49 protein-coding genes and 1 pseudogene (2 of these 50 cut by a window edge) are annotated in these 57,424 nt (G+C 65.1%); 32 read left to right on the top strand and 18 right to left on the bottom strand.

The features are described from left to right. The 4 genes in view from ACVIW0_RS22610 to ACVIW0_RS22595 are tightly spaced (at most 46 nt apart) and all read left to right on the top strand, a layout consistent with a single transcriptional unit that may run on beyond the window. Positions 1–1,260: the 3' portion of a class II 3-deoxy-7-phosphoheptulonate synthase gene (locus ACVIW0_RS22610; protein ID WP_461354338.1), read on the top strand. 129 nt of this gene lie to the left of the window's left edge; 1,260 of the gene's 1,389 nt are visible here — the last part of the coding sequence; its start codon lies off the left edge, out of view; it ends in the stop codon at positions 1,258–1,260. Between the two features lie 35 nt (positions 1,261–1,295). Further along, positions 1,296–1,649 (top strand): diacylglycerol kinase, encoded by a 354-nt coding sequence (locus ACVIW0_RS22605; RefSeq protein WP_461354337.1) that lies wholly within the window; start codon positions 1,296–1,298, stop codon positions 1,647–1,649. Positions 1,650–1,662: 13 nt separating this feature from the next. After that, positions 1,663–2,832 (top strand): NAD(P)/FAD-dependent oxidoreductase, encoded by a 1,170-nt coding sequence (locus tag ACVIW0_RS22600; protein ID WP_461354336.1) that lies wholly within the window; start codon positions 1,663–1,665, stop codon positions 2,830–2,832. A 46-nt stretch (positions 2,833–2,878) separates the two neighbouring features. After that, positions 2,879–4,630: an NAD+ synthase gene (locus ACVIW0_RS22595; protein WP_461354335.1), complete on the top strand. Its 1,752-nt coding sequence runs from the start codon at positions 2,879–2,881 to the stop codon at positions 4,628–4,630. A 3-nt stretch (positions 4,631–4,633) separates the two neighbouring features. On the opposite strand, the gene ACVIW0_RS22590 is transcribed toward ACVIW0_RS22595, so the two are convergent. Together ACVIW0_RS22590 and ACVIW0_RS22585 are read right to left on the bottom strand one after the other, a co-directional pair. Next, on the bottom strand, positions 4,634–5,749 hold the full coding sequence (locus ACVIW0_RS22590; RefSeq protein WP_461354334.1) for a DUF2865 domain-containing protein: 1,116 nt from the start codon (positions 5,747–5,749) through the stop codon (positions 4,634–4,636). Positions 5,750–5,958: 209 nt separating this feature from the next. Then, complete coding sequence (locus ACVIW0_RS22585) at positions 5,959–6,282, bottom strand: hypothetical protein (RefSeq protein ID WP_461354333.1); 324 nt, start codon at positions 6,280–6,282, stop codon at positions 5,959–5,961. 294 nt (positions 6,283–6,576) lie between these two features. Here ACVIW0_RS22585 and cysS point away from each other — a divergent pair, with 294 nt between their 5' ends. The 4 genes from cysS to ACVIW0_RS22565 all read left to right on the top strand — a co-directional run bounded on the left by cysS (position 6,577) and on the right by ACVIW0_RS22565 (position 10,582). Further along, positions 6,577–7,977: a cysteine--tRNA ligase gene (gene cysS / locus ACVIW0_RS22580; RefSeq protein ID WP_461354332.1), complete on the top strand. Its 1,401-nt coding sequence runs from the start codon at positions 6,577–6,579 to the stop codon at positions 7,975–7,977. Beyond that, positions 7,974–8,480: a GNAT family N-acetyltransferase gene (locus ACVIW0_RS22575; RefSeq protein ID WP_461354331.1), complete on the top strand. Its 507-nt coding sequence runs from the start codon at positions 7,974–7,976 to the stop codon at positions 8,478–8,480. The genes cysS and ACVIW0_RS22575 overlap by 4 nt, the downstream gene beginning before the upstream one ends. Continuing rightward, positions 8,477–10,075, top strand: coding sequence for a citramalate synthase (gene cimA, locus ACVIW0_RS22570; protein ID WP_461354330.1), 1,599 nt, complete (start codon positions 8,477–8,479; stop codon positions 10,073–10,075). Before ACVIW0_RS22575 ends, cimA begins: the two co-directional genes overlap by 4 nt. A 129-nt stretch (positions 10,076–10,204) precedes the next feature. After that, entirely contained in the window at positions 10,205–10,582 is a 378-nt protein-coding gene (locus tag ACVIW0_RS22565; protein WP_461354329.1) for a VOC family protein, read from the top strand. 174 nt (positions 10,583–10,756) lie between these two features. On the opposite strand, the gene ACVIW0_RS22560 is transcribed toward ACVIW0_RS22565, so the two are convergent. Continuing rightward, complete coding sequence (locus tag ACVIW0_RS22560) at positions 10,757–11,362, bottom strand: LOG family protein (RefSeq protein WP_461357396.1); 606 nt, start codon at positions 11,360–11,362, stop codon at positions 10,757–10,759. 233 nt (positions 11,363–11,595) lie between these two features. On the opposite strand from ACVIW0_RS22560, the gene ACVIW0_RS22555 reads away from it, so the two are divergent. The 5 genes from ACVIW0_RS22555 (at position 11,596) to ACVIW0_RS22535 (ending at position 17,860) form a co-directional block, all read left to right on the top strand. Continuing rightward, a complete protein-coding gene (locus tag ACVIW0_RS22555; RefSeq protein ID WP_461354328.1) occupies positions 11,596–13,563 on the top strand; it encodes an ABCB family ABC transporter ATP-binding protein/permease in 1,968 nt (655 codons plus the stop codon). Positions 13,564–13,616: 53 nt separating this feature from the next. Continuing rightward, positions 13,617–14,315 carry a phosphatidylserine decarboxylase gene (locus ACVIW0_RS22550; RefSeq protein WP_461354327.1) on the top strand — a complete coding sequence of 233 codons (699 nt, stop codon included), beginning with the start codon at positions 13,617–13,619 and terminating at the stop codon, positions 14,313–14,315. Positions 14,316–14,393: 78 nt separating this feature from the next. Further along, on the top strand, positions 14,394–15,269 hold the full coding sequence (pssA, locus tag ACVIW0_RS22545) for a CDP-diacylglycerol--serine O-phosphatidyltransferase (protein ID WP_461354326.1): 876 nt from the start codon (positions 14,394–14,396) through the stop codon (positions 15,267–15,269). Between the two features lie 202 nt (positions 15,270–15,471). Continuing rightward, positions 15,472–16,803, top strand: a complete 1,332-nt coding sequence (locus tag ACVIW0_RS22540; protein WP_461357395.1) for an IS1182 family transposase — start codon at positions 15,472–15,474, stop codon at positions 16,801–16,803. Positions 16,804–17,140: 337 nt separating this feature from the next. After that, the gene (locus ACVIW0_RS22535; protein WP_461354325.1) at positions 17,141–17,860 is read left to right on the top strand and encodes an RraA family protein; all 720 of its coding nucleotides are present in this window, start codon (positions 17,141–17,143) and stop codon (positions 17,858–17,860) included. 76 nt (positions 17,861–17,936) lie between these two features. Here the strand turns inward: ACVIW0_RS22535 and ACVIW0_RS22530 are convergent, their stop codons facing one another. Continuing rightward, positions 17,937–18,557 carry a TerC family protein gene (locus tag ACVIW0_RS22530; protein WP_461354324.1) on the bottom strand — a complete coding sequence of 207 codons (621 nt, stop codon included), beginning with the start codon at positions 18,555–18,557 and terminating at the stop codon, positions 17,937–17,939. 178 nt (positions 18,558–18,735) lie between these two features. Further along, on the bottom strand, positions 18,736–19,029 hold the full coding sequence (locus tag ACVIW0_RS22525) for a hypothetical protein (RefSeq protein WP_461354323.1): 294 nt from the start codon (positions 19,027–19,029) through the stop codon (positions 18,736–18,738). A 328-nt stretch (positions 19,030–19,357) separates the two neighbouring features. Between ACVIW0_RS22525 and ACVIW0_RS22520 the strand changes: the two genes are divergently transcribed. From ACVIW0_RS22520 to ACVIW0_RS22505, 4 genes are all read left to right on the top strand, one after another. Then, positions 19,358–20,185 (top strand): SDR family NAD(P)-dependent oxidoreductase, encoded by an 828-nt coding sequence (locus ACVIW0_RS22520; RefSeq protein WP_461354322.1) that lies wholly within the window; start codon positions 19,358–19,360, stop codon positions 20,183–20,185. Between the two features lie 628 nt (positions 20,186–20,813). Continuing rightward, complete coding sequence (locus ACVIW0_RS22515) at positions 20,814–23,810, top strand: DUF5801 repeats-in-toxin domain-containing protein (RefSeq protein WP_461354321.1); 2,997 nt, start codon at positions 20,814–20,816, stop codon at positions 23,808–23,810. A gap of 110 nt (positions 23,811–23,920) precedes the next feature. Continuing rightward, on the top strand, positions 23,921–25,837 hold the full coding sequence (locus ACVIW0_RS22510) for a type I secretion system permease/ATPase (protein ID WP_461357394.1): 1,917 nt from the start codon (positions 23,921–23,923) through the stop codon (positions 25,835–25,837). Continuing rightward, positions 25,834–27,156 carry an HlyD family type I secretion periplasmic adaptor subunit gene (locus tag ACVIW0_RS22505; protein WP_461354320.1) on the top strand — a complete coding sequence of 441 codons (1,323 nt, stop codon included), beginning with the start codon at positions 25,834–25,836 and terminating at the stop codon, positions 27,154–27,156. Before ACVIW0_RS22510 ends, ACVIW0_RS22505 begins: the two co-directional genes overlap by 4 nt. Positions 27,157–27,278: 122 nt before the next feature. Here ACVIW0_RS22505 and ACVIW0_RS22500 read toward each other — a convergent pair whose 3' ends face one another. Genes ACVIW0_RS22500 through ACVIW0_RS22490 form a run of 3 tightly spaced genes read right to left on the bottom strand, consistent with a single transcriptional unit; the run spans position 27,279 to position 28,849 of the window. After that, a complete protein-coding gene (locus tag ACVIW0_RS22500; protein ID WP_461354319.1) occupies positions 27,279–27,914 on the bottom strand; it encodes an HD domain-containing protein in 636 nt (211 codons plus the stop codon). Positions 27,915–27,951: 37 nt separating this feature from the next. Further along, positions 27,952–28,413: a carboxymuconolactone decarboxylase family protein gene (locus tag ACVIW0_RS22495; RefSeq protein ID WP_461354318.1), complete on the bottom strand. Its 462-nt coding sequence runs from the start codon at positions 28,411–28,413 to the stop codon at positions 27,952–27,954. A gap of 10 nt (positions 28,414–28,423) precedes the next feature. Then, entirely contained in the window at positions 28,424–28,849 is a 426-nt protein-coding gene (locus ACVIW0_RS22490) for a cupin domain-containing protein (RefSeq protein ID WP_461354317.1), read from the bottom strand. 89 nt (positions 28,850–28,938) lie between these two features. Between ACVIW0_RS22490 and pdxR the strand changes: the two genes are divergently transcribed. Beyond that, the gene (gene pdxR, locus ACVIW0_RS22485) at positions 28,939–30,363 is read left to right on the top strand and encodes a MocR-like pyridoxine biosynthesis transcription factor PdxR (protein ID WP_461354316.1); all 1,425 of its coding nucleotides are present in this window, start codon (positions 28,939–28,941) and stop codon (positions 30,361–30,363) included. Positions 30,364–30,390: 27 nt separating this feature from the next. On the opposite strand, the gene ACVIW0_RS22480 is transcribed toward pdxR, so the two are convergent. The 3 genes from ACVIW0_RS22480 to ACVIW0_RS22470 all read right to left on the bottom strand — a co-directional run bounded on the left by ACVIW0_RS22480 (position 30,391) and on the right by ACVIW0_RS22470 (position 33,479). Then, on the bottom strand, positions 30,391–30,987 hold the full coding sequence (locus tag ACVIW0_RS22480; protein ID WP_461354315.1) for a DUF2889 domain-containing protein: 597 nt from the start codon (positions 30,985–30,987) through the stop codon (positions 30,391–30,393). 190 nt (positions 30,988–31,177) lie between these two features. After that, complete coding sequence (locus tag ACVIW0_RS22475; RefSeq protein WP_461354314.1) at positions 31,178–32,734, bottom strand: acyl-CoA synthetase; 1,557 nt, start codon at positions 32,732–32,734, stop codon at positions 31,178–31,180. Continuing rightward, positions 32,664–33,479, bottom strand: a complete 816-nt coding sequence (locus ACVIW0_RS22470) for a TetR/AcrR family transcriptional regulator (protein WP_461354313.1) — start codon at positions 33,477–33,479, stop codon at positions 32,664–32,666. Before ACVIW0_RS22470 ends, ACVIW0_RS22475 begins: the two co-directional genes overlap by 71 nt. Positions 33,480–33,574: 95 nt before the next feature. On the opposite strand from ACVIW0_RS22470, the pseudogene ACVIW0_RS22465 reads away from it, so the two are divergent. The 5 genes and pseudogenes from ACVIW0_RS22465 to ACVIW0_RS22445 all read left to right on the top strand — a co-directional run bounded on the left by ACVIW0_RS22465 (position 33,575) and on the right by ACVIW0_RS22445 (position 37,779). Further along, positions 33,575–34,761, top strand: a pseudogene (locus ACVIW0_RS22465) (lipid-transfer protein). 7 nt (positions 34,762–34,768) lie between these two features. Continuing rightward, on the top strand, positions 34,769–35,200 hold the full coding sequence (locus tag ACVIW0_RS22460; RefSeq protein ID WP_461354312.1) for a MaoC family dehydratase N-terminal domain-containing protein: 432 nt from the start codon (positions 34,769–34,771) through the stop codon (positions 35,198–35,200). Further along, on the top strand, positions 35,197–35,604 hold the full coding sequence (locus tag ACVIW0_RS22455; protein WP_461354311.1) for a MaoC family dehydratase: 408 nt from the start codon (positions 35,197–35,199) through the stop codon (positions 35,602–35,604). Before ACVIW0_RS22460 ends, ACVIW0_RS22455 begins: the two co-directional genes overlap by 4 nt. A gap of 189 nt (positions 35,605–35,793) precedes the next feature. Continuing rightward, positions 35,794–36,621, top strand: coding sequence for an SDR family NAD(P)-dependent oxidoreductase (locus ACVIW0_RS22450; protein WP_461354310.1), 828 nt, complete (start codon positions 35,794–35,796; stop codon positions 36,619–36,621). Between the two features lie 12 nt (positions 36,622–36,633). Next, positions 36,634–37,779: an acyl-CoA dehydrogenase family protein gene (locus ACVIW0_RS22445; protein WP_461354309.1), complete on the top strand. Its 1,146-nt coding sequence runs from the start codon at positions 36,634–36,636 to the stop codon at positions 37,777–37,779. Positions 37,780–37,922: 143 nt separating this feature from the next. Here ACVIW0_RS22445 and ACVIW0_RS22440 read toward each other — a convergent pair whose 3' ends face one another. Further along, complete coding sequence (locus ACVIW0_RS22440; protein ID WP_461354308.1) at positions 37,923–39,413, bottom strand: methyl-accepting chemotaxis protein; 1,491 nt, start codon at positions 39,411–39,413, stop codon at positions 37,923–37,925. A gap of 313 nt (positions 39,414–39,726) precedes the next feature. Beyond that, complete coding sequence (locus tag ACVIW0_RS22435; RefSeq protein WP_461354307.1) at positions 39,727–39,954, bottom strand: hypothetical protein; 228 nt, start codon at positions 39,952–39,954, stop codon at positions 39,727–39,729. Between the two features lie 272 nt (positions 39,955–40,226). Here ACVIW0_RS22435 and ACVIW0_RS22430 point away from each other — a divergent pair, with 272 nt between their 5' ends. Both ACVIW0_RS22430 and ACVIW0_RS22425 read left to right on the top strand, forming a co-directional pair. Further along, positions 40,227–41,882, top strand: a complete 1,656-nt coding sequence (locus ACVIW0_RS22430; protein WP_461354306.1) for a thiamine pyrophosphate-binding protein — start codon at positions 40,227–40,229, stop codon at positions 41,880–41,882. Between the two features lie 85 nt (positions 41,883–41,967). After that, a complete protein-coding gene (locus tag ACVIW0_RS22425) occupies positions 41,968–43,236 on the top strand; it encodes an NAD(P)/FAD-dependent oxidoreductase (protein ID WP_461354305.1) in 1,269 nt (422 codons plus the stop codon). A 14-nt stretch (positions 43,237–43,250) separates the two neighbouring features. Here ACVIW0_RS22425 and ACVIW0_RS22420 read toward each other — a convergent pair whose 3' ends face one another. The 4 genes from ACVIW0_RS22420 to ACVIW0_RS22405 all read right to left on the bottom strand — a co-directional run bounded on the left by ACVIW0_RS22420 (position 43,251) and on the right by ACVIW0_RS22405 (position 48,027). Continuing rightward, positions 43,251–43,487 carry a hypothetical protein gene (locus ACVIW0_RS22420; protein ID WP_461354304.1) on the bottom strand — a complete coding sequence of 79 codons (237 nt, stop codon included), beginning with the start codon at positions 43,485–43,487 and terminating at the stop codon, positions 43,251–43,253. Positions 43,488–43,808: 321 nt separating this feature from the next. Continuing rightward, positions 43,809–44,003: a hypothetical protein gene (locus ACVIW0_RS22415; RefSeq protein WP_461357393.1), complete on the bottom strand. Its 195-nt coding sequence runs from the start codon at positions 44,001–44,003 to the stop codon at positions 43,809–43,811. A 264-nt stretch (positions 44,004–44,267) separates the two neighbouring features. Then, the gene (locus tag ACVIW0_RS22410) at positions 44,268–46,229 is read right to left on the bottom strand and encodes a hybrid sensor histidine kinase/response regulator (RefSeq protein WP_461354303.1); all 1,962 of its coding nucleotides are present in this window, start codon (positions 46,227–46,229) and stop codon (positions 44,268–44,270) included. An 820-nt stretch (positions 46,230–47,049) separates the two neighbouring features. Beyond that, positions 47,050–48,027: an NADPH:quinone oxidoreductase family protein gene (locus tag ACVIW0_RS22405; protein ID WP_461354302.1), complete on the bottom strand. Its 978-nt coding sequence runs from the start codon at positions 48,025–48,027 to the stop codon at positions 47,050–47,052. A gap of 272 nt (positions 48,028–48,299) precedes the next feature. Here ACVIW0_RS22405 and ACVIW0_RS22400 point away from each other — a divergent pair, with 272 nt between their 5' ends. The 7 genes from ACVIW0_RS22400 to ACVIW0_RS22370 all read left to right on the top strand — a co-directional run bounded on the left by ACVIW0_RS22400 (position 48,300) and on the right by ACVIW0_RS22370 (position 56,808). Then, a complete protein-coding gene (locus ACVIW0_RS22400; RefSeq protein WP_016848416.1) occupies positions 48,300–49,073 on the top strand; it encodes a motility protein A in 774 nt (257 codons plus the stop codon). A gap of 42 nt (positions 49,074–49,115) precedes the next feature. After that, positions 49,116–49,946 carry a flagellar motor protein MotB gene (locus ACVIW0_RS22395; protein ID WP_461354301.1) on the top strand — a complete coding sequence of 277 codons (831 nt, stop codon included), beginning with the start codon at positions 49,116–49,118 and terminating at the stop codon, positions 49,944–49,946. 114 nt (positions 49,947–50,060) lie between these two features. Then, the gene (locus ACVIW0_RS22390) at positions 50,061–51,983 is read left to right on the top strand and encodes a potassium transporter Kup (protein ID WP_461354300.1); all 1,923 of its coding nucleotides are present in this window, start codon (positions 50,061–50,063) and stop codon (positions 51,981–51,983) included. 153 nt (positions 51,984–52,136) lie between these two features. Continuing rightward, a complete protein-coding gene (locus tag ACVIW0_RS22385) occupies positions 52,137–54,062 on the top strand; it encodes a potassium transporter Kup (RefSeq protein ID WP_461354299.1) in 1,926 nt (641 codons plus the stop codon). A gap of 122 nt (positions 54,063–54,184) precedes the next feature. Further along, entirely contained in the window at positions 54,185–54,514 is a 330-nt protein-coding gene (locus ACVIW0_RS22380; protein WP_212022502.1) for a rhodanese-like domain-containing protein, read from the top strand. Positions 54,515–54,522: 8 nt separating this feature from the next. Beyond that, a complete protein-coding gene (locus ACVIW0_RS22375; RefSeq protein WP_461354298.1) occupies positions 54,523–55,692 on the top strand; it encodes an aminotransferase in 1,170 nt (389 codons plus the stop codon). 6 nt (positions 55,693–55,698) lie between these two features. Then, complete coding sequence (locus ACVIW0_RS22370) at positions 55,699–56,808, top strand: polyamine ABC transporter substrate-binding protein (protein WP_461354297.1); 1,110 nt, start codon at positions 55,699–55,701, stop codon at positions 56,806–56,808. Between the two features lie 30 nt (positions 56,809–56,838). Here the strand turns inward: ACVIW0_RS22370 and ACVIW0_RS22365 are convergent, their stop codons facing one another. Beyond that, positions 56,839–57,424, bottom strand: partial view of a lipid A biosynthesis lauroyl acyltransferase gene (locus tag ACVIW0_RS22365; RefSeq protein WP_461354296.1) — the 3' portion only. It continues 350 nt past the right edge of the window; 586 of the gene's 936 nt are visible here — the last part of the coding sequence; its start codon lies off the right edge, out of view; its stop codon occupies positions 56,839–56,841.

Raw genomic sequence — 57,424 nt, 5'->3', positions numbered from 1 at the left:
GGCGAGGCGCGCAACCTGAAGAAGGCGCTGGGGCGGGTCGCCGACGGGGAGGCGTTCCTGCTGCAGGGCGGCGACTGCGCCGAGAGCTTTGCCGAGCACGGCGCCAACAACATCCGCGACTTCTTCCGCGTGCTGCTGCAGATGGCCGTGGTCATGACCTACGCCGGCGCGCTGCCGGTGGTGAAGGTCGGCCGCATCGCCGGGCAGTTTGCAAAACCGCGCTCGTCGCCGACCGAGAAGCAGGGCGATGTCGAGCTGCCGAGCTATCGCGGCGACATCGTCAACGACATCGCCTTCACGCCGGAAGCGCGCATTCCCGATCCGCAGCGCCAGCTGATGGCCTATCGGCAATCGGCGGCGACGCTGAACCTGCTGCGCGCCTTCGCCACCGGCGGCTTCGCCAATCTCGGCAGCGTGCATCAATGGATGCTCGGCTTCCTGAAGGATTCGCCGCAGTCCCGCCGCTACAAGGAACTCGCCGACCGCATCTCGGATGCGCTGAACTTCATGCGCGCCTGCGGCCTCGACCTCGAGAGCCATCCGGAGCTGCGCGCCACCGATTTCTACACCAGCCACGAGGCGCTGCTGCTCGGCTACGAGCAGGCGATGACGCGGGTCGATTCCACCACCGGCGACTGGTATGCGACCTCCGGTCACATGATCTGGATCGGCGATCGCACCCGTCAGCTCGATCACGGTCATGTCGAATATTTCCGCGGCATCAAGAACCCGATCGGCCTGAAATGCGGCCCGTCGCTGAAGCCCGACGAGCTGTTGAAGCTGATCGACGTGCTCAGCCCCGACAATGAGCCGGGACGCCTGACCCTGATCGGCCGGTTCGGCGCCGACAAGGTCGGCGACCATCTGCCGGGCATGATCCGCGCGGTGCAGCGCGAAGGGCGCAAGGTGGTGTGGTCGTGCGATCCGATGCACGGCAACACCATCACCTCGACCTCGGGCTACAAGACGCGGCCGTTCGACCGCGTGCTGGCGGAAGTGAGGTCGTTCTTCCAAATCCATGCCGCCGAGGGTACCCATGCCGGCGGTGTGCATCTGGAGATGACCGGGCAGGACGTCACCGAATGCATCGGCGGCGCGCGCGCCATCACCGACGAGGATCTCAACGACCGCTACCACACGGTCTGCGATCCCCGTCTCAATGCCGAGCAGTCGATCGACATGGCGTTCCTGATCGCAGAGCTCTTGAAGCAGGAGCGCGCCGGCAAGGCCAAGCCGATGCCGGCCGCTGCGGGCATGTGATTGGGCCGTGATTCGGGACTTGTGGGGGCAGTGACTTGCTGAGGTTCTGGCGAGCCACCATCAACTCGCGCAACGGGCTGGCCTTCGCCATTCGCTCGGAGCAGGCGATCCGCGAGGAGGTGGTGGCGCTCGCGCTGTCGCTGCCGCTGGCCTGGCTGGTCGGCGCCACCATGATGCGCCGGGTCGAGCTGGTCGCGACCGTGGTGCTGGTGCTGGTGATCGAGCTGCTCAACACCGCGATCGAGAAGCTCGCCGACCGCCTGACCCTGGATCACGATCCGCAGATCGGGCGGGTCAAGGACATGGGCTCGGCTGCCGTCGGCGTCGCGCTCGTGATGGCCGGGCTGTTCTGGTTGTTCGCGCTTGCCGAACGCTTGGGCGCGTTCTGATCAGGAGCCTGTGGTGAGCGCCAATCAGCCGATCAAGCTTGCGGTGATCGGACGTGGTCTGATCGGTTCTGCCGCCGCGCGGCATCTCAGCAAGATGGGCCACGACGTCGCGCTGATCGGGCCCGACGAGCCGGCGGACTTTGCGCGCCACGACGGCGTGTTCGGCAGTCACTATGACGAAGGCCGCATCACGCGCGTTTACGATCCGCAAGCGTTCTGGCGGCAGATGAACCGCGCCGCGATTGCGCGCTACGGCGAGATTGCTGCGGAAAGCGGTGTGGACTTCTACTGCGAAGTCGGTGCGCTGCACGTTGGTGACAGCGAGACCACCGACGTCACTTCGGTCGGCGAGGTCTGCGCCGACGAGGAGATCTCGTGCGAGGCCTATCAGGACGCCGAGCTCGCCGAGCGATTTCCGTTCCTGACATCGACCGCAGGCATGCTGGGCTATTTCGAGCCGCGCAACGCCGGCTACATCTCGCCGCGTCGCCTGGTCCGCGCGCAGACCATCGCGGCGGAGCGCGCCGGCGCGCGGATCATCAACGAACCCGCGCTGGGGATCTCCGAAAGCGGCTCCGGTGTGACGATCCGGACCCGATCGGGCGGCGTCGAGGCCGAGCGGGTTCTGGTCGCGGCCGGCGGGCATACCCAATCGCTGCTCGGCCGATCCATGGGCTTCACGGTCTATGGGCGAACCGTGGCGCTGTTCCGGCTCGGCACGGCGGAGGTGCAACGCCTCGCCGGCATGCCGTCGATGCGCTGCCTCGGGCCCAAGGGCGACAATCCCTATATCCTGCCGCCGATCCGCTATCCGGATGGCCAGGCCTGGCTGAAGCTCGGCGGCGATCCGGTCGATATCAGGCTCGAGGGCGAGGCCGACATCAAGGACTGGTTCCGCTCGGGCGGATCGGTCCCGGTCGCCGACCGGCTGCAGGCCCAGATCCTCGACCGCATTCGCGACCTCAGATTCGAGGAACGCCGCGTCGTACCCTGCATGACCACCTTCGGCGACACCGGCTTGCCCAGCATCGGACCGCTGTCCGAACGGGTCACAGTTGCATTCGGCTGCTATGGCAAGAGCGCTAAATGCTCGGATGAATTGGGCCGGTTGGGCGGCATGGCGCTGCTCGGCGAGGTGAGGGCGGAGCTTGCCCCCGGTGCGATTTCTGCAAGCGCACCATGAGCGGACGACCATTGAAGTTTGCCCTTGCGCGGGACAACATAAAGATATGAGCGAACAGCAGATCAAGATCACCCTGGCGCAACTCAATCCGACGGTCGGTGACGTCACCGGCAACGTCGCGAAAGCGCGTGCCGCGCGCGAGAAAGCCAAGGCCGACGGCGCCGACCTTGTGGTGCTGTCGGAGCTGTTCGTCGCCGGCTATCCGCCGGAGGATCTGGTGCTCAAGCCGGCGCTCCAGTCGGCCTGCCGCGCTGCGGTCGAGGAACTGGCGCGCGAGACCGCCGATGGCGGCCCGGCCATGCTGATCGGCACGCCCTGGGTCGAGGACGGCAAGCTCTACAATGCCTGCGCGCTGCTCGATGACGGGCGCATCGCGGCGCTGCGCTTCAAGGCCAATCTGCCGAATTACGGCGTGTTCGACGAGAAGCGGCTGTTCGCGCGCGGCCCGGCGCCGGGCCCGGTGACGGTGCGCGGCGTGCGCATCGGCGTGCCGATCTGCGAGGACATCTGGCTCGAGGAATCCGAGGAGTATGAGAACGTCGTCGAATGTCTCGCCGAGACCGGCGCCGAGATCCTGGTGGTGCCGAACGGCTCGCCCTATGCCCGCGACAAGGCCGATCTCCGGCTGTCGATCGTGGTTGCGCGCGTCACCGAGAGCGGGCTGCCGCTGGTCTATCTCAACGAGGTCGGCGGCCAGGACGAGCTGATCTTCGATGGCGCCTCGTTCGCGCTGAATGCCGATCTGTCGGTCGCGGCACAGCTTCCGGCGTTCGAGGAGAACATCACGACGCTGACCTGGCGCAAGACCGCGGATGGCTGGCGCTGCTCCGGGCCGATCACGCCGCAGCTCGAGGGCGACAAGGCCGATTACGCGGCCTGCGTGCTCGGCCTGCGCGACTACGTCCGCAAGAACGGTTTCCCGGGCGTGCTGCTCGGCGTCTCCGGCGGCATCGACTCGGCGCTGTGCGCGGCGATCGCGGTCGATGCGCTCGGCGCCGACAAGGTGCGCGGCGTGATGCTGCCGTTCCGCTACACCGCGCAGGTCTCGCTCGACGATGCCGCCAAGCTCGCCGCCGCGCTCGGCATCCGCTACGAGATCCTGCCGATCGCCGATGCCGTCAACGGGTTCGAGACGATCCTGGCGCCGGTGTTCAAGGGGCTGGAGCGCGACATCACCGAGGAGAATTTGCAGGCCCGTGCCCGCGGCACGCTGCTGATGGCGATCTCCAACAAGACCGGCGCCATGGTGGTGACGACAGGCAACAAGTCGGAAATGTCGGTCGGCTACGCCACGCTGTACGGCGACATGAACGGCGGCTTCAATCCGATCAAGGACATCTACAAGACCGAGGTGTTCCGCCTGTCGAGCCTGCGCAATGCCTGGAAGCCGGACGGCGCGCTCGGGCCGTCGGGCGAGGTGATCCCGGTCAACATCATCATCCGGCCGCCGACCGCGGAGCTGCGCGAGAACCAGACCGACCAGGATTCGCTGCCGCCCTACGACGTGCTGGATGCGATCCTCGAGCGCCTCGTTGAGCGCGAGGAGCCGCTTGCGACCATCATCGAGGCCGGCTTTGAGCCTGATGTCGTGACCCGCATCGATCGCCTGCTCAACATCGCCGAGTACAAGCGGCGGCAGGCGGCGCCGGGCGTGAAGGTGACGCGGAAGAATTTCGGCCGCGACCGCCGCTATCCCATCACCAACCGCTTCCGCGATTTCGGCAAGGCGCTGCCGGCGCCCGACGACAAGCTGGTGGCGCGCACCTCGCGCGCGTCGGCGGAAGCTTTTGAAGGCTAAATCCTACTGCTTCTTCTGCTGGATGAAGGTCGGGCCGACCGTGCGGATCTGGCCGTCGCTCGCGGGCGCGGCCGGGGCCGGCGCCGTGGCGTCAGCGGCAGCCGGCTGCTGAGCGGCGGCCGGCGAGCCCTTCTTGCCGGCGGCGGCCTTGGTCTGGGCGCGCTGCTGCATCTTCCGCGCGCTCTCCTCGGTGACGATGATGTCGCCCTGCTGCGCGGCGGACGCCTGGTCGTCGACCGCCTTCAGCGCCTCCGCCCAGCTCTGGCCGGCCGCTCGGCAGGAGCACGACGGGTTGAACTCGGTGCGGTACTTGAAGGCGTTCGGCAGCGACGAGTAGGACTGGCCGTTGATCGAGACCGCCTGATTGATGTCCTCGCCGGGATTGCGATAGGCGAACAGGCTGGCCTCCGCGGCCGGGCACTGCGCCTTGCAGATCTGCTCGTCGGCGGCGAAGCGCGCCTGGCTGGTCGCAAACGAGATCGGGAAATAGGCGCCGTCGCAGGTGCGGACGCAGACGGTGCGGAAGGTGCCGGACTGCGCGCCATATTGCGGGTCGGGCGGGGGCAGTTGACTGCTCGGATTGCCGCCGCCACCGCCGCCGCCGAACAGGTTCTCGAGGAAATTGCCCGGGCCACGCGATGCGGCCGCGGCGTATTGCGGGCCGCAATTGTTCTGCGCCAGCGCGGTCAGCACCGAGCGGCGCTGGTTCTCGCGGTCGGCGCCGCCGAGCCCGCCGGAGCGCAGCCGCTCCAGATTGGCGGTCATCTGGTCGAGATTGGCGCGCATCTGCTGGATCTGGTTGTTGACCGGACCGCACTGCGCCGAATTGTTGTTGAACAGGGACAGGAAGCCGGAGCTGTCGCAGCCCATGCGGCGGGCCTGCGCCGTGACCCGATCGAGCTCGCCCTGCTGCCGGGTGGCCGCGTCCTGATAGCGGCGGATCTGCTCGTCCCGTGCCGGATCGCCGCTGCCGCCGCCACGATCGATCGCCGCCAGCTGGCCCTCGAGCCGGCTGCACATCGGGTTGGCCTGCGGCGCGCCTTGCGGAGCCGGGCCGGGCGGGCCCGGGGGCACCTGGGCCAGCGCATCCATGGCGGGCAGGGCGATGCCGGCCAGCATGGCGCAAGTCAGAAACCAGCGGGAGAAGCGAGAACGCGAGTTATTGGGCATATCCGGCCATTAAAACGACGCCGCGCGGCGATCAACGCCAAAGCGCGCGGCCAAGGTCCCCTTGCAAAGGTCGCCTGCATTAGCCGTTTCTCGGGGCAGCGTCACGTCGTTTCCGGGGCGCCGGTGTGGCAATAACCCCGTTTATCCAGCGGCTTGGCTTAGCGCTGGCAGGTGATGGCGACGTATTCGCCGCACGCATTGCCGCTGCATTTCTCGTTTGCGGCGTGCGGAACCGCGCCCGTGATCTCGTCGGGATCGATGCGGCGGTAATTGGTGGCCAGCGCAAAATCGCGTGAGCGGCAATAGGCGCGAGCGGCGGAGGCACCGCAGCGGTCGCCGCGGGCCAGGCACTGATCGATGCCGTAGCCGTCGGCCTGGTTGGCGACGATGAAGACGCGGCTGTCGGCCAGCGCGGCCGAGGCGGCAAGGAAGGACGGGACGACGAAGAGCGTGCAGGCAATCAATGCTGAAATCGGCCGCATGGTGCACCAGTGAAATGGCGGGGAATCCGCTGCCCCCTCCGGTACGCCCAAATGCTTAATAATGATTAACCATGAGGACGGTGGCGCGATTATGCTGCGCGGCGGGCTGCAAAACGCCCGAAACCAGCCCCTTGACGCGATAAAGGGGCCGTGAGACAGGAGGAACCATGAACGGCCACCTCGCCATCTGCAGCATTTGCCGCGAGATTATGAGCTAGCGATTCGCTGGCTGAGGCCGTCTTTTCTCAATCGCCTGAGAATCACTGGACGCCCGGCCGCAAGGGACGGTGATCCATGGATTTGCGCCTCTACGATACGTTGACCCGGGAGAAGCGGCCGTTTGTGCCGCTCGATGCCAACAACGTCCGCATATATGCCTGCGGACCGACGGTCTACGACTTCGCCCATATCGGCAACGGCCGCGCCGCCATTGTCTTCGACGTGCTGTTCCGCGTGCTGCGCCATCGCTATGGCGCCGATCACGTGACCTATGTCCGCAACATCACCGACGTCGACGACAAGATCAACGAGCGCGCCGCGCGCGACTTTCCAGGCGTGCCGCTGAACGAGGCGATCCGCAAGGTCACCGAGCTGACCTATCAGCAGTACCAGGACGACGTCACCGCGCTGGGCTGCTTGGCCCCGACCGTGCAGCCGCGCGCCACCGAGCACATCCCGGAAATGCGCATAATCATCGAGAGGCTGATCGCCGGCGGCTTTGCCTATGTCGCCGAGGATCACGTGCTGTTCTCGCCGCAGGCGATGAACGCGGCCAACTCCGTGCTGCCGCGCTATGGCGCATTGTCGAAGCGCTCGCTCGACGAGATGATCGCCGGCGCCCGCGTCGATGTCGCGCCCTATAAGCGCGACAACACCGACTTCGTGCTATGGAAACCGTCGAAGCCGGGCGAGCCGTCCTGGCCGTCGCCGGCCGGCATTGCGGTCGAGGGTCGGCCCGGCTGGCACATCGAGTGCTCGGCGATGGCCTGGAAGCATCTCGGCGAGAAGTTCGACATCCATGGCGGCGGCATCGACCTGGTGTTCCCGCACCATGAGAACGAGCTCGCGCAGACCTGCTGCGCGTTCCATTCCGACCGCATGGCCAATGTCTGGATGCACAACGGCTTCCTGCAGATCGAAAGCGAGAAGATGTCGAAGTCGCTCGGCAACTTCTTCACGATCCGCGATCTCCTGGCGGATTGGCCCGGCGAGGTGCTGCGGCTTGCGATGCTCAAGACGCACTATCGCTCACCGCTCGACTGGACGCTGAAGAGCGCCGAAGAGAGCGCGAAGACGCTCGACGATTGGTACGCGGTCGCGGCCGATGCCGAGCCCGGCGCGCCGTCGCAGGCCATGGTCGAGGCGCTTTACGACGACCTCAACACGGCGCAGGCGATGGCGGTTCTGCACGGCCTGCGCAGTGCTGCTGCAAGCAACGAAAAGAGCCGCAAGGAATTTGCCGGCTCGCTGCGGCTGCTCGGTTTCCTGTCGGAGAGCGCGGCTGCGTGGGAGGCACGCAAGCAGCAGGCGAGCGGCGTCGATGCCGCCGCCGTCGAGGCGCTGATCGCCGAGCGCGCCGCGGCGCGGGCGCGCAAGGACTTCAAGGAGTCCGACCGGATCCGCGATCAGCTCGCCGCGATGGGCGTGGTGATCAAGGACTCCAAGGCAGGCACCACCTGGGAGGTCGCGCGATGAGCCGTTCTGCACCCGCATTGCGCCCGTATCTGCCCGACGATGCGCCGTTGCTGGCGGCGATCTTCGCGGCCTCGATCATGGATCTGACCGGTGACGACTACAGCGAGGCGCAGCAGGAAGCCTGGGCGGCGGCGGCCGATGACGAGGCAGCGTTCGGCCAGAAGCTCGCCGGGCAACTGACGCTGATCGCGACCTTGCAGGGCGCGCCGGTCGGCTTCGCCTCGCTGAAGGGCGCCGACCACATCGACATGCTCTACGTGCATCCGAGCGCAGTCGGGCAGGGCGCAGGCAGCGCGCTGTGCGACGCGCTGGAGAAGATCGCGAGCGCCCGCGGCACCAAGACCCTGAAGGTCGATGCCAGCGACACCGCGCTCGAATTCTTCCGCAAGCGCGGCTACGCCGCGCAGCAGCGCAATTCGATCACCATCGGCGACGAATGGCTCGCCAACACCACGATGCAGAAGCAGCTCGACGGTGTCGCTACGCCGGGAGGCCACGCGTGAGCCGCGAGCGCCTCTATCTGTTCGACACCACGCTGCGCGACGGCGCGCAGACCAATGGCGTCGACTTTACCTTGCAGGACAAGCAGGTGATCGCGGGCATGCTCGACGCGCTCGGCATCGACTATGTCGAGGGCGGCTATCCCGGCGCCAATCCGATCGACACCGAGTTCTTCAGCAGGAAGCCCGCGTTCGACCATGCGCGCTTCACCGCGTTCGGCATGACGCGGCGGCCGGGCCGTTCGGCCTCGAACGATCCGGGGCTCGCCGGCATCCTCGAGGCCAAGGCCGACGCAATCTGCTTCGTCGCCAAGTCGTCGGCGTACCAGGTCCGGGTCGCGCTCGAGACCACCAACGAGGAGAACCTCGCTTCGATCCGCGACAGCGTCGCCGCCGCCAAGGCGCTCGGCCGCGAGGTGATGGTCGACTGCGAGCATTTCTTCGACGGCTACAAGGAGAACCGCGACTACGCGCTCGCCTGCGCCGGCGCGGCCTATGAGGCCGGTGCGCGCTGGGTGGTGCTGTGCGACACCAATGGCGGCACCATGCCGCATGAGATCGAGACCATCGTCGCCGATGTCATCAAGCACGTGCCCGGCGCCCATCTCGGCATCCACGCCCATAACGACACCGAGCAGGCGGTGGCCAATTCGCTCGCCGCGGTGCGCGCCGGCGTGCGGCAGATCCAGGGCACGCTGAACGGTCTCGGCGAGCGCTGCGGCAACGCCAATCTCTGCTCGCTGATCCCGACCCTGAAGCTGAAGCAGGAGTTTGCCGACAGATTCGAGATCGGCGTCACCACCGAGAAGCTGGCGACGCTGATGAAAGTGTCGCGCACGCTCGACGACATGCTGAACCGCGCGCCGAACCGCCATGCGGCCTATGTCGGCGAGAGCGCCTTCGTCACCAAGACCGGTATCCATGCCTCTGCCGTGATGAAGGATCCGCAGACCTATGAGCACGTGCTGCCGGAACTGGTCGGCAACCACCGCAAGGTGCTGGTCTCCGATCAGGCCGGCCGCTCCAATGTGATGGCCGAGCTCGACCGCGCCGGCATCGCCTATGACAAGAGCGACCCGCGGCTGACGCGCCTGGTCGAGGAATTGAAGGAGCGCGAGGCGGCGGGCTTCGCCTATGAATCCGCCAACGCCTCGTTCGATCTGCTGGCGCGCCGCACCCTCGGCAAGGTGCCGGAATATTTCAAGGTCGAGCAGTTCGACGTCAATGTCGAGCAGCGCTACAACGCCAACGGCCAGCGCGTCACCGTGGCGCTCGCGGTGGTGAAGGTCGATGTCGACGGCGAGCATCTGATCTCGGCCGCCGAAGGCAACGGCCCGGTCAACGCGCTCGACGTCGCGCTGCGCAAGGACCTCGGCAAGTACCAGAAATACATCGACGGGTTGAAGCTGATCGACTACCGCGTGCGTATCCTCAATGGCGGCACCGAGGCGGTCACCCGCGTGCTGATCGAAAGCGAGGATGAGACCGGCGAGAGCTGGACCACGGTCGGCGTGTCGCCCAACATCATCGATGCCTCGTTCCAGGCGCTGATGGATTCGGTATTCTACAAGCTGGTGAAGTCGGGCGCGCAGGCGTGAGTGATTGAGCCGTCATTCCGGGGCGATGCGAAGCAGCGAACCCTCAGGTGCGCAATTGCGCACCGAGAATCTCGAGATTCCGGGTCTGGTCCTTCGGACCATCGCGGAATGACAGCGGGGAGGACAGACATGATCGACCACGTCTCCGTCGGCGTCCGCGATCTCGAACGCGCCGCGCGGTTCTATGAGCCGACGCTGGCCGCGCTTGGCCTGAGCCGCCTGGTCACGCGGCCGGCGACGATCGGCTTCGGCAAGGCCTATCCCGAATTCTGGATCAATCTGCGCGCCGCGATGGCGTCCGTCCCGCATGAGAGCGGCACCCACATCTGCCTGCGCGCCAGGACCACCGCCGAGGTCGACGCCTTCCACGCCGCCGCGCTGGCTTCGGGCGGCCTGTCCGATGGTCCCCCGGGCCTGCGCCCGCACGATCGTGTGCGCTACTATGCGGCCTTCGTCCTCGACCCCGACGGCAACCGCATCGAGACCGTGACGTTCCCGAGCGAGTGATGTTGGGCGAGGACGTATCTTAGACCGTCATCCTGAGGCGCGAGCGGAGCGAGCCTCGAAGGATGAATCGGCCACCGGCCGGGCCGTGCATCCTTCGAGACGCGCGTGCCGCGCTCCTCAGGATGACGGGAATAAGGCTGGTGCAAGCCGGCGAGGTCGCTGGAGCATTCTCCTCTACAGCCGCCGCGCCACTTCGGGCGCGAGTTCCTTCGCGGCCTCCGGCTTGCCGGCGACGGCCGAACGCAGCCGCGGCAAAATCTCATCGACGCGGTCGGCCATCAGCACGTTGATCGGCAGCGTCGCCCGAATGAACTCGGTCGTGCGCATGTGGCTCAACAACGAGAGCAGGGGCTCCCAGAAATTGTCGATGTTGGCGAGCAGGATCGGCTTGGAGTGACGCCCAAGCTGCTGCCAGGTCAATTGCTCGACCAGTTCCTCCAGCGTGCCGATGCCGCCGGGCAGCGCGACGAATGCATCCGAGCGCTCGAACATCAGCCGCTTGCGCTCATGCATGTCGGGTGTGACGATCATCTCCTGAATCGAAGTCAGCGCATTCTCGCGCGCGCGCAGGAATTCGGGAATGATGCCGGTCACCGAGCCGCCGTGATCGAGCGTGGATTTGGCGACCGCGCCCATCAGGCCGACCGAGCCGCCACCATACACCAGGCGCACGTTGTTCTCGGCGAGGCTCTTGCCGAGCGCGACGGCAGCGTCAACAAAGCGGGGATTGTTACCGGCGCCGGAGCCGCAATAAACACAGACAGTCTTGATTTGGTTCATACGATCCTTGTCGCACTGCAGCGTAAACAGGGTCAATAGTTGGATATAGGGATTGAGGGCCAAAAATCTCGTAAATTCCGGCGAATCGGGAACAATTTTCGTCATAAGCCTGTACGCCGCGTTCAAACGATCTATATGACGGGCACAATGGCAAATCGTGGAAATGATGTGGCAGCGGACCGCCGCGCCATGACGGCGAGAGCGGGCTCCTGATGGTGCCGCCGCAACCGACAATGACCGCTGCCGATCGGCGCACGGCCACGACACCGGCCGCCGAGAAGGCCACGCTGCTCGGCACTCTCATTCATCTCTGGCCCTATATCTGGCCGGGCGATCGCGCCGATCTGAAGATGCGCGTGATCTGGTCGGTGGTGCTGCTGCTGTTCGCCAAGCTGGCGACGCTGTCGGTGCCGTTCACCTTCAAATGGGCGATCGACGCGCTGAACGGCACGGGCTCGGCGCCGGTCGCGGCCTCGGACTGGATGGTCTGGCTGATCGCCTCGCCGGTGCTGATGACGGTCAGCTACGGCGCGGTGCGCATCATCATGGCGGTGCTGACGCAGTGGCGCGACGGCATCTTCGCCCGCGTCGCGATGCATGCGGTGCGGCGGCTCGCCTACATCACCTTCGTGCACATGCACGAGCTGTCGCTGCGCTTCCATCTCGAGCGCAAGACCGGCGGCCTGACCCGCGTGCTGGAGCGCGGCCGCTCCGGGATCGAGACCATCGTGCGGATGGTGATCCTGCAGTTGATCCCGACCATCGTCGAGGTGACGCTGCTGGCGGGCGTGCTGCTGTGGCAGTTCGACTGGCGCTACGTGCTCGCGGTGCTGATCACCGTCGTCGTGTTCATGTACTACACCTACATCGCGACCGAGTGGCGAATCGAGATCCGCCGCAAGATGAACGATTCCGACACCGAGGCGAACACCAAGGCGATCGACTCGCTGCTCAACTACGAGACCGTGAAATATTTCGGCGCCGAGGAGCGCGAGGCGCGGCGCTATGACCGCTCGATGGAGCGCTACGAGCAGGCCAGCGTGAAGACCTATACCTCGCTTGCGGTGCTCAACACCGGGCAGGCGATCATTTTCACCGCCGGCCTGACCGCGACCATGCTGATGTGCGCGTTCGGCATCCGCAACGGCACCCACACCGTCGGCGATTTCGTGCTGATCAATTCGATGATGATCCAGCTGTACCAGCCGCTGAACTTCATGGGCATGGTCTATCGCGAGATCAAGCAGGCGATCATCGACATCGAGAAGATGTTCGACGTGCTGGCGCGTGATCCCGAGGTGAAGGACATGCCGGGCGCCAAGCCGCTCGCGGTGTCCGCAGGCAGCGTGCGCTTCGAGGATGTCCGCTTCGGCTACGAGCCTGATCGGACGATCCTGAAAGGGCTGAGCTTCGAGGTGCCGGCCGGCAAGACGGTCGCGATCGTCGGTCCGTCCGGCGCCGGCAAGTCGACGATCTCGCGGCTGTTATTCCGCCTCTACGACGTCTCGAGCGGCCGCATCCTGATCGACGGCCAGGACATCAAGACCGTGACCCAGGCCTCGCTGCGGCAGGCGATCGGCATGGTGCCGCAGGACACCGTGCTGTTCAACGACACCATCCGCTACAACATCCGCTACGGCCGCTGGGATGCCGGCGACGACGAGGTCGAGGAGGCTGCGCGGCTGGCGCAGATTGACGGTTTCATACGGATGTCGCCGCAGGGCTACGACACCCAGGTCGGCGAGCGCGGCCTGAAACTTTCCGGCGGCGAGAAGCAGCGCGTCGCGATCGCGCGCACGGTCTTGAAGGCGCCACCGATCCTGGTGCTGGACGAGGCGACCTCGGCGCTCGACAGCCACACCGAGCACGAGATCCAGGGCGCGCTGGAGCGCGTGTCGCGCAACCGCACGTCGCTGGTGATCGCGCACCGGCTGTCGACCATCGTCGGCGCCGACGAGATCATCGTGCTGGACCAGGGCCGGATCGCCGAGCGCGGCACCCACGCGCGGCTGTTGGCCGCCGACGGGCTCTACGCCAGCATGTGGAACCGGCAGCGAGAGGCCGAGGAGGCTCGCGAACGGCTCGCCCAGGTCGGCGACGACGGCACGGCACCGAATCGCCTGCCGCCGGCCGTCACCGAATCGTCGGAGGATTCCACCACCGACGCAGGTGAGAAGCCCTTGCCGACCGCCGCGGAATAGTCGATTTAGGGCCTCTCCCGCCAAACGGGGCGGGGAAACGCAAGCGAGTCCTGATGTCGATCGCCAATTCCGTCCGCGCGCAGATCCCGCCGATCCACCCGGAGGGCTATCCCTTCATCGGCGGCTTCGCGCTGGCGAGCCTGATCCTGTTCTGGATCTGGACCCCGCTGGGCTGGATAGGGACGCTGCTCACGATCTGGTGCGCGCTGTTCTTCCGCGATCCCGTCCGGGTGACGCCGCTGCGCGACGGCATCGTGGTGTCGCCGGCCGATGGCCGCGTCTCCATGGTGGTGCAGGCGCTGCCGCCGGCCGAGCTCGGCCTCGGCGACAAGCCGCTGCCGCGGGTCTCGGTGTTCATGAGCGTGTTCAACTGCCACGTGAACCGCAGCCCGGTGGCCGGCCGCATCGACCGCATCGCCTACCGGCCCGGCGCCTTCATCAATGCCGAGCTCGACAAGGCGAGCGAGGACAATGAGCGCAATTCGCTGGTCATATCGAGCTCCAACGGGCAGATCGGCGTGGTCCAGATCGCGGGCCTGGTGGCGCGCCGCATCGTCTGCTTCGTCAAGGAAGGCCAGTCGATCGGCGCCGGCGAGCGTTTTGGCCTGATCCGCTTCGGCTCGCGGCTCGACGTCTACCTGCCGGAGGGCACCAAGGCGCTGGTCTCCGAAGGCCAGACCGCGGTTGCCGGCGAGACCATCCTGGCGGATTTCCGCGGCGCCGATCCGGGCCGCACCTATCGCGCCGATTAACGCTGTTTTAGCCGGTCGATCAGCCGGTTCCGGCTCCGATGGCGAAGCGGGGCGGCGCTTGCTATATTGCTGGCCATGATGCCATCAGACCCCAACTCCATCGAGTTGCGCCGCCGCCGGTTCCGCCCGATCCCGGTGCGGATGCTCGTGCCGAACATGATCACGCTGCTGGCGATCTGCGCCGGCCTCACCGCGATCCGGCTGTCGACTGAAGGGCGGATGGAGCTTGCGGTCGCCGCCATCGTGTTCGCGGCGATCCTCGACGGCATCGACGGCCGCGTCGCCCGCATGATCAAGGGCCAGTCGAAATTCGGCGCCGAGCTCGACAGCCTCGCCGACTTCGTCAATTTCGGCGTCGCGCCCGGCCTGATCCTGTATTTCTGGCAGCTGCATGAACTGAACAACGGCGGCTGGATCGCCGCGATGGTGTTTGCGATCTCCGGCGGCCTGCGGCTGGCGCGCTTCAATGCCTCGATCGACGATCCGAACAAGCCGGCCTTCGCCGCCAATTATTTCACCGGCGTGCCGGCGCCGGCCGGCGCGATCACCGTGCTGCTGCCGATCTATCTCGCCTTCCTCGGCGTGCCGATGCCGCCGGCGACCTTGACCGCGTTCTACACGCTCTTGATCGCCTTCCTGATGGTGTCGCGGCTGCCGGTATTTTCAGGCAAGACCGTGAAGATGCGCGTGCCGCCCGAGATGGTGCTGCCGGTGTTCGTGGCGGTGGTGTTCTTCGTCGCGCTGCTGATCGGTTACCCCTGGCACATCCTCTCGGCCGGCTCGCTGGCCTATTTGATCAGCCTGCCCTGGGGCTGGAAGTCCTACCGCGACCAGGAGCGCCAGCTTGCCGCGCAGACGCAGGGTGCGAGCGCGCCTGCGGCGCAAGCTGCTGCTCCTTACACGGCGCCGGTCACAGAGAGTGACCACGACGATCGTCCGACGCATCTGCATTGAGCGCACAGCCTGATCCGTCATCCTGAGGAGCGCGCAGCGCGTCTCGAAGGATGCACGGCCCGGCTGGCGGCCGTCGACCCTTCGAGACGCGCGCAAAGGCGCGCTCCTCAGAGGGTGTGATTTTTTTGGGCGTTTCAGCGAGCATTATAGCCGAAAGCAGGCGCGGTGTGATCCTCTGGCGATGATGGATTCGCGGGAGGTGATGTTGGCTGCCGATGAGTTGTTTGGAGACCTGCCGGAGCAGGCGAAGCCACAAGCCGAAGCGGGCTTGCCCGGCGCTCCGCGGCTGCGTGAGCCACAGCGCGACCAGATTGCGCTGCGAGCGGTTGATATTGAGAGCCTGATCGGGGAAGACCATCCAGTGCGACTGATCTGGTCCTATGTCGAAGAGCTTGATCTGAGTGAGTTGGAGAACCGGATCAAGGCTCGCGGCGATCGTCCCGGTCACCCCGCGACATCGCCCCGGCTTTTGCTGGCGCTGTGGCTCTATGCCACCAGCGAGGGCGTTGGCAGCGCGCGGGCGTTGGAGCGGCTGTGCGAGAGCCACGATGCCTATCGCTGGCTGTGCGGCGGGGTGTCGGTGAACTATCACCTGCTGGCGGACTTCCGGGTCGGCAATGCCGATCTGCTTGACCGACTGCTCAGGGAGCATCTGGCAGCGTTGGCAAAGGCCGGTCTCGTCGATCTGGAGACCTTGGCGCAGGATGGCGTGCGGGTCCGAGCCAGCGCCGGGGCGGCCTCGTTCCGGCGCGAGGCGACACTGGACAAGCATTTGGCGCAGGCTGAGGCCGTGGTGGAAGACCTCAAGCGCGAGGTCGACACCCGCTCGGACGCCAGCAATCAGCGTGCCCGGGCAGCCAAGGAGCGCGCCGCGCGGGAACGCAGCGCGCGGGTGAAGGCGCCGCAGACGGCGCTCGCCGAGATCAAGCAGCAGCGCAAGGAGCGCGAAGACAAGCGCGGTAACGGCAAGAAGCCGAAGGAGCCGCGCGCGTCCACGACGGACGCCGATGCACGGATCATGAAGATGGCGCACGGCGGCTTCCGCCCGGCCTACAACGTGCAGGTGACGAGTGCGGCCGGTCAGCCAATCGTCGTCGACGTCGAGGTCCGCAACACCGGGTCCGATCGCGGGCTGATGCGCCCGATGCTGGAGCGGCAGCGTGCGCGGCCCGGAGGGTTGCCCAAAAACCATCTCGTCGATGGCGGCTTTGGCAGCGCCGAGGACATTGAATGGGCGCATGCCGAGGGCATCGATATCTTTTGTCCGCCCACGCAATCCAAGCATGGCACCGACCCATACCGGCCTCGGCGCGGCGACGGCCCAGGGGTGTTGGCCTGGCGCGCGCGAATGGAGAGCGAAGCGGGCAAGGCCCGGTACAAGCCCCGTTCGATTTGCGAATGCATCCATGCCCGCTGGCGCAACTGGAACCTGCGGCAATTGACCGTGCGCGGCATCGAGAAGGTCCGTGCCGTCGTGTTCTGGTACGCCCTCGTCAACAACATCCTGCAAGGCAACCGCCTCTCCAGGGCCTAAACGAGAGGTCATCGCCGAACTCGAACTCAAACCTGCCAATTGCTGCGACGAACAGCCGCCAAAAACTCCGCAGGAGCCGAATCCATCACAAGCTCTCAGGGTGACGGTGATGGAGTTGTGGCGACAAAGCACTTCCCAAATATCAGCCATGAGCGTGGTTCGGTTGGGTTCGCCGCTGATCTCGGCTATAGGCTGAGACGGCCAGCTAGAGCATGATCCGGAAAAGTGGAGACCGGTTTTCCGAAAAGATCATGCTCAAAACGAAGAGATGAGATCATGATGCGTTTCCGTGGAAACGCATCATGATCTGAACGCCAAAAAACAGGAGAGAAACGCCGTGACGACATCCGCTTCCGCCCCGCTGCCTGCTTCCGTCCTCGAGGCGTTGGGGCGCTATGACACGCCGACGATCTGCAACGCGATGGAGATCGTGGCACCTGAGCGCCGTCTGATCGGCTACACCGTAAAGCCGCTGGTCTGCCCGTTCCCGACGCTGCCGCCGATCGTCGGCTATGCGCGCACGGTTGCGATCCGCTCGGTGCTGAAATCCGGCCTCTCGGCCGAGGAGCAGTCGAAGCGCCGCATCGAATACTACGAATATGTCGGCACCGGCTTCGGTCCGCGCATCTCCGTGATCCAGGACATCGACGGGCCCGACGTCGGCTACGGCGCATTCTGGGGCGAGGTGCAGAGCGCCGTGCACAAGGCGCTCGGCTGCCTCGGCGTCATCACCGACGGCTCGATCCGCGACATCCCGCAATGGGCGCCGGGCTTCCAGGCGCTGGCCGGCTCGATCGGCCCGTCGCACGCCTGGGTCCATGCCGAAAGCTTCGGCGGCGAGGTCCGCGTCGCCGGCATGACGGTGCGCTCCGACGACCTGATCCACGCCGACAGCCACGGCGCGATCGTGATCCCCTACGAGGTCGCGGCCAAGCTGCCGGAGGCCGCCGAGCTCTGCGGCCGCCGCGAGACTCCGATCCTCGACATCGCGCGCAGCAAGGACTTTTCGCTCGAGAAGCTGAAGGACGCGCTGAAGCGCTCGGCGGAAATCCACTAGGCGCTGAGTCTCCACCGCGGTCTCCCGATCACCTCTCCCAAGGGAGAGGTGAACGTCCGCCACTGCCCACTTGCGATCAGGTAGGCGCGACCTTGACGATCTCGTTCGCACCGCGAATGGTCATGTCGATCGCGACATAGAGGATCACCGCGAGGCCGACATAGGCGATCCAGCGATGGTTCTGCAACAGCCGCGCGATGAAGCTGGCGGCGGCGCCCATCATCGCGATCGAGAGCGCCAGCCCGAACACCAGCACGATCGGCTGCTCGCGCGCCGCGCCCGCGACCGCCAGCACATTATCGAGCGACATCGAGACGTCGGCAACGATGATCTGGGTGGTGGCCTGCCACAACGTCTTGCGCGGCACCGCTGCGCCGTCGGCGGCATGCCCGGCCGTGGTCTCGTGCCCGCTGGCGCGCAGCTCGCGCCACATCTTCCAGCACACCCAGAGCAGCAGGATGCCGCCGGCCAGCAGCAGGCCGACGATCTGCATCAATTGCGTGGTGACGAGCGCGAACAGGATGCGCAGCAAGGTCGCGGCGCCGATGCCGATCAGGATCGCCTTGCCGCGTTGCTGCGCCGGCAGGCCGGCCGCGGCGAGGCCGATCACGACGGCGTTGTCGCCGGCCAGCACGAGGTCGATGACGACGACTTGCAGCAGTGCGCTGAGGGCGTCGAGTGAGAACAGTTCGGACATAAGTCGTATTCCCCTTGAGGTCGGGGAGTGGACCGTCTCGACGAAATCGGCTGTCGCCATCACACCGACGGCATATCCGCCGCGACGTTGTCACATCGCGGGTCGAGGCAGGGGCCACTCCAACTGAGTTCCAGTCCGACATCGCAGCTTGTGGCTGCCAGAGGGGCCCGGCCTGGGATTACGGTCGTGTCACCGGACGCATTGCTGCTTCTTCCTCGAAGAACAGCGCCGCCTGATCCGGCTCGCCGAGGATCGCCGCGGCGCATCCCATGAAGGTGAATGCACCGGCAAAATCCCACAGCGTGAGGTTCGCCACGCTCGAACGCACGTGGATCACGCGCGCCGCAAGTGCGGCGATGGCTGCCTCTGCGAACAACAGCAGGCTGAGCGCGGGCAGCACGAGTGCGAACTCAACCAGATGCACCGTCAGGACAATCGGCAGCGCAGTCAGCGCTGCGAAGAGCAGGAGCATGCCGAATGGTTCCAGCGAGGGAGCCTTCCGCGAGAGCCTGTCCGGAATGGTCGAGGACATTCCAAATCCCTGCCGATGCAGATCCTTCGATCGGAGTCTTGTCGTTCATCCCGAGATTATCAGAATGCACTTGCCTTGGCGCGCGGCGCTGCGCCGCGCGACCGCAGGCCGCGCGACATTGTGCACCTCGCGGCCATCAAGGAAGGGCGTTGGCGGGCCATTTCGGCGCCGTTCTGGCCGGATGGTGCTGCGGCATGCCATGGCAAAGTCCGCAGCGGGGATTTATCTTTGCTGGCAGCGCTGGGCGAACGATCGAAAGGCTATTTCGATGAACATGGCAGGCAAGACGGTGCTGATCACCGGTTCCACCGACGGCGTCGGCCGCTACGTGGCGACGAAGCTGGCATCTCGCGGCGCCCGGGTCCTGATCCACGGCCGCGACACCAAGCGGGCGCAGACGCTCGCTGACGAGATCAAGCGGGTCAGTGGCCGCGAGCCGATGTTCTACCAGGCCGACCTGTCCTCGCTCGCCGAGGTCCGCGAGTTCGCCCAGCTGGTGCTCGACGACCAGGAGCGCCTCGATGTGTTCGTCAGCAATGCCGGCATCGGCTCGCAAAACGAGGGGCCGGCGCGGCAGACCAGCAAGGACGGCCACGAGCTGCGCTTCGCGGTCAACTATCTCGCCGGCTTCCTGCTCGCGCATCTCTTGCTGCCGCGGATCAGGGAGAGTGCTCCGGCGCGCATCGTCAATGTCGCCTCGCTCGGCCAGCATCCGATCGATTTCGACGACGTGATGATCACGAAGAACTACAGCGGCGCCCGCGCCTATGCGCAGAGCAAGCTGTCGCAGATCATGTTCACGATCGATCTTGCCGCGGAGCTCGAAGGCTCCGGCGTCACCGTCAACTCGCTGCACCCGGCGACCTACATGAACACCACGATGGTGCGGGCCTCTGGTGCCACGCCGATCTCGACCGTCGAGCAGGGCGGCGACGCCATCCTGCGTCTGGTCCAGGACGATGACGTCGCCGGCAAAAGCGGGTTATTCTTCGACGGCAAGCGCGAGGCCCGCGCCCATGCCCAGGCCTATGATGCCGACGCGCGCAAGCGGCTCAAGGCGTTGAGTTTGAAGCTTACGGGGTTGCGGGCGACCTGACGCGGCGCGACGCCGGGACGTCCTGGGCGCGGATCACCTCGAACAGCGCTTGCACGCGTCGCAACGCCTGCGCGATCATCGCGCCGGCTTGTCGGCACGCTGTTGGCAAGGATTCATCCCGCGTCGCGTGCACACCTGCAGGGCGACATTGTCATTGTCCTATCAAAATTGATGTGTGGCGATGCGCCCCACCTCATAAGTGGTACTGCTTCTTTACCATTTACGTTGAATTTCCTCGCTCCTTAACTGGAAAAGTTCCATTCGGAGGCTTGGCCTCAAATTCATTGGACGGCGTTTATTTGCTTCTCCACTTGGGTTGCAGCGGTTTGCAGCAGATCGAGGGAGCATGGCATGCAACGACATTTGATCATCCTTTTGCAGACACTTCTCTCCGCGATTGATCGTTCGGGCGGGGTCGAGGGGGCGTACGCGAAGTAGCAGGCAAGCTCTCGCTACGCCCAGTTGCATTGACTGCCAGAAACTGACGTCTCCTCCGGCGACGGATGCCGCCGGCGAGTGCACGCACGCGTTTTGTTGACCTGAAACCAGGGGCTATCGCGCGCCCGGGCCGTTGCCGCTTGGGCCGGAGCAGGAGCAAGGCGAACCCGCCTTTCCGAGGGAGGAAATCATGGCAGTGCTGACCATCAACGGCAATCTCATCATCGACGAAGCCGCTAGCTTGCAGACCAGCGGCACCGACAACGACACCGGCGTGCTGGCGGGGCCCGACAACGAAGTTGCCTGGTCTTACCTGCTTGCGAACATGAGCGCAGCCCTCAAGACCAGTCTGGGCATTACGGCTGGCTCCACCGGCGAAGAGTCGGGTGACACGAGCGTGGTGTTTCCGCAGGCTGCGGCGCGGACGATCGGTAGTGCCGGCACCGATTTTATCCAGCTCGGCACGACCACCGTCACCGACCTGCAGTTCTCGAACTCCTCGGGAGGAGCGATCGCCAACGGCACGGCGACCCAGATTTTCGCCACCGGCGATGGCGCACAGATTTTCCTCTACACCGATTCCAACAGCCACATCCTGCTTGGGCGCGAGGGCACAACGTCGGACGGCGGCCTAACCTGGCAAGCCAGTTCCACAGGCACCGTCGCCTTCGCGATCGTGCTGGACGAGAGCATCACCTCCGGCAACGTGACGGGCGGCACCGTCTGGACCATCCAGTACGAGGCGTTGAAGCACACCAACACCAGCGGGATCGACGACGCCGATACGCTTGACCTTTCCGGCCTCGTCGATGTGAAGGCCTTTTTCACCACGACGACGACCGTCAACTTCGGCGATTTCAGCCACGTGCCGTCCGGATCTGATGACTGGTCGGCGATCGAACAGACCGCGACCGCCGGGACGGACACCAGCGATCCCGACATGCTCATCACCGGCCTGGCGCCGGGCTCGAAGGTGACCGTCAGCACACAGGGCCTCGGCAATAATTCGCAGGCGCTCAATCCCGGAGAGGCGGTGCGCGTAGATGTCGTCAATCACGTGAACTACCCCGACTTCCCCCTGACAAATCCAGACGTGCATGATCTGACCAAGCTCAGCTACACGTCGCACGTGGCCTCGGTGACGGAGGCGAGCTTTTCAGTGACCCAAGTGAATCCCGGGAACGCGAACACCACCGTCAAGGTGCACATATATGCCTTCAACGAAACAGGTAATCTCCAGGGCGGCAATCTTGTCTCGACCGCCAGCATCGGCAGCGGCGGCTTGACCGGCAACGACCAGACGCTGGTCCCGATCCTCGGCAACACGATCAAGGTGTATTCCGACCTCGCGAAGACCCAGTTGGTCACGACGGGTATCACCATCACCGCTGCGGGCGACGGATCGTACTTCATCGATGGTCTGAAGAAGAACTACACCGTCGACTTCCAGGTCGCTGAATCCAGCCACATGGATCGCTTCGTGGTCGGCAACGCCCAACCGACCAGCGGAAGCGGATCCAATGTCAGCTTCGACGCCGGCAATTTCACATTCAGCGTCTCGAACACGACGAGCGACAGCGCGCATACGGGCATCGGCGGCAACCTGCTGTTCGAGGACGACGGGCCAAGCATCCTGGCGAACGGCACCGCCACCGCACTGCAGCTCGACGAGAGCTATGTTGCGGCCGGCTCCACCCCCAATGCAGCGAACACCACCACGTCCGGCAGCTTCAGCGGCCTGTTCACACCCCATTACGGCGCTGACGGGGCTGGAGCCGTTGGCGGCTACACGCTCGGCGTCAAGTCCGCCGGCGTCGATTCCGGACTGGTCGATTCCGTGACGGGACAGGCTGTTCTGCTCAGTATTGCGAGCGCCAACGACGCCAGCCACAACATCGTCATCGGAGATGTTATCGGCAAGACGAGCTCAGGCGGTGATCTCGTTTTCGGTGTTCACGTCGATTCGGCAGGAACCGTCACGTTCTCGGAATTTCGGGCCGTCAAGGAGGCGACCGCCGACACCACCAGCACTGGTGGAGCGGTCGGCGACAGTTCCGAAGCGAGCGCCACCATGACCGGGGACCTGATCACGCTCTCGGCCACTGCCACCGACAAAGACGGTGACACGAGCGCCGCCGCGGCGGCCAACATCGGAGACAAGTTCCTGCTCCTCGACGACGGTCCGAGCCTCAGCGGGGTGGAGAGCCTCTCCGGGCAGGACGCCCAGCATCCGGCGGTCGCGTTCTCCGCCGGCTCCTTGGGATCGGACTCGTTTACTTCACCCGATGGCGCAGACGGAGCCAAGGTCACGATCGATGCCGGCGCTGCCATCACCGGGCTCACACAGTCGTACAACGCCGATCATACAGTCCTGACCTACAAGGATTCCGGCGGCAACGGTGTCTACCAACTGAGCGTAACCGACACGGGCTACACCTTCACAGTGCTGCAGACGATCGCCAACCCACCGGAGACGCTCAACTTCAGCGCCATCAAGTCGGGGAGCCCGGTCGAGACGCTCAATGTCAGCACAAGCGGCGGCCACCACATCGTCTTCAACGGACTCCTGTTCCCCGCCGCCGATACAGGTGCCCTCGGAATTCAAACGCAGGCCCAGTTGCTGGCCGCGGATCTCGGCAACTCGAACCCGGCCGACGACCTCAACCCCGACAATATCGGGTTCGGAGTGAAGAACGGGCAGGCGTCGCAGATCAACATGAACGAGGGCTTCTTCTTCAATGAAGGGAGCGGCCTCAACCTCAAGAATCTGGCCTTCGACGTGGCGGGAATCGGCAACGTCGCCAGCATCAAGGCGGAGTATTGGCTGTTCAACTCCGCGGGCGATTTGATCGACTACGAGAACCCAACCATCAGCGGTCTCAAGCAAGGCAACGTCCACGTCACCGTTGCGGACTTGGGCAATAGTATTGTCCCCGGCACCAATCACGATGCCGCCGGAGAAACATTCTCGACCGGATACATCCGGTTCTACTTCACCCCGGTCGACACCAACGCGGGTGTCCGCATCATCAACTTCACCACCCAGGTGGCCGCCCCGGTGAACGATCAGGACATCCAGTTCCGGATCGTCAACACCGACGCCGATGGCGATACGGCCAAGGCCACCTTCAACGTGCTCGTGGACAACCCGGATTCGACGACCGTGAGCCACTGGCCGTTGGCCTAGTTCCGTCGCGCGCGGAGACGCATCCGACATGGATGCGTCTCCGCGCCGCCGAGCCAAGGCCTCTCGAGTTCGGAATCCGCCAGGAAAGCCTCTAGGAATCGATGCGCGTGTTGGACATTCTCTCGGAGTGCTGGAATCAGGTCGCAGCCGGCGTACAAGCCTGGTTCGGCCCGGCTCTCGACGGGCCGCGCGATTTCATGCTTCGCGCGGCGCTGCCTATCGTGGCGGCAATCATCCTGCTCCGCTTGGCACTACGGCGACGGGCGCTAGCGCGCCTTGCCCCGGCCGGCGATCCCAACGCCTCATCGCCCGCACACGATCTTCCGTCGCTGCTCCGGGCGTGCCGCGACGTGCTGATCGGCATCGGCCTGATCACGGCCATGCTGAACGTGCTATATCTCACCAGTTCGTTCTTCATGCTGGAAGTCTATGACCGCGTGGTGCCGAGCCACAGCGTGCCGACGCTCGTCGGCCTCGTCGTCCTGGTCTGCGGCCTCTACCTCTTCCATGCATTCCTTGACATCTTGCGCGGGCGCATCCTGATCCGCATCGGCGACTGGCTCGATCGCGCATTCTCCGAGCGCGCTTATGACATTGTCGCCCGCTGGCCGCTGCGGGCGCGCATCAGCGGCGACGGGCTGCAGCCGATGCGCGACCTCGATCAGGTCCGCAGTTATCTCTCGGGGCTCGGCCCGACCGCGCTGTTCGACCTGCCGTGGATCCCGTTCTATCTGACAATCTGTTACCTCTTCCACCCGCTGCTTGGGCTCACCGCGTTGATCGGCGCGCTGCTCCTTGTTTTGCTGACGCTGGTCACCGACCGGCTGACGCGCGCGCACACCAGGGACATCACCGGGCGGGTGGCGCAGCGCAATGCCCTGGCCGAGGCCAGCCGCCGCAATGCCGAGGTATTGCAGGCCATGGGCATGCGCGGGCGGCTCTCCGCGCGCTGGGCGGCGGCGAACGAGGGTTACATGGCCAGCCAGAGGCGCGCCGCCGACATCGCCGGAGGCTTCGGCTCCGCCTCCAAGGTGCTGCGCATGGCCTTGCAATCGGCGGTGCTCGGCGTCGGTGGCTATCTGGTCATTCGACAGGAGGCGAGCGGCGGGATCATCATTGCCGGCGCCATCCTCACGTCGCGCGCGCTCGCCCCCGTCGAGCTCGCCATCGCGCACTGGAAAAGCCTGGTCGCTGCCCGGCAAAGCTGGAAACGTCTGCAGCAATACTGGGCGCAGCTCCCGGACGAGTCGGAGAAGACTCCGCTGCCCCCGCCGTGCAAAAGCCTCGCCGTCGAGACCGTCTCCGTGGCGCCACCAGGCGATCAGCGCGCGGTGGTGCTCGAGGTTTCCTTCACACTACAGCCCGGACAAGGGCTCGGTATCGTCGGCCCGAGTGCGGCGGGCAAGTCATCGCTGGTGCGCGCCTTGGTCGGCGTCTGGACGCCGGTGGGTGGCAAGGTGCGCCTCGACGGTGCCGCCCTCGAACAGTGGAATTCGGAAGCACTCGGCCGGCATATCGGCTATCTGCCACAGGATGTCGAGCTGTTCGCCGGCACGGTGGCCCAGAACATCGCCCGATTTGATCCCGAACCCGACGTGCCGGCGGTCATCGCAGCCGCGACAGCGGCCGGTGTGCATGAGACAATCCTGCAACTGCCTGATGGCTACGACACGCAGATCGGCGAAGCCGGAGCGGCGCTCTCGGCCGGGCAGCGCCAGCGCATCGCGCTCGCCCGCGCACTTTACCACGATCCTTTCCTGGTGGTTCTCGATGAGCCCAATTCGAACCTGGACATGGAGGGCGATCAGGCCCTGACGCGAGCCATCATGGGCGTGCGCGCACGCGGCGGCATTGTCATCGTCGTCGCGCACCGGACCAGTGCGCTCGCCGGCGTCGACTGGCTAATGGTGATGTCGCAGGGGCGTGTGCAGACGCTCGGGCCGAAGGACGCGCTGCTGGCCCAGATGATGCAGCCGCGGCCGGCTCCGGTACCGCTCAAGGTCGTGAGTGAGGGAGCGAGCCCATGAACGAGCTCGTGAATCGCGAGCCGGCCGACGTCGTGCCGCTCTCGATCCGCCGCCACCTCGGCGCGGGGCTCGCGGGCGTCATCCTTCTCGGCGGCGCCGTCGGCGGCTGGGCTGCCACGACGGAACTCGCGGGAGCCGTCATCGGCACAGGCACGCTGGTGGTCGAGAGCTACAGCAAGAAGGTGCAGCACCCGACCGGCGGGGTGGTAGGCGCACTCAATGTCCGAGAGGGCTCCAGGGTGAAGGCCGGAGACGTGCTGCTGCGCCTCGACGAGACGGTGACGCGGGCCAACCTTCTGGTCATTCTCAAGAGCCTCGACGAGCTGGCGGCGCGTCAGGCCAGGCTCGAGGCGGAGCGTGACGACCAAAGCCGCGTCGACTTCCCGTCCGACCTTGTCGCGCGTATCTCCGACACGGACGTGGCGCGCGTGGTCGTCGGCGAGTACAGGCTGTTCGAGCTACGCCGCATCGCCCGAGCAGGCAAGAAGGCCCAGCTCAACGAGCGCGTCGGCCAATTGCGCGAGCAGATCCGCGGCCTGGAAGAGCAGATCGCCGCGAAAGACGGCGAGACGACGTTCGTCGACCAGGAGCTCGCCGGCGTGCGCGATCTGTGGCGCAAGAAGCTGGTCCAGATCACGCGCGTGACCACACTCGAGCGCGATGCCGTGCGCCTGCACGGCGAACGCGGCGCTCTGGTCGCCTCCATCGCCGAAGCGAGGGGCCGGATTACCGAGACCGCGCTGCAAATCATTCAGATCGATCAGGATCTCCGCACCGAGGTGGGAAAGGAGCTTGCCGAGATTCGCGCGAAGACCTCGGAACTGGTGGAGAAGCGGGTGGCTGCCGAGGATCAGCTCAAGCGCATCGATATCCGCGCGCCGCAGGACGGCACTGTGCAGCAGCTCGCGCTGCACACGATCGGCGGCGTCGTCACCGCCGGCGAGCCGATCATGCTGATCGTCCCCGCCAACGACTTGCTCGTCGTCGAGGTGCGCATCGCCCCGCAAGAGATCGATCGCGTGTCCGTCGGCCAGCCGGTGCTGCTGCGTTTCACCGCCTTTAACCAGCGGACAACGCCGCAGCTCAACGGTGAAGTGAACCACGTGTCCGCTGATGTCACGACCGACCAGAAAAGCGGAGCGAGCTTCTATGTCATCCGTATTGCGGTGACGGAGGCGGAGATGGCCCGCCTCGGCAATGTGAAACTGATCGCGGGCATGCCGGTCGAAGCCTATATTCAGACCGGGCAGCGCACGGTGATGTCTTACCTTTTCAAGCCGTTCTCCGATCAGTTGATGCGCGCCTGGCGCGAGCGCTAAAGCGCGATGAGATTTGGTTGAATCGTCATCGCGCTTTAGCTCTGTGTTTGAGCATGATCTCCGCGCAAACGTTCCGCGTTTGTCGCGAGGGAAAACCGCTTCGCAGTTTTCCGGATCATGCCTTAACTCTGCCAGGGAGTGTTGCGGATGCGGGCGCAGGCATTCGGCTTGCGAAACGTCGGATCGCGATCTTCGATGTAGTCGAAATTGACGGTTCCGAAGGTGGTCTGGGGCTTCTTCAAGGCCGAGCAAGTCTGGATCTCGAGAAACTCGTTCTTGAAATCACCGCGCGGAAATGCGGTGATCACCTGCTGGCGCTGCTCCGCCGTATAGTCGTCATATCCAATGCCCACGACATCGACCAAAACCCCCGCGTTGGTGAGCGCGATTTCCGGCCGCATGAACTGTGGAATCCCGGGAGTGGTATGCAGCGCAATGGCTTCCCACACCAGATCACTGTTTGCTTCTGCGATGCCGCGCGCCCGGAGAAATTCGCGCGCAGCATCGGCACCGTCGACCTCAAAGCGTTTGGTCTCGGTGTGGTAGGGATCGACAAGGCCTAGATCGTGAAACAGGGCCGCGACGTATAGCAGCTCGGAATCGAATTTCAGCTTCTGGCGGATTCCCTTCATCGCACCGAATACGTAGACCCGAACCGAATGGTTGAACAGCATCTCGTTTTCATATTGGCGAACCAGCTCGGCTGCCTCGCGGGCCAGCTTGCTATCGGGAATCTTGATGCCGGAAATCTCGGTCATTGGCAGGCTCCATCTTTCTCCGTGCGATCGATCTTCATCAAGCCGCCCGCGCGACCGCGGCCTGTGGCGTGTTGCGGAAGCTGATCGCCATGCGATTGTAGGCATTCATCAGGCTGATCGCGATGGTCAGGTCGACGAGCTCGCGTTCGTCGAAGACCGTGCGGGCAGCCTGGTAAGCCTGATCCGGCACGCCGGTATCGGCGACGCGGGTCACCGTTTCCGCCCATGCGAGCGCCGCGCGTTCGCGCTCGTCGAAGAGGTCGCCGGCTTCTGCCCACGCTTGCAGCAGTGCCAGCTTTTCGATCTTCACCCCGCTCTTGAGCAGGTCGCGCGTGTGCATGTCGAGGCAATAGGCGCAATTGTTGATCTGCGATATGCGCAGGTAGACGAGGGTGACCAGCGTGGCGGGCAGGTTGCTTTGCAGGACGTAGCCGTAGACGCCGCCGAGGGCTTTGACGCCGGCCGGCGCGATGCGGTTGTAATCGAGACGCATGCTCATGATGGGCTCCTTATTGGTTGTTCTGTTTGACGGGAGTGGTCAGCTCCCTGTCGTCGGTATCGACGACGAACACTGCGAGCAGCTTTGCCGGCGTGGTCGTGCTGGCGTTGCGGCTGACGGGATGGCGCGAACCCGGCGTCTCGTAGAAGCTTTCGCCGGCGTGGTAGACCCGCGTCGGTCCGTCATTGACCTGCGATTCAATTTCACCTGACAGCACGTAGCCGAGGATGAAGGCCGATTTGGCGTGGACATGCGGCGGCGACGCCGCGCCCGGCGCATAATCCACGACGACGGCGATCAGCGACTTGCCAGGAATATTGGTGATCGGCTGCTGGAAGGTCGGCGTGACCGTCTGACCCATGTCATGGGCTGCGGCAGGCGTTCCCCAGGCGATGGCGAGGGCGGCGCAGGCGGCGAGGAGGGATGGTCGTTGCATGGTCGGTGCTCTCCTTTGCTCGTATAGGTGCCTTCACTTTGGTCCATAAAAAAGCACCAAGAACCGACAAAAATCGTGTACCAGAGGCCATGACCGGGCGCCTGCGACTGGAACTGGATCGGTCCGCGAAGACACCGCTGGCGGAGCAGATCCGCTGCGGCATCAGGGCCGCGATCGAGAGCGGCGTGCTCGCCCCCGGCGCGCGTCTGCCGTCCTGGCAGGACCTTGCGGCTCAGCTTGGCGTTGCGCGAGGCACCGTGCGCGCGGCTTATGAAAGGCTTTCGTCTGCGCAGTTGATCGTCGCGTCTCGCGCGCGGGGAACGCATGTCGCGGATCGGCCGTCCTTTGCCACCGTGCAGGACGAAGCGGCTCCCGACCCCGGCTCGTTCATGGAGACGTATCAGGAGCTCATCGCGGGGCCGGCGATTTTCCAGATGGGCGTACCCGCGCAGGCGACATTCCCTGCCAAACTGTTCTCGCGGCTGCACACCCAGGCGGTTCGTGCAGGTATGAGCGCGCCGGCCCTCTATCCGGATCCGCGCGGCGAACTGGAACTGCGGCGCGAGATCGCAGCCTATCTTGCGCTGGCGCGCGGGATCACGTGCACAGCCTCCCAGATCTTCATCACGGGAGGCTTCAGCGGCGGCCTCGGATTGACGCTTCGTGCGCTCGGCCTTGAAGGGAAGAAAGTCTGGATCGAGGAGCCGGGCTTTCCCTTCACCCGGCACGGTCTCGCGCTTGCGCGGATGTCGATTGCACCGATCCCGGTCGATGCCGACGGCATCGACGTCGGTTACGGCCTCGAACACGCACCTGATGCCGCGCTGGCGGTGGTCACTCCCGGACAGCAGGCACCGCTCGGTTTCACGCTCTCGCTGGCAAGACGCGCGCGTCTGCTCGACTGGGCCGCTCAGAGGCGAGCTTGGGTGATCGAGGATGACTATCTGAGCGAGCTTCAGTTGAAGGGCCGCGCCACGCCGGCGCTCGCCTCGCTCGATCGTGCCGGGCGCGTCATTCACATCGGATCGTTCAGCAAAACCCTGACGCCGGCCTTGCGGCTTGGTTTTGTCGTAGCTCCGCCGTCGATGATGTCCCGGTTTGCCGAGATCGCGGCGTGTCTCGCCCCGGCGCCCGGCCCCCCGGTGCAGCTCGCGATCGCCGAATTCATCCGCGACGGCCACTATCTGCGGCATCTTCGCCGCACCAAGCGGGTCTACGCAGCGCAGGGCGATGCATTGCTCAGGTGTCTGCGGCCGCGCGCCAGGATGGTGAGCGTCGGTGGATTGGCCGCGATCCTGCGACTGCCGGACGGAACGTCCGACCTTCAGATCGCGAGAGAACTGGCATCGTTCGGCTTGGCGCCGACGCCTCTGTCGCTCTGGTATGCGTCGAGCGCTTCAGCGCGATCCGGCCTGGTGCTCGGCATCGCCACGTCTCCGCAAAACAGGATCGAGGCGTCCTGCGACCGGCTCTTCAACGTCATCGATCGGCTCACGGCACACGGCCCCGCGTAGGCCGGTATGCCGCAAGGCTTCCAGAGCTCACGAAGTCTGCTTCGCCTCGACCGGCTTTGTCGCGAATTGCGGAAACGTCTCGGCGACAACCGGCCCGTCGAGCCGCCACGAATAACAGCCGCCGACGAAGAACGGCGGCTCGGTGACGTCGCGCTGGTGATCGAGCGCGCCGCGGCCCTGCGGGTCCTTGCCTGATGTCGCGGTCTGGAACAGCGTCGTCACTGCGGGACCCAAGAGCTCGGCGAGATGGGTGCAGGTCTCGAGCTTGCCGATCTTGCGTCTGACAATGTCGCGCCAGCCCTTGCCGATCCGTTCGCCGACCAGCCGCTGCAAAATACCTTCGACGTCGAGGCAGGACGGGTAGGGCGTCGCGGCCATATTGGTGCCGGTCTCGCGGATCGTAAAACTGTCGTCGATCGCGAGCCGCAGGCGAATGTCGTGCACGGGATCCTCGGGCTGCTGCAGGCCGCGATGCTGGTCCTGCCGCGCATAGGGCTTGGTGTCGACCAGTCGCGCCTCGACCTCCCACAGCCCGTCGTCGCGGAGATAGCCCAGGCATGCGACGGAGCGGCGGTGCATCAGGCGGCGAGGCTTGCCGTCGGCGTTGGTATCAGGTGCGGACATCGGAACTCGCTGGATTGAATTGAATCAATCCAATCGGCAGCAAGCTACGATGTCAACGTGCACGGCCCGCGCAGTGCCATGCATCGCGTAGGGCGGGTTAGCCGGAGGCGTAACCCGCCATCTCTCCACGCGAGAGATTTGTGGCGGGTTACGCTTTGCTAACCCGCCCTACCGTTCTGAGCTCTCGGCCTCAGCTCACCCGCCGCTCGCGGTTCTCCCAATACGGCTTGCGCAGCTCGCGCTTCAGGATCTTGCCGGCGCCGGAGAGCGGCAGTGGCGTTGCGGTGATGTCGACGCTGCGCGGGCATTTGTAGCCGGCGATCAGCGCCTTGCAGTGCTCCATCAGCTCTTCCGGCGTGGCGCTGGCGCCGCTCTTCATCACCACCACGGCGTGGACCTGCTCGCCCCAGCGCTCGCTCGGAATCCCGATCACCGCGCATTGCGCCACCGCCGGATGCTGGGCCAGCGCGTTCTCGACCTCGGCCGAATAGACGTTCTCGCCGCCGGAGATGATCATGTCCTTGACGCGGTCGACCACGTAGACGAAGCCGTCCGCATCCATGTAGCCGCCGTCGCCGGTGTGCATCCAGCCGTCGATCACGGCGCGCGCGGTTTCCTCCGGCCGCTCCCAATAGCCCATCATCACCATGTCGCCACGCACCGCGATCTCGCCGACCGTGCCCGTCGGTACGACCTTGTCGCTCGCGTCGACGATCTTGACCTCGGCGCCGAGCGTGGCGCGGCCTGCGCCACGATGCCGGCCCTTGGCGCGGCCGTCGCCGATATGCTCCTTCCAATGCAAGAGCGTCGCAATCGGCGACAGCTCGGTCATGCCGTAGGCTTGCGTGAATTCGACATGCGGCAGCGCCTTCATCGCCCGCGTCAGCACGGCGTCGCTGATGACCGAGGCGCCGTAAGCGATCCGCTTCAGCGACGACAGGTCGTAAGTGCCGAGCGTCGGGTGATCGACGAACATCTGGATCATGGTCGGCACCAGCAGCACGTCGGTGACGCGCTCCTTCTGCACCGCAGCCGCGACGCCGTCGGGCGTAAAGCTCTGGATCACGACGTTGGAGCCGCCGGACAGCAACACCGAATACATCGCTGCGCCATTGGCGAGGTGGAACATCGGGGCCGCGTGCAGGTAGATCGTGCTGCTCGGCCACAGGCCTTCGCCGAGCGCGTTGAGCGCATTGGCCATCAGATTGCCGTGGCTCAGCATCACGCCCTTGGAGCGGCCGGTGGTGCCGCCGGTGTAGAAGATGCCGGCGAGATCGTCTCGGGTGCGCATCGCATCCGCCATCGGTTCGCTGCGCGCGATCAGCGTGTCGTAATTCTCCATGCCTTCCGGCGTCGCGCCCTCGTCGGAATAGACCAGCTTGAGGCCGGGAATGGCGCTTGCCAGCGTCGCGCCGACCGCCGCGAACGCCTTGTCGACGAACAAGATGGTCGCGCGGCAGTCGCGCAGCGCATCCTCGTTCTCGATCGGAGACCAGCGGATGTTGAGCGGCACGATCACGGCGCCGGCCCAGCCGACCGCGAGGTAGAGTTCGAGATAGCGGTCGGAGTTCAGCGACAGGATCGCGACGCGGTCGCCATTGTCAGCGCCAAGCCCGCGGATCGCGGAGGCGAGGCGGGCGACACGGTCGCCGACCTCGCGCCAGTTGCGTCGCCGCTCACCGCAGACGACGGCGAGCCCGTTTGGATTGACCTGCAGCGCCCGCCGCAGTCCGTGTGTGATGTTCACTCGTCTCCTCCCTTGATGCGTTTCCCTTGCGAGGCGGTTTATCCGCCTTCTCTGCCGCCGGAACGGCTGCTTTGCGCGTCGTTGTCTCGCGCGTTGATGTGACTTGCGTTGTTGCTTTGGCGATGCCCTCGGTGAGGCGGATCGCGAATTCCTCGGCGACGGCGCGGCCGCTCAGCTCACCGCCGGGCTGGAACCAGTGTCCGATCCAGTTCAGCGAGCCTGCGATCGCGAACGCCGCGAGCTTCGGGTCGCACGGTCTCACCGAACCGTCCTTGACGCCAGCGGCAATATAGTCGCGGAAGGCGCGGTCGATCCGCCGCTTCGCGGTCTGCACGATCTTCCGGTTGTGCTCGCTGAGATCGCGGATGTCGAAGCGGACCAGGCTCTTGCCGTAGTCCTCGGTCATCAGCTCGGCATAGCGGACGATCAGCTTCCGCAGCTTGTCGAGCCCCGAGCCGCCGCCGGCCGAGGTCTCGGCAATGCAGTCGTCGACCAGCTCGTTGCCGATCGACCAGCACTCGTACAGGATCTCGTCCTTGCCGCGGAAGTAATTGTAGAGCGCCGGCTTGGTGATGTTGAGCCGTCTGGCGACCTCGTTCAGCGTGGCGCCGTGATAGCCCTGTTCGAGGAACAGCGCGACGGCCGTGCGCAACACCGCCTCGCGCTTCTCGTCGCGGGCGCGGCGCCGGCTCTCGAACGGCAGCCAGGGGGACTCGTTGCTGGAAGAGGGGGAGCTGGCGTCCATCGCGTCGGTTGTTGTCGCATTGACTCCGGAAGATCGCCCGTATATTACCCATGGGTAATAAATAGTCCAGTGGGTAATTTCCGGGAGGACACGCGATGACGTCTCGCACCTATGTTGCCGGGGTCGGCATGATCCCGTTCGTCAAGCCCGGCGCCAACGCGCCGTATCATGTGATGGGCGCGGAAGCCGCCAGGCTCGCGCTCGCCGATGCCGGGCTTGATTACGGCAAGGTCCAGCAGGCCTATGTCGGCTATGTTTATGGCGACTCCACCTGCGGCCAGCGCGCGCTGTATCCGGTCGGCATGACCGGCATCCCGATCGTCAACGTCAACAACAACTGCTCGACCGGCTCGACCGCGCTGTTCCTGGCGCGGCAGGCAATCGAGTCGGGTGCGGCGGATTGCGTGATGGCGCTCGGCTTCGAGCAGATGAAGCCCGGCGCGCTCGGGGCCGTGTTCACCGACCGCCCCAGCGCGTTCGACGATTTCGATGCCGCGGCCGACAGACTGGTCGACGCGCCCGGCGTGCCGCTGGCGCTGCGCTATTTCGGCGGCGCCGGCCTCAGCCATATGAAGAAGTACGGCACGCCGCTCTCCGCGTTCGCCAAGGTGCGCGCCAAGGCGAGCCGCCACGCCAAGAACAATCCGCTGGCGCTGTTCCGGAAAGAAGTCACCGCCGACGACGTGATGAACGACCAGGTGATCTGGCCCGGCGTGATGACGCGGCTGATGGCGTGCCCGCCGACCTGCGGCGGCGCCGCCGCGCGATCCTGGTCTCGGAAAAATTCGCCGACCAGCACGGCCTCAACAAGCAAGTCCGCATCGCGGCGCAGGCGATGACCACCGATACGCCGTCGACCTTCGGCGCCGGGGACATGATGCAGGTGGTCGGCTACGACATGGCGCGCGATGCCGCGAGCAAGGTCTACGAGGCGGCGGGCATCGGGCCCGGGGATCTCGACGTCGTCGAGCTGCACGACTGCTTCGCCCACAACGAGCTGATCACCTATGAGGGGCTCGGCCTCTGCGGGCAGGGTGAGGCCGCGAAATTCATCGACGACGGCGACAATACTTACGGAGGGAGGATCGTCACCAATCCTTCCGGCGGGCTGTTGTCGAAGGGCCATCCGCTCGGCGCCACCGGCCTTGCGCAGTGCTACGAGCTGACCCGGCAGCTGCGCGGCACCGCTGCGGCAACGCAGGTCGAGGAAGCCCGGCTCGGCTTGCAGCACAATCTCGGTCTCGGCGGCGCCTGCGTCGTCACGCTCTACGAACGCGCCTGAGGTCGCCATGGTCGATCAATCCGCCGTCGGGCGTGCATTCACGCCGGTGACCGCGCACGTCGAGCCGGGACGCCTGCGCTTCTTCCTCGATACGCTCGGCGAGACCAACCCGGTCTATCGCGATGCGGTCGCGGTGCCGGTGCCGCCGACCTATCTGTTCTGCCTCGAGATGATGGACGCGCCTGATCCGTTCGAATTCCTCACCGCGCTCGGCATCGATCTCGCCCGCGTGCTGCATGGCGAGCAGCGCTTCGACTATCACGCGCCCGTGGTGGTCGGCGACACCCTGACGTTCCACCCGCGGGTCACTGGCGTGACCGACAAGAAGGGCGGCGCGATGACGCTGATCGTGGTCGATACGCCGGTCACCAACCAGAACGGCGTCCATGTCGCCGATGTCTCGCGCACTATCGTGGTGCGCAATGCGAGGCCGTCATGAGCAGCACGGTTCCGTCGGTCGGCGACCGCATCGTCCACAAGGAATTTCCGCCGATCACCCGCCATCGCCTGGCGCTGTATTGCGGCGCCTCCGGCGATCACAATCCGATCCATGTCGACATTGACTTCGCGAAGGCGGCCGGTTTCCCCGACGTGTTCGCGCATGGCATGCTGGTGATGGGCTATCTCGGCCAGGCGCTGACGGATGCGGTGGCACCGTCGCGCATCCGCTCGTTCGCGACCCGCTTTGCCGCGATCACCCAGCTCGGCGCCAAGCTGACCTGCGAGGGCACGGTGACCGAGCTGCTCGAGCAGGCTGGCGAGAAGCAGGCCAAGCTCGCGCTGACGACGAAGGATCAGAACGGCGAGATCAAGCTCGCCGGCGAAGCGATCATCGCGCTCTAGGAAGAAGCTCTCGCCGAGCAAAGATTTGCGCTCCCTCTCCCGCTTGCGGGGGAGGGCTGGGGTGGGGGCTCTCTCCACGAGTCATATCGCGGAGAGAGCCCCCACCCGGAACGCATCTGACGATGCGTTCCGACCTCCCCCGCAAGCGGGAGAGGTGAAGAAAAAACCGTCTCGTTTGAGGGAGAGATCATGTCGAAACTGCAAGGCAAGGTCGCGCTGGTGTCCGGATCGGGCCGCGGCATCGGGCGCGCGATTGCGCTGAAGCTCGCAAGCGAAGGCGCGCGCGTCGTGGTCAACGACCTCGATGCCGAGCCGGGCAATGCCGTCGTCGCCGAGATCAAGGCCATGGGCGGCGAGGCGATCGCGGTCAATGGCAGCGTGACGGAAGCGGGTTTTGCCGATCGTTTCGTCGGTAGCGCCATCGAGCAGTTCGGTGGCCTCGACATCATCGTCAACAATGCCGGCTACACCTGGGACTCGACGATCCAGAAGATGTCGGACGAGCAGTTCCAGGCGATGCTCGACGTGCATCTGGTCGCCCCGTTCCGCATCCTGCGCGCGGCGTCGGAGCCGATCCGGGTGATGGCGAAGAAGGAGGCCGACGCGGGGCGCGAGGTGTTCCGCAAGGTGGTCAACATCTCCTCGATCGCGGGGCTCTACGGCAATGCCGGGCAAGCCAGCTATTCTTCGGCAAAAGCTTCGCTGATCGGATTGACGCGCACGATGTGCAAGGAATGGGGCCGCTACAAGGTCAACGTCAATTGCGTGGCGTTCGGCCTGATCAACACCCGCCTGACCCAGCCGATCGAGAGCCAGCAGAAGACCATCGATGTTGCCGGCCGCGACATCAAGGTCGGCGTCCAGCCGCAGATGCTGGAGGCGATGGGCCGCATGATCCCGCTCGGCCGCGGCGGCACGCCGGAGGAGGCCGCGGACGCGGTCTATCTGTTCTGCGCGCCGGAATCGAATTACATCAGTGGTCAGGTGATCGTCGCCGGCGGCGGTCTGCTAATTTAGCACGAGGACAGTATGCACTACCGATCGTCCTGGATGACCGAGGAGCTCGACACCTTCCGCGACCAGTTCCGCAAATTCCTCGCCAAGGACCTGGCGCCGCACGCCGAAAAATGGCGCGCACAGAAGCTGGTCGACCGCTCCGCCTGGCGCGCGCTCGGCGAGATGGGCGCATTGTTACCCAGCGTGCCCGAGGCCTATGGCGGTCTCGGTGCCAGCTTCGCCTATGACGCCGCCGTGCTCGACGACCTCGAGAGCACGGTGCCGGAGCTGACCACCGGCGTCTCCGTGCACAGCGCGATCGTGGCGCACTACATCGTCAACTACGGTTCGGAGGAGCAGAAGCAGCGCTGGCTGCCGAAGATGGCCTCGGGCGAGATGGTCGGCGCCATCGCGATGACCGAGCCCGGCACCGGCTCCGACCTGCAAGCCGTCAAGACCACGGCGAAGAAGCAGGGCAATTCCTACGTCATCAACGGCCAGAAGACCTTCATCACCAACGGCCAGGCGGCCGACCTCGTCATCGTGGTGGCGCGCACCGGCGCGCCTGGCGCCAAAGGCATCTCGCTGATCGTGGTCGAGACCGCCGGCGCCGAAGGCTATCGGCGCGGCCGCAACCTCGACAAGATCGGTCTCCATGCATCAGACACCTCGGAGCTGTTCTTTGACAATGTCGCGGTGCCGCCGGAAAACCTGCTCGGGGCCGAGGAGGGCAACGGCTTCGTGCAACTGATGCAGCAATTGCCGCAGGAGCGGCTGTCGCTGGCGATCGGCGCGGTCGCCTCGATGGAGCGCGCGGTCAGGATCACCGCCGACTACACCAAAGAGCGCACCGCGTTCGGCAAGCCGCTGATCGAATTCCAGAACACCGCGTTCACGCTGGCCGAGCGCAAGACCGAGGCGATGATCGCCCGCGTCTTCGTCGACTGGTGCGTTGAGCGCCTGGTCGCCGGCGACCTCGACACCGTGACGGCGTCGATGGCCAAATGGTGGTGCTCGCAGAAGCAGGTCGAGACCGCCGACGAATGCCTGCAACTGCACGGCGGCTACGGCTACATGCAGGAATACCCGATCTCGCGGATGTTCATCGATTCCCGCATTCAGAAGATCTATGGCGGCACCAACGAGATCATGAAGGTTTTGATCGCGCGCTCGCTGTAGGCAAGTCAGCCGTCATTCCGGGGCACGCGAAGCGTGAACCCGGAATCTCGAAGTTACGGCTCGAGATTCCGGGTTCGATGCTGGCGCATCGCCCCGGAATGACGCGGAGAGGCGGGTGCGCGCTCACGTCATTTCGCGCCCCCCTACATCGCCCGTACGTTCTTCAGGAACTTGTCGACCTGAACCTCCAGCTCGGAGGCGTTGCTGGCGAGCTCGCCGGAGGCTGCCAGCACGTTCTCGGCGGCCTTGCTGGCGTCGTCGATCGCCTTGGTCGTGCCGTTGATGTTGGCGGTCACCTCCTTGGTGGCCGCGGCCTGCTCCTCGACGGCGCTGGCGATCACGGTCGAGATCTCGCTGATCTGGACGATGACCTGCGAGATCGCCTTCAGCGCGGTCGCGGTGTTGCCGGTCGCGGCCTGCATCTCGTTGATCTGCGCCGAGATGTCTTCCGTCGCCTTGGCGGTCTGGTTGGCCAGCGCCTTCACCTCGGAGGCGACCACGGCGAAGCCGCGTCCGGCCTCGCCGGCGCGCGCGGACTCGATCGTGGCGTTGAGCGCAAGCAGATTGGTCTGGCCGGCGATCTGGCTGATCAGCGCGACGACGTCGCCGATCTTCTGCGCCATGGTCACGAGGCCCGCGACGAGCTTGTCGGATTTCTCGGCTTCCTCGACCGCCATGCGGGCGATGCGGCTCGCCTCGGACACCTGGCGGCTGATCTCGTTGACCGAGGACGACAGTTCTTCGGACGCAGACGCCGCGCTCGCCGAGCGCTGATTGACGAACTCGGCCGTTGTCGTCAGCGATCGCGCGGTGCCCTGCATTTGCGTCGAGGCCGACGCCAGCATCCCCGCAAGGCCCTTCACGTTGGTCTCGAAATCGTCGGCCAGCTTCACATTGCCGGTCACGACCGACCAGCTCAGCATCGCGCCGGTATAGTTGCCGCGCTTGTCGGTCAGCCCGGAGACCCTGAGGTCGAGCGTTTCCGGACCGAGCTTGATCTTGGCGGCGTGCGGCAGGTTCTTGGGATCGCCGACGATGCGGCGCTGATGCGCCGGGTTCTTGTGGAAGATGTCGAACGAGTTGCCGAGGATCTTGTTCGGCGCGACGGGGAGCAAATGCTTCACGGTCTCGAGCGTCTTGAGGCTGGTCTGGTTGATGTAGGTGATGTTGAAATCGGTGTCGCACATCATGATGTTGATCGGCATGTTGTCGAGCATCTGCAACAGCCGCTCGGTCTGGGTTTCCAGCCGCGCCTTCTCGGTCGCGAGCTCCCAGGTCAGCATCGGCCCGGTGTAGCGGCCGCGCGAATTGGTCATCGCCGTCACAGTGAGATCGAGGGTCTCGCCTCCGATGGTGATGCGCGCCTTGTGCGGCAGGTTCTTCGGATCGGACAGCAGCCGGCGCTGATGCCGCGGGTCCTTGTGAAAGATGTCGATCGACTGGCCGATCAGCGCGTCGACCTTCACCGGCAGCACGTGCTCGATCTTCTTCAGGTTCTGCCGCGTCGACTCGTTGATGTAGGTGATCCTGAAATCGTCCAGCTCGCAGAGCATGACACTGATCGGCATATCGTCGAACAGCCGATAGGAACTGTCTGATCCGATCACGCTTGCGACGCTCTTCATCCCCAGCATGCATTGCCTCCAGCTTTTGATATCAATTGGTGAACTGAAATGTCGCACCTGATCGGCGGCAGACAGCCTTCCCGCCGCGGGACGGCGGCCAGGTGCGATACACGATCTGCAACTTCTGACTGCAAGAAAACCGTAGGCGATTCGAGCTCCATCCCAAAGTGCATGCAGTGCGCGGCGCGCGATCGCGCAAGACTCAGCGCGCGACGCATGTGGCGAGCGCGACTGAAATCGACATGCAGGAGCACGATTTGCTGCGATATCCACGCGATCACGCCACGAACGATGCGAAGCGACCGATTGCTGCACCGTAATCTTACGGAATCGCACGCGCGTGCTTCGCATGGATGTTGGCGTGCATATGATGCAGTGCTGTATGCAGTTTGTGCCACGCTGTTTCCACGCGCGCCGCAACGCGCCGGAGGTCGTTCGTCTGGCGCGGCGTCGTGCGGGGTTGCTGCATCGTCGATCGAGTCTGGTTTTGAAAGAAGCGCGCACAGGTTGAGCGCGGCCGCGATGCCGGATCGAGCCGATCGACCGACATCGCGACATGTCGCCCGCGGCGGCGAGTTGCATCCGAGATCATAGCACGGTGACCGGCCTGCTCTCCGGCCGGCTGCTTCGATACCGCCGGCGATGGTCCGCTCTGCGGAAATCGATGATGAAGCAGCGTTCCCCTTTGCCTATCGCATGGCTGGACGCCGCTCCGTCCGCGAGATGCGGCTTCGGCCTTGCACGATATTTCGGTCTATCCTACCCCGTGGGCCTCGATCCGCGCGACGCCTGGACGCGCAGCAGTAGCCGCAGGGAGCCCTCATGACCAAAAGCAATACCCGCACCGGAGGCCAGATCCTGATCGACCAGCTGGTCGCGCAAGGGGTGGAGCGCGTCACCTGCGTGCCGGGCGAGAGCTATCTGGCGGCGCTCGACGCACTGCATGACAGTCCGATCGACGTCGTGATCTGCCGCGCCGAGGGCGGGGCGGCGATGATGGCGGAGGCCTATGGCAAGCTCACCGGGCGTCCCGGCATCTGCTTCGTCACCCGCGGCCCGGGTTCGACCAACGCCGCCCACGGCGTGCACATCGCGATGCAGGATTCCACCCCGATGATCCTGTTCGTCGGCCAGGTCGACACCGGCATGCGCGAGCGCGAGGCGTTCCAGGAACTCGACTACAAGGCGGTGTTCGGCACGATGGCGAAATGGGCGGTCGAGATCGATCGCCCGGATCGCATTCCGGAGCTGGTGGCGCGCGCATTCCGTGTCGCGTTGCAGGGTCGCCCCGGTCCGGTCGTGATCTCGCTGCCCGAGAACATGCTGACCGAAACCGCCGCGGTCGCCGACGCGCCGAAGGTCGAGCCGGCGGCAAGCTGGCCGGCGCCTGCGGATCTCGAGCGTCTCGGCGCGATGCTCGCCGGCGCCAAGGCGCCGCTCGTGGTGCTCGGCGGCTCGGCCTGGACCGCTGACGCCGCCAAGGCCATCGCGCGCTTCGCCGAGCGGTTCGACCTGCCGGTCGCGACCTCGTTCCGCCGTGCCTCCCTGTTCGACGCCGACCATTCGCATTATGCCGGCGATCTCGGCATCGGGCCGAGCCCGAAGCTCAGGGATCGCTTCACCGGCGCCGATGTGATCCTGCTGATCGGCGGCCGCATGTCGGAGATGCCGTCCTCGTCCTACACGCTGCTCGACATTCCCTCGCCGAGCCAGCAGCTCATTCACGTGCATCCCGGCTCCGAAGAGCTCGGCCGCGTCTACCAGCCGGCACTGGCGATCCAGGCGACGCCTGCCGCCTTCGCCGCGGCAGTCGAGGCCATGAAGCCCGCGGCCGCGCCGGCCTGGAAGGGCGAGGCGGCCAGGGCGCACGCCGATTATCTTGCCTGGACCGACAAGCCGCGCGAGCTGCCCGGCAGCTTCCAATATGGCGAGGTCGTGACCTGGCTGCGCGACCGGCTGCCGAAGGATGCGATCGTCTGCAACGGCGCCGGCAATTACGCCGGCTGGATCCATCGCCATCATCGCTTCCATTCCTTCGCCGCGCAGCTCGCGCCGACCTCGGGCTCGATGGGCTATGGCGTGCCGGCGGCCGTGATGGCCAAGCGGCATCATCCTGACCGTGTCGTGGTGGCGTTCGCCGGCGACGGCTGCTTCCTGATGAACGGACAGGAGTTCGCCACCGCCGTGCAGTATGACGCGCCGCTGATCGTCGTGGTCATCGACAACGCGCAATACGGCACCATCCGCATGCATCAGGAGCGCGACTATCCCGGCCGCGTCGTCGGCACCCAGCTCAAGAACCCGGATTTCGCGCTCTACGCCAGGGCGTTCGGCGGCCATGGCGAGCGGGTCGAGCGCACCGAGGACTTTGCGCCCGCCTTCGAGCGCGCGCTGGCTTCCGGCAAGCCGGCGATCCTGCACTGCCTGGTCGATCAGCGCGCGCTGTCGGTCGGCAAGGATTTCGTGCCCCAGGCATGATCCGGAAAAGTGCGAAGCGGTTTTCCCAGCGACAAACGCAATGCGTTTGCGCGAAGATCATGCCCAATCAAAAGGCGAAGCGCTGATGACCGAAACGGGGCGTCACGTCGCGATCATCGGCGCCGGCGCGGTCGGCGTGATCTCGGCCATCGAGGCACTGCGCGCGGGCCATCGCGTCACGCTGATCGATCCGGGCGAACCCGGCGGCACCCAGGCCGCGAGCTATGGCAATGCCGGCTGGCTGTCGTCGCATTCGGTGATTCCGCCGGCGGAGCCCGGCACCTGGAAGAAGGTGCCGGGCTATCTGATGGATCCGCTCGGGCCGCTTGCGATCCGCTGGTCGTATCTGCCGAAGGCGTTGCCGTGGCTGATCAAGTACCTGCTGTCGAGCTGGACCGAGGCGCAGGTCGAGGCCACCGCGCGGGCGATGCGCGATCTCTTGAAGGACGCGCCGCTGCTGCACCGGCAGCTCGCCGAGGAAGCCGGGGTGCCTGAGCTGATCGAGCAGCGGGGCGTGATGCATGTGTTTCCTTCGCGCGCGCCGTTCGATCGCGATCTCGGCTGGCGCATCCGCAAGCGCGTCGGGATCGAATGGCTCGAGCTCGATGAGGACGAGATGCGCCAGCGCGAGCCCGATCTGCATCCGCGCTACAAATTCGGCGTCGTCGTCGAGGAGGCCGGCCGCTGCCGCGATCCCGGCGCTTACGTCGCAGCACTCGCCGCGCACGCCGTCGCAAGCGGCGCCGAGCGCGTCGCCGCCAGGGCGACCGGCCTCAAGCTTGCAGGCGACAGGCTCGTCGCCGTGGTCACCGAGCGTGGTGAGATCGCCTGCGACGCGGCGGTCGTCGCCGCCGGCGCGCGCTCGAAACGGCTGACCGCATCGATCGGCGATTCCCTGCCGCTCGAGACCGAACGCGGCTATCACGTCATGATCGAGCACCCGGAATCCGGTCCGCGCAATTCGATGATGGCCTCCGACGCCAAGATGGTCGTCAACTGGACCGACAAGGGCCTGCGCGCCGCCGGCACCGTGGAGATCGCAGGCCTCGACGCCGAGCCGAACTGGCAGCGCGCCGAGATCCTGCGCGAGCATCTGTTCAGCATGTTCCCGAAACTGCCCAGGGATATTCCGCCGTCGCGGATCAAGACCTGGTTCGGCCATCGCCCGAGCATGCCCGATGGACGCCCCTGCATCGGTTATGCGCGCGCCACGCGCGACGTGGTCTATGCCTTCGGCCACGGCCATGTCGGGCTGGTCGGGTCCGCCCGCACCGGCCGGCTGGTCGCGCAATTGCTCAGCGGCAAGCCGCCGGAGATTCCGCTCGCCCCGTTTTCGCCGTCGCGATTTCTTTAAGGAAAGGATGGACCTTAGCTGTCGCCGGCCCAGGCCGTGATCGCAGCCGGCGCGATCACGCGTCTTGGCATATGCGGATTGATCGTGCCGGCGCTGACGTCCTGCGTCTGATCCAGCAGGGTGCGCGCGAACGCCTTGGCATCCTGCTCTGTCGTGAAGGTACGGGTTTGGCGCGCGAAGCGGTGATGTCCGGCGTCAGGGTTGTTTCGCACGGCGAACGAGACGTACCAGATGGCCTTGTCCGTCTTCATCGCGCGGCTCTGCTGGCGGTGGATTGCCGGCGCGCTGGGGATGTCGTGCCCGGTGTTCGATATGCAAAAAATGCCAAGAGAAGAATCCTGAAATACAACAGACGACAGCTAATTACCCCCGTGGACAAGGAATGCGACAGGATCGGCATACCGATACTGGCGGCATATTACCTTTCAACCGATGGGTGAGTGACAATGCCCTATCGCGACTTTGGTTCCTGCGATCGGACGTGGTGGCCTTCCAGTGATTAAATCGATCTTCCAGCGGCGTGCGAGGTGATCTTGGGAAGCCTCCTGTCGCGGGAACGGACGCGACGCGGCCTAGACGGCATCGCCTTCCTTGCCGGCCGCGGCAACGGCAATGGCCTTCTCGACCTCTGCGGCGAGTGCGGTGAGATGCTCAGCCAATCTGGCGAACAGCTCGCGCTTTTGGATGTCGGTGGCTAGGTCGCGGATCAGTGCGCACTCCGCCGCGTCGCGGCGAAGCTTCTCAAGGTGCTTCAACATATCCTGCATTGTGCGGCCCAGCACGCTCTCGTCCATGAACGGTAGGCGGCGGGAATTTGCAGGACAATAACCTGTGATAATTTCGGCTCCGCCCGTCGGGCAGGCCGCCACCCCGCCAAATACTCGGCGGTGCGTCGTTCGGACAGGCTAAAGCATGATCTGAAAAGTGCGAAGTGGGTTTCCCTCGCGACAAACGCGCAAACGCGTTTGCGCGGAGATCATGTTCAAACAAAGAGCAAAAGCGAGATGACGATTCAACCAAATCTCATCGCTTTAGCGGCGGTCGAGGATTTCCCTCACGCGCAACGCAAGCTTGGCTTGTGAGACCGGTTTCTCCAGGAGCTCGACGCCCTGGTCCAGCCGGCCATGATGTATCACGGCGTTCTGCGAATAGCCCGTCATGTAGAGAATCTTGAGTCCGTGCCGCATCTCGGCAGCTCGTTTCCCAAGCTCGCGGCCGTTCATGCCCGGCATCACAACGTCGGTGAGCAGAAGGTCGATATGCGGCTGCTCCTGGAGCAGGATGGTCAATGCGGACTGCGCGCTTCCAGCCGTCAGCACGCGATAATTCAATTCTCGCAGCAGCTCGCTGACATAGGTGCGCAGATCCTCATCATCTTCGACGACCAGGATAGTTTCAACCTTGCTCGACTCAGCTTCGGCGACCGGTTCGTCGATCTCTTCGTGCTCGAGGACCGGCCCACGGTGGCGAGGGAAATACATCTTGACGTTGGTGCCGTAGCCGAGCTCGCTGTAGATCTTGATATGGCCGCCCGACTGCTTCACAAAGCCGTAGACTTGGCTGAGTCCGAGGCCGGTGCCGTGTCCGACCTCCTTGGTCGTGAAGAACGGTTCGAAAGCATGGCTCAACGTGTCGTGGCTCATCCCGACACCCGTGTCGGTGATGCTGATGACCACATACTGCCCCGGGCTGAGTTCGGGATTTCGCAAAGAGTATTCGTGATCGGCCGACACGTTCGAGGCCTCGATCGTCAGTTTGCCGCCTTCAGGCATCGCGTCGCGCGCATTGATCGCGAGGTTCAGGATGGCTGATTCCAGATGGTTTGGATCGACTTCAATCTGCCAGAGGCCGGCGCTGCCGACGGTCTGGACGTCGACGCGTTCGCCAAGCGTCCGTTGCAGAAATTCCTGCAAGCTGTTGAGGAAGTTGTTCAGCTCGACCGGTTTCGGTGACAGGGCCTGCCGGCGCGAGAAGGCGAGCAGGCGGCTGGTCAGGCTCGCCGCGCGCTGCGCGCCGCGTTTCGCATGAGACAGGGCGCGCTGGAAATTGGGATTGCCTGCGAGCTGCCGGCCATGTCGCTCCATCGTTTCGAGGTTGCCGATCACGATCATCAGCAGGTTGTTGAAATCGTGTGCGACGCCCCCGCTGAGTTGTCCGACCGCCTCGAGCTTTTGCGAGGCAAGCAGTTGCTCCTGGACCTTGGCGAGCGCCTCCTGCGCGTTCCGGCGCTCGCTGATGTCGCGGGTAATCTTGGCGAAGCCGACCACGGCACCGCTCTCGTCCACGATCCTGTCGATCACCACCGACGCCCAGAACTTGGTGCCGTCCTTGCGGACACGCCATCCTTCGGCTTCGAACCGGCCACTTTGCCTTGCTTGCTCGAGCGCGCGGTCGGGTACGCGGTTTGTCCGGTCTTCTTCCGTGTAGAATCGCGAGAAGTGCTGGCCGATGATCTCGTCCGGCGCGTAGCCCTTGATCCGCTCTGCGCCGGGGTTCCAGGTGACGATGACGCCCGAAGCATCGAGCTGAAAAATGGCATAGTCCACGACGGCCTCGATCAGCCGGCGATAGCGCCGTTCGCTGTCGAGGAGCGCCTTGGTGGCTTCGGTGCGCTCGGTGACATCGCGCGTAACCTTGGCGAAACCGATCAGCGATCCGTTGCGATCTCTCACCGCGTCGATCACGACAGTCGCCCAGAAACGGCTTCCGTCCTTGCGAACCCGCCAGCCTTCCGAGCTGAAACGTCCCTGTTCGGTTGCGACCGCCAGCGCCTTTTGCGGCAGTCCGGCGGCCTGATCCTCGGGAGTGTAGAAGGTCGAAAGCGGCCGCCCGATGATTTCGTCGGCGCTGTATCCCTTCATCCGGGCGGCGCCGGAATTCCAGCTTGCGATCTTGCCGTCTGGCTCGACCAGATAGATCGCATAATCGGTGATCGCGTCGATCAGCAATTGAAGGCGCTGGCCATCCGACACGTCGGCTGTATTGGGATTCATTCGAAGATAGCGGCCCGCCGCCGACCCTTCATGCATATTGATCATGACGTACCGGTAACGTCAGCAATTTGAGCTGGTTCCCGACCGCCACGGCACCAAAATATGGGAACCAGGTGGATACCTCCGCATTGCAGGCGCATGGAATTGCGGATGGCGGACGCGATATCGATCCGCGATTGATCTGTTCGGCTTTTCAGAATTTAACTTGACACCAGACCCAACTCAGATGTTTAATGCGTTCGTCTCGCCCGATCGAGGGGCGCTTCGCGGTCGTCACGAACGCGGGTCGAGATGCGGTGGACGCCGATTGCGCAGTCGACGAATGCGCATGAAGCGGACGGCGAAGTCGTGCAGGCCTGACGCCCTAGCGGTAGGTGTCTTTTCCGATTGCGCAATGCGCGTCGCGAAGACGGTGACAACAAAGCCAAGTCTCGCCGGGGAGAGCACGTATAAGCCGTAAGCCATCGCGCAGGGAAAGCCGGGTTGTTTCCGGTTACACCTGTGGTCCTACCCCCGTGCTTACTACCCATTGCACGGGGCCCATGGGTGCGATCGGCACCCGGCTTTCCCTGCGCCCTCTGTTCAAGAGAGGGCGGAACGAACAGCAAAGCTCGGGCAATCATGTCGCGAGAACGCCAACTTATGACTCACCTGCCGTGCCACATATTCGCTGTCGTCCCGGCGAAGGCCGGGACCCATTACCCCAAATGCTCATTGTTGCGCGACGCTGCGGCCGCACCTCCTTCAACAACATGACCCGGTGGTTATGGGTCCCGGCCTTCGCCGGGACGACAGTGAGAGTGAGTCGGTGTCTTTCCCGCTAACCGATCCGCACCACCATCTTGCCGAGCGCGGCGCGGGTTTGCATGGTGGTGAACGCCGCACGGAAATCGTCGAACGCGAACACCTTGCCGACCACGGGCGTCAGCCGGCCGTCGTTCAGCCACGCCGACAATTGCGTCATCACGCGCGCCTGCGCCTCGGGCTCGCGGCGCGCGATCTGCGCGGCGTCGACGCCGATCAGGATGCCGCCCTTCAGGAGCGGCAGGTTGAATGGCAGGGCGGGAATCTGGCCCGCCGCAAAGCCGACCACGACATGGCGGCCGTTCCAGGCGATCGAGCGGAATGCCTGCAGCGAGACCTCGCCGCCGACCGGATCGAAGATCACGTCGGGACCATGGCCGCCGGCCGCCTCCTTCAGCGCGTCGCGCCAGTCGGGCTTGGTGTAGTCGACGACGGCGTCGGCGCCGAAGCTGGCGGCGAAGCTGCGCTTCTCCTCGGTCGAGGCCGCGGCGATGACGCGCGCGCCGAGCAGCTTGCCGACCTGGATAGCGGCGATGCCGGTGCCCCCGGCGGCACCGAGCACGAGCAACTGCTCTTTGGTCTTGAGCGTGCCGCGCTCGCCGAGCGCGTACAGCGCGGTGAGATAGTTGGTGCGGAAGGCAGCTGCGGCCTCCATCGACAGGCCCTCGGGCATGATCTCGACCGCGGCCGGCGGCACCACGATCTGCTCGGCCAGCGCGCCCGAACGCGCCGCGCCCATCACCCGCATCCCCGGCGCGATGCCGGCGACGTCGCTTGCGACCGCATCGACAACGCCGGCGAATTCCGCTCCGGGGGTAAAGGGCAGGGCATCCTTGGTCTGGTAGCGGCCCTCGACCTTCAGCCCGTCGACGAAGCCGATGCTCGCGGCGTGGACCCGGACGCGGATCTGTCCGGGGCCGGGTTCGGGCGTGGCGATCTCCCTCAGCTCGATCTGCTCGATGGGCGCATAGTGCTCGACGACGACCGCCTTCATCCTGTCCTGCTCGCTTGTTCGTTTCCTTTGGCCGAACCTATCTCATGTCCGTTGTTCTACGGGGAGGGCTTTTGCGCATGCCGCGGCGGCGTTCGATGCGGAAAGCCAGCATCTTCAACGACATCGCCAAAAGGTCGGCGTTTACCCGTTGTTATCCCTACCAAATTCGGTAACGCGTCCTTAATGGCGTTAACGTTAGGGTTTTCCACGCGGCCCGCACTGGGCTGCGCGCCGTCCAGGACGGGCAGGTTGCGTACGCGTTGGAGTCTCCTATGGATATCATGACTGGCGCCGGGCTGTTGGCTGGCATCATCGTCATCGCGGTGATGATGTTCATGGGCGGCGACCTGCACATGTTCATCTCCGAACATGCCATGATCATCATCTTCGGCGGCTCGATCGCGGCGACGATGATCCGCTTTCCGCTCGGCGTGATGCTGCACGGGCTGCCGCTCGGCGCCAAGTTTGCCTTCACCATGAGCCGGCTGTCGGCCCGCGACCTGGTCGACGAGCTCGCCCGCATTGCCGAGATCGCACGCAAGCAGGGTCCGGTCGGCCTCGAGAAGGTCGAGACCGACGAGCCGTTCCTTGCCAAGGGCATCCGCTACGTCGCCGACGGCTACGACCTCGAATTCATCCGCGACAACATGGAACGTGACCGCGACAATTTCCTGATGCACCTCGACGAGGGCAGCAAGATCTACCGCGCGATCGGCGACTGCGCGCCGGCCTTCGGCATGATCGGCACGCTGATCGGCATGGTGCAGATGTTTGCCAACATGACCGACCCGTCGAAGCTCGGCCCGTTCATGGCGACCGCGCTGCTCGCGACGTTGTACGGCGCGCTGGTCGCCAACCTGTTCTGCCTTCCGATCGCCGACAAGCTGCACGGCAAGCTGCTCGACGAGGAGACCAACCGCACGCTGATCATCGACGGCATCCTGATGATCCGCGACTCCAAGAGCCCCGCGCTGGTGCGCGAGATGCTGCTGGCCTATCTGCCGGAGAAGCATCGCCAGGAGGAAGGCGAGCCGGTGCCGGCCTGACCGGACGGCGCTTTCGGGAAACGCAGCCGGAAAAACGCGACCATGGCAAAGAAAAAACGCGGCGACGCCCATACCGGAGGTCACGGCTGGTTCGTGACCTTCGCCGACCTGATGGGCTTGATGATGAGCTTCTTCGTGATGCTCGTCGCGTTCTCCACCATGGACAACAACAAGCTGAAGATCGTCGCCGGCTCGATGCGCGACGCCTTCGGCGTGCAGACCAATGTGCGCTATTCGGGCATCGTCGAGTCCGACGGTCTGCCGACCCGGCCGAAGCTCAAGAATGTCGAGCACATCTCGCCGGAGGAGTCCTCGGCCAATCCGACCCCGGACGAGCAGGAGCGCAGCCAGGTCAACGGCGCGCGGCTGAAGATCGACCGCGAATTCGCGCTCGCCTCGGCCTCGCTGCGCCAGGCGCTGCAGGACATGCCGGAGCTGACCGAGATCTCCAAGAACATCATGTTCGAGGAGACCAAGGAGGGGCTCAACCTCGAGATCGTCGATCAGGACGGCCGCTCGATGTTCGCCGATGGCTCCAGGGAGCCGTATGAGCGCACCCGCCGCCTGATCCAGAAGCTCGCAGCGCCCTTGAAGGCGACGCCGCTGCGGATCGCGATCGTGGGGCATACAGCCGCAGGCTTCGTGCCGGCGCGCAGTGAATACGACGCCTTCGACCTGTCCGCGGATCGCGCCAATGCGGTGCGACAGATCCTCGAGCGGGAAGGACTGCCGCCGTCGCATGTTTTTGCGGTTTCCGGCAAGGCGGACGGCCAGCCGCTGTTTCCCGACGACCCGACGCTGCCGGCCAACCGTCGCGTGACCATCACGTTGATGCGGGAAAACCCGCCGCTGCCGCCGGATTTGAAGCCGTAGCCGTAAAATACCATGCTACCGTCGAGCTGACCGTGTTGCTTGGTTGACAGGCGGGGCGGAAGCGTCGATAGCCGCGCGGATCAAAACCAACCGATCGGGCGTTCCAACTTCGCCATGGCTGCCAGCGTCTCATCCAGCGAAGCCCAGGAAACTCAAGGCACGGCCCAAGGTGCGGGGCACGGCACATCGAGTTTTTGGGCCCTCACACTGGGCAGCATCGGGGTGGTGTTCGGCGATATCGGAACGTCGCCGCTCTACGCATTCCGCGAGGCGGTCGGCGGCGCCGCGCACGGCCAACCGGTCACCCGCATCATGGTGCTGGGGGTGCTCAGCCTGATCCTGTGGGCGCTGTTCACGGTCGTCACCGCGAAATATGTCCTGCTGCTGCTGCGCGCCGACAACAATGGCGAGGGCGGCACGCTGTCGCTGATGGCGCTCGGCCAGCGCGCCCTCGGACGGCGCAGCTGGCCGCTGCTCGCGCTCGGCGTGGTCGGCGCCTCGATGTTCATCGGCGATTCCATGATCACGCCGGCGATCTCGGTGCTGTCGGCGGTCGAAGGCCTCAAGCTCGCCACGCCGCATCTCGAGCACTATGTGGTGCCGCTGACGATCCTGATCCTCGTCGTGCTGTTCTCGGTGCAGCGTTCCGGCACCGCCCGTGTCGCCTCGGCCTTCGGGCCGGTGATGGTCGTCTGGTTCGCCTCGCTCGCGGCGATGGGCGTGGTCCACATCATGGATGATCCGTCGGTGCTGGCCGCGATCAATCCGTACTACGCGCTCCAGTTCATGCTGACCCACGGCACCGTCGGCCTGGTGACCTTGGGCGCGGTGTTCCTCGCGGTGACCGGCGGCGAGGCGCTGTATGCCGATCTCGGGCATTTCGGCCGCAAGCCGATCCAGTCCGGCTGGCTGTTCTTCGTGCTGCCGTCGCTGCTATTGAACTATTTCGGGCAGGGCGCGCTGGTGCTGTCCGATCCTGGCGCGATCGAGAACTCGTTCTACCGCATGGTGCCGGACGTGCTGCTGCTGCCGCTGATCGGGCTCGCCACCGCCGCGACCGTGATCGCGAGCCAGGCGGTGATCACCGGCGCCTATTCGCTGATCAGCCAGGCGGTGCAGCTCGGGCTGCTGCCGCGCTTCGAGGTCCGCTACACCTCGGAGACTCATGCCGGGCAGATCTATCTGCCGCGGGTCAACCGGCTGCTGCTGATCGGCGTGCTCCTGCTGGTGCTGCTGTTCCGCACCTCGAGCGGCCTCGCCTCGGCCTACGGCATTGCCGTCTCCACCACCATGGTCGCCGACGGCATCATGGGCTTCATCGTGATCTGGAAGCTGTGGAACTGGCGGGTGGCGTCGGCGGCGGCGTTGATCCTGCCGTTCGTGATCGTCGACATGACCTTCTTCAGCGCCAATCTCCTGAAGCTGTTCGAGGGCGCCTGGGTGCCGCTATTGTTCGGCGTCGTGATGGCGACGATGATCTGGACCTGGCGCCGGGGTGCTGCGATCCTGGTCGCCAAGACCCGCCGCATCGAGGTGCCGCTGCGCGAACTGATCCACAGTCTGGAAAAGCGGCCGCCGCACATCGTCAAGGGCACCGCGGTGTTCCTGACCAGCGACCCGAGCTTCGTGCCGACCGCGCTGCTGCACAATCTCAAGCACAACAAGGTGCTGCACGAGCACAACGTGATCCTGACCATCGAGACCGCGCCGACGCCGCGGGTCGATCTGTCCGAGCGCGTCAGCATGGAGAAGGTCAGCGACAAGTTCACCGCGGTGCGGCTGCGCTTCGGCTACATGGAATCGCCGAACGTGCCGAAGGCGCTCGCGGTTGCCCGCAAGCTCGGCTGGCAGTTCGACATCATGTCGACCTCGTTCTTCGTGTCGCGCCGCTCGCTGAAGCCGTCGGCCCAGTCCGGAATGCCCCAGTGGCAGGACCATCTGTTCATTGCGATGAGCCGCTCCGCCAACGATGCCACCGACTATTTCCAGATCCCGACCGGTCGGGTGGTTGAAGTGGGTACTCAGGTAACTATCTGAGCCGGCAGAGTATTCCGGCTTGGAAGGCCGTGATCTATGCGTGAAACGCATAGTGGAGGCCTGAATCCGTGCTAACCTATGCATTCCTGCCGGGAGTATAGCGCTGCAACCCGGCATTGTGCAGTGCGGCAGAAGACAGAGGCGCAGCTTCCCATGTCATCCGAGAGTGCGATCACCGCGGCGGAAACGCCCGCGGCAAACGGCCATGGCGAGGCGCATTCAACCGCGACCTTCAAGGCGCTGATGCTCGGCAGCATCGGCGTTGTCTATGGCGACATCGGCACCAGTCCGCTTTACGCGCTGCGTGAGGCCGTGGTCGCGGCTGCCGGCGGTGAGGGCGGTGTCACGGCTCATGCGGTGCTCGGCGTGCTCTCGCTGATCCTGTGGGCGCTGATCGTCGTCGTGACGCTCAAATACGTCGTGATCCTGCTGCGCGCCGACAACAATGGCGAGGGCGGCACGCTGGCGCTGATGGCGCTGGCGCAGCGCGCCACGACCAAAGGGGCCGCCGCGATCGTGTTGCTCGGCATCATCAGCGGCGCGCTGTTCTATGGCGATGCCGTGATCACGCCGGCGCTCTCGGTGCTGTCGGCGATCGAAGGCATCAAGCTTGTCACCTCGACCTTCGATCCCTATGTCGTGCCGCTCACGGTGGTGATCCTGGTCGTGCTGTTCGCGGTGCAGTCGCGCGGCACCGCGCGGGTCGCTGCCTTCTTCGGGCCGGTGATGTGCGTCTGGTTCGCGGTGATCGCGATCGCGGCGCTGCCGCAGATCGTGCGGCATCCCGAGGTGCTGTATGCGTTCAATCCGATCCTTGCGGTGTCGTTCATGCTGCATCACGGCGTGATCGGCTTCATCACGCTCGGTGCCGTGTTCCTCGCCGTGACGGGCGCGGAGGCGCTCTATGCCGATCTCGGCCATTTCGGCAAGCGCCCGATCCAGACTGCCTGGCTGTTCGTCGTGCTGCCGTCACTGGCGCTGAACTATCTCGGGCAGGGCGCGCTCGTGATCGGCGATCCCAAGGGCATCGAGAACCCGTTCTTCCTGATGTTCCCGGACTGGGCGCTGATCCCGATGGTCGCGCTGGCGACTATGGCGACCGTGATCGCGAGCCAGGCCGTCATCACCGGCGCCTATTCGCTGACCCGGCAGGCGATCCAGCTCGGCCTGATGCCACGGTTCGAGATCCGCCACACCTCGGAGGCGCATTCCGGCCAGATCTACATGCCGCGCATCAACCGGTTGCTGTTCATCGCCGTGATCGTGCTGGTGCTGATGTTCCGCTCGTCGAGCGCGCTGGCGTCGGCCTACGGCATCTCGGTGACCGGCACCATGGTGGTGACCGCGATGATGGGCTTCGTGGTGATCTGGAAGGTCTGGCGCTGGTCGCCGGTCGCCGCCGCCGCACTGGTGGCGCCGTTCCTGGTCCTCGACATCACGTTCCTGGCTGCCAATTTGCTCAAGGTATTCGAGGGCGGCTGGGTGCCGCTGGCGCTCGGCGGGGCGATGATCGTGGTGATGTACACCTGGCGGCGCGGCAGCCGGCTGCTGTTCGAGAAGTCGCGCAAGCTGGAATTCCCGCTCGCCGACCTCGTCGCGATGCTGGAGAAGCGGCCGCCGCAGCGGGTCTCCGGCACCGCGGTGTTCCTGACCAGCGATCCCGCCAGCGCGCCGACCGCGCTGATGCACAGCCTCAAGCACTACAAGGTACTGCACGAGAAGAACGTCATCCTCACCATCGAGACCGCGCCGACGCCGCGCATCGATCCGTCCGAGCGGGTCCGGATGGAGCAGCTGACAGAGACATTCTCCAAGGTGACGCTGAAGTTCGGCTTCATGGAGCAGCCGAACGTGCCGAAGACGCTGGCGATCGCCCGCAAGCTGGGCTGGCAGTTCGACATCATGTCGACCTCGTTCTTCCTGTCGCGCCGTGCGCTGAAGCCGGCGGCGCATTCCGGCATGCCGAGCTGGCAGGATCATCTGTTTATCGCGCTGAGCCGCTCCTCGAATGATGCCACCGACTATTTCCAGATCCCGACCGGGCGGGTGGTCGAGGTCGGCACGCAGGTTACGATCTAGCGATTCTGCGCGGCATCTAACCCGTTTCGGGCGCTTGATTTTCTTGCCGCGAGAGGCGACTTTGCGACCCGGAACGGCGAGCCGCGTGACGCTCGCCAAGCTGATATCGGGAGGATATTTCCGTGGCGGATCACAAGGTGGAAGATTTGTTTCCGGACGAGGTGTCGAAGGGCATAGCGGAAGGCCGCTATCTCTTGGTCGACGTCCGCGAGCCCAATGAGGTCGCCGTCGAAGCCTATCCCGACGGCGTCGTGGTGCCGCTCTCGACCTTCGATCCGGCCGCGATCCCCGATCCGAAGGGCAAGCAGGTGGTGTTCGCCTGCCGCTCCGGCAAGCGCTCGGTGACGGCCTCGCTGGCCGCCCAGGCCGCGGGCCTGCCCTACGACAAGCACCTCGCGGGTGGCATCATCGGCTGGAAGGCGGCGGGACTGCCGACCAAGACCGGCGGCTGATCCCTGACATGACCTCCATGAACAAGGTCTTCGCGGACCTTCCCGTCACCATCTTCGAGGCGATGTCGCAGGCTGCGCGCGACAACAACGCCATCAATCTCGGACAGGGCTTTCCCGACGATCCCGGACCGGAGGACATCCGCCGCGCCGCCGCGGACGCCTCCATCAACGGCTACAACCAGTATCCGTCGATGATGGGCATTCCGGAACTGCGTCAGGCGATCGCATCGCATTACGGCCACTGGCACGGGCTCAAGCTCGATCCGATGACCGAGGTGATGGTCACCTCAGGCGGCACCGAGGCGCTGACCGCCTCCATCCTCTCCGTGGTCGAGCCGGGCGACGAGGTGGTGTGCTTCCAGCCGGTCTATGATTCCTATCTGCCAATCATCCGCCAGGCCGGCGGCATCCCGCGGCTGCTGCGGCTCGAGCCGCCGGAGTGGCGGCTGAACGAGGAGATGCTGCGCAGCGTCTTCAACCACAAGACCAAGGCGGTGCTGTTCAACAATCCGCTCAACCCTGCGGCCGTGGTTTATCCGCGCGAGGACCTCGAACTGCTGGCGCGATACTGCCAGGAGTTCGACGTGGTCGCGATCTGCGATGAGGTCTGGGAGCACGTCGTGTTCGACGGCCGAGAGCATATCCCGCTGATCACGATCCCGGGCATGCGCGATCGCACCATCAAGGTCGGCAGCGCCGGCAAGATCTTCTCGCTGACGGGATGGAAGATCGGCTTCGTCTGTGCCGCGCCGCAGCTCTTGCGCGTCGCCGCGAAGGTGCACCAGTTCCTCACCTTCACGACCGCGCCCAATCTGCAGGCGGCGGTCGCGTACGGCCTGGGCAAGCCGGACGATTATTTCTTCGACATGCGCAAGGACATGGCGCGCAGTCGCGACCGCCTCACCAAGGGGCTCGAGAGCATCGGCTTTCCGGTGCTGAAGTCGCAGGGCACCTATTTCCTCACGGTCGACCTGTTGCCGCTCGGGCTCAACGAGACCGATGCGGAATTCTGCTGGCGAATTGTGCAGGATTACAAGGTCGCGGCTATTCCCGTGTCGGCTTTTTACGAGCAGGATGCGGTGACGTCGGTCGTGCGCTTCTGTTTCGCCAAGAAGGACTCGACGCTCGACACCGCGCTGGAGCGGCTGTCGGACGCGGTGCACCGTCGCAAGAGGTAGACCAGAATGCAGAAGCGGAGCCGTCGTCTCGTCAGCCGCGTCGGTACGATCGCAGCGGTTCTGTTGTTCGCTGCGTCCGCCAGCGCTGAGGAGCGCACGGTCAACTTCTACAATTGGTCGAACTACATGGCGCCTGGAGTCCTCGAGGACTTCACCAGGGATACCGGCATCAAAGTGGTCTACGACACGTTCGACGCCAACGAGACGCTGGAGACGCGGCTGCTGGCCGGCAAATCCGGCTACGACGTCGTGGTGCCGACCGGCTATTTCCTGCAGCGGCAGATCACCGCGAAGGTGTTTCTGAAGCTCGACAAGTCGAAGCTGCCGAACCTCGCCAACGCCTGGCCGATCGTGACCGGTCAGCTCGCGACCTACGACCCCGGCAACAATTACGGCGCCAACTACATGTGGGGCACCACCGGCATCGGCTACAACGTCAAGATGGCGGAGAAGATCCTGGGGCCCGATGCGAAGATCGACAGCTGGGACATGGTGTTCAAGCCGGAGAACCTCGCCAAGTTCAGGGATTGCGGCATCCATATGCTGGATTCCGCCGACGACATCCTGCCGGCTGCGCTGAGCTATCTTGGCCTCGATCCGAATTCGACCAAGCAGGCCGACCTCGAGAAGGCCGCCGATCTCGTCATCAAGATCCGGCCCTATGTGCGCAAATTCCATTCGTCCGAATATCTCAGCGCGCTGGCCTCGGGCGAGATCTGCTTCGTGGTCGGATGGTCTGGCGACATCATGCAGGCGCGCAGCCGGGCGGCGGAAGCCAACAGCGGAGTCGAAATCGGCTACACGATCCCGAAGGAGGGCGCGCAGATGTTCTTCGACAATCTGGCGATTCCCGCCGATGCCAAGAACGTCGCCGAGGCCTATGAGCTGATCAACTACCTCTACCGTCCCGACGTCGCGGCGAAGAACTCGAACTTCCTGTCCTACGCCAACGGCAATCTGGCGAGCCAGAAGCTGATCGATCCGAAAATCCTCAACGACAAGAACATCTATCCCGACGAGGCGATGCAGAAGAAGCTGTTCGTGATCACGGCGCGCGATCCGGCGACGCAGCGGATCATCAACCGGCTGTGGACGCGCGTGAAGACGGGGAAGTGACGCGCCTTCGCGCGTCGCAAGACGAGGGCGCTATCGCCAGCGCCGGTGCAGCCAGAGCCATTGATCCGGATACTCGCGGACCCAGCCCTCGACGATGTCGGTGATCGCCTGCATGGTGCCCTGGACGTCGATCTGGCCGGACGCGTCGAACACCGGTTTCACTTCCTCGGTGACCTCGCCGCGGAAACGGCCATCGGGCAGGCGGATGATCCGCGTGCCGTGGATCGGGCATTCGATCTGCCGGCGCAGGCGCGCCAGCAGCGGGTTCGCGGTGGTCTTGCGGCCGAAGAAGGTGACGGGAACGCCGTTGGTCAGATACTGGTCGACCAGCATCGCGACGTGCTGACCGTCCTTCAGGGCCTGCGCCAGCTTGAGCGGCGCGTCGCGGCCGGCCGGGACCAGCGTGCCGAGGTTGACGGCGCGGATGCGTTCGATGGCGCGGTCGGCGGCTTCGATGTTCGGCCTCCGGAACAGGATCGCGGCGTCGAGGCCGTGCGCGGCGGCGGCGATTGGCGAGAGCTCCCAATTGCCGAGATGGGCGGCGAAGAACAGGGCCGGCTTGCCGTCGTCACGCAATTGGTCGAACAGCTGCTTGCTGCGCGCCGAGAATTCGACG

It is taken from the genome of Bradyrhizobium sp. USDA 4454 (assembly GCF_054822705.1).
Note: the sequence above shows the minus strand (reverse complement) of the source record. Positions and strands in the feature narration are given on the sequence as shown.

Bases quoted from the DNA above. Each gene is read 5' to 3' on its own strand.
- ACVIW0_RS22440 (WP_461354308.1), bottom strand. From the start codon at position 39,413: ATGCTGGGGATGAAGAGCGTCGCAAGCGTGATCGGATCAGACAGTTCC.
- ACVIW0_RS22455 (WP_461354311.1), top strand. From the start codon at position 35,197: ATGAGCAGCACGGTTCCGTCGGTCGGCGACCGCATCGTCCACAAGGAA.
- ACVIW0_RS22515 (WP_461354321.1), top strand. From the start codon at position 20,814: ATGGCAGTGCTGACCATCAACGGCAATCTCATCATCGACGAAGCCGCT.
- ACVIW0_RS22425 (WP_461354305.1), top strand. From the start codon at position 41,968: ATGACCGAAACGGGGCGTCACGTCGCGATCATCGGCGCCGGCGCGGTC.
- ACVIW0_RS22525 (WP_461354323.1), bottom strand. From the start codon at position 19,029: ATGCTCCTGCTCTTCGCAGCGCTGACTGCGCTGCCGATTGTCCTGACG.
- ACVIW0_RS22415 (WP_461357393.1), bottom strand. From the start codon at position 44,003: ATGCAGGATATGTTGAAGCACCTTGAGAAGCTTCGCCGCGACGCGGCG.
- ACVIW0_RS22555 (WP_461354328.1), top strand. From the start codon at position 11,596: ATGACCGCTGCCGATCGGCGCACGGCCACGACACCGGCCGCCGAGAAG.
- cysS (WP_461354332.1), top strand. From the start codon at position 6,577: ATGGATTTGCGCCTCTACGATACGTTGACCCGGGAGAAGCGGCCGTTT.
- pdxR (WP_461354316.1), top strand. From the start codon at position 28,939: ATGACCGGGCGCCTGCGACTGGAACTGGATCGGTCCGCGAAGACACCG.
- ACVIW0_RS22375 (WP_461354298.1), top strand. From the start codon at position 54,523: ATGACCTCCATGAACAAGGTCTTCGCGGACCTTCCCGTCACCATCTTC.
- ACVIW0_RS22470 (WP_461354313.1), bottom strand. From the start codon at position 33,479: ATGGACGCCAGCTCCCCCTCTTCCAGCAACGAGTCCCCCTGGCTGCCG.
- ACVIW0_RS22460 (WP_461354312.1), top strand. From the start codon at position 34,769: ATGGTCGATCAATCCGCCGTCGGGCGTGCATTCACGCCGGTGACCGCG.
- ACVIW0_RS22410 (WP_461354303.1), bottom strand. From the start codon at position 46,229: ATGAATCCCAATACAGCCGACGTGTCGGATGGCCAGCGCCTTCAATTG.
- ACVIW0_RS22480 (WP_461354315.1), bottom strand. From the start codon at position 30,987: ATGTCCGCACCTGATACCAACGCCGACGGCAAGCCTCGCCGCCTGATG.
- ACVIW0_RS22565 (WP_461354329.1), top strand. From the start codon at position 10,205: ATGATCGACCACGTCTCCGTCGGCGTCCGCGATCTCGAACGCGCCGCG.
- ACVIW0_RS22435 (WP_461354307.1), bottom strand. From the start codon at position 39,954: ATGTCGGTCGATCGGCTCGATCCGGCATCGCGGCCGCGCTCAACCTGT.
- ACVIW0_RS22390 (WP_461354300.1), top strand. From the start codon at position 50,061: ATGGCTGCCAGCGTCTCATCCAGCGAAGCCCAGGAAACTCAAGGCACG.
- ACVIW0_RS22490 (WP_461354317.1), bottom strand. From the start codon at position 28,849: ATGCAACGACCATCCCTCCTCGCCGCCTGCGCCGCCCTCGCCATCGCC.
- ACVIW0_RS22400 (WP_016848416.1), top strand. From the start codon at position 48,300: ATGGATATCATGACTGGCGCCGGGCTGTTGGCTGGCATCATCGTCATC.
- ACVIW0_RS22540 (WP_461357395.1), top strand. From the start codon at position 15,472: ATGTTGGCTGCCGATGAGTTGTTTGGAGACCTGCCGGAGCAGGCGAAG.
- ACVIW0_RS22550 (WP_461354327.1), top strand. From the start codon at position 13,617: ATGTCGATCGCCAATTCCGTCCGCGCGCAGATCCCGCCGATCCACCCG.
- ACVIW0_RS22595 (WP_461354335.1), top strand. From the start codon at position 2,879: ATGAGCGAACAGCAGATCAAGATCACCCTGGCGCAACTCAATCCGACG.
- ACVIW0_RS22520 (WP_461354322.1), top strand. From the start codon at position 19,358: ATGAACATGGCAGGCAAGACGGTGCTGATCACCGGTTCCACCGACGGC.
- ACVIW0_RS22430 (WP_461354306.1), top strand. From the start codon at position 40,227: ATGACCAAAAGCAATACCCGCACCGGAGGCCAGATCCTGATCGACCAG.
- ACVIW0_RS22395 (WP_461354301.1), top strand. From the start codon at position 49,116: ATGGCAAAGAAAAAACGCGGCGACGCCCATACCGGAGGTCACGGCTGG.
- ACVIW0_RS22405 (WP_461354302.1), bottom strand. From the start codon at position 48,027: ATGAAGGCGGTCGTCGTCGAGCACTATGCGCCCATCGAGCAGATCGAG.
- ACVIW0_RS22385 (WP_461354299.1), top strand. From the start codon at position 52,137: ATGTCATCCGAGAGTGCGATCACCGCGGCGGAAACGCCCGCGGCAAAC.
- ACVIW0_RS22420 (WP_461354304.1), bottom strand. From the start codon at position 43,487: ATGAAGACGGACAAGGCCATCTGGTACGTCTCGTTCGCCGTGCGAAAC.
- ACVIW0_RS22585 (WP_461354333.1), bottom strand. From the start codon at position 6,282: ATGCGGCCGATTTCAGCATTGATTGCCTGCACGCTCTTCGTCGTCCCG.
- ACVIW0_RS22590 (WP_461354334.1), bottom strand. From the start codon at position 5,749: ATGCTGGCCGGCATCGCCCTGCCCGCCATGGATGCGCTGGCCCAGGTG.
- ACVIW0_RS22530 (WP_461354324.1), bottom strand. From the start codon at position 18,557: ATGTCCGAACTGTTCTCACTCGACGCCCTCAGCGCACTGCTGCAAGTC.
- ACVIW0_RS22445 (WP_461354309.1), top strand. From the start codon at position 36,634: ATGCACTACCGATCGTCCTGGATGACCGAGGAGCTCGACACCTTCCGC.
- ACVIW0_RS22450 (WP_461354310.1), top strand. From the start codon at position 35,794: ATGTCGAAACTGCAAGGCAAGGTCGCGCTGGTGTCCGGATCGGGCCGC.
- ACVIW0_RS22575 (WP_461354331.1), top strand. From the start codon at position 7,974: ATGAGCCGTTCTGCACCCGCATTGCGCCCGTATCTGCCCGACGATGCG.
- ACVIW0_RS22560 (WP_461357396.1), bottom strand. From the start codon at position 11,362: ATGAACCAAATCAAGACTGTCTGTGTTTATTGCGGCTCCGGCGCCGGT.
- ACVIW0_RS22500 (WP_461354319.1), bottom strand. From the start codon at position 27,914: ATGACCGAGATTTCCGGCATCAAGATTCCCGATAGCAAGCTGGCCCGC.
- ACVIW0_RS22505 (WP_461354320.1), top strand. From the start codon at position 25,834: ATGAACGAGCTCGTGAATCGCGAGCCGGCCGACGTCGTGCCGCTCTCG.
- ACVIW0_RS22370 (WP_461354297.1), top strand. From the start codon at position 55,699: ATGCAGAAGCGGAGCCGTCGTCTCGTCAGCCGCGTCGGTACGATCGCA.
- pssA (WP_461354326.1), top strand. From the start codon at position 14,394: ATGCCATCAGACCCCAACTCCATCGAGTTGCGCCGCCGCCGGTTCCGC.
- ACVIW0_RS22495 (WP_461354318.1), bottom strand. From the start codon at position 28,413: ATGAGCATGCGTCTCGATTACAACCGCATCGCGCCGGCCGGCGTCAAA.